Below are 53,427 nucleotides of genomic sequence, written 5' to 3' on the forward strand. Positions count from 1 at the left end.
CCTTCGCCAACACCGACGGCACCCTCAACGCGACGGGCAACAACGACACAAACCAGATCTCCGTCACCCCCGACGGCACCAACTACACGAACTGGCGGCTGATCAAGCTCAGCGCCCCCGGCCAGTTCAACATCGCCAACACCTCCTCCGGGAAGTGCATCTACGCCTCCCAGCCCGCCGTACAGCAGTCCTGCGGCCAGGACGGCCAGCAGTGGCACTTCCGCCCCGTCGACGGCAAGCCCAACGCCTTCGGCATCGTCCGCCGCGACGACTCCAGCGGCACCGAGTACTGCATGGACAACCGTGGAGGCCTCCACCTGTGGGGCATCCTCGCCCAGCCCAACGCCTGCAACGGCAGCCAGAGCCAGGAATGGACGATCCCCGCGTCGAAGGCCGCCGAAGCGAAAAGCCTCGCCCTCGACTACTACGCAGACCTGTGCGCGAAGAAGACCACCACTTGCTCGTGGACACAGAAGTCCGAAGGGCAGCCCGAAGTCCTGCCCCGCCAGCCCGCCTCGTCGGTCTGGTACAACGACACCAGCTCCACCATGAAGCAGATTTTCACCACGATCTACCACTCCGGCTGGGCACAGTCGTACTCGGTCGGTCTGTCGTCCTCGGTCGGGGTCTCTGCCCCGGTCCAGGCGATGATCAGCAACCAGCTGACCGCGACGCAGACGTACACCTCGGACGAGTCGACGATCAACGGCATCGCCGTGGACGTCCCTTCCAAGAATTACGCCTGGGTCGACTTCGCGGCCGTGGGCAAGAAGGTCACCGGTACCTGGACGTTCGACACCGACAACCAGCCGTGGACGACCGACGCGACCGTCACGGTCCCGGTCATCAACTCGACGGCCGGCTCGACGATGTATGTCGCCCACACCAGTGAGACCCCTCCCGGTAGCGGCACCACCAGCGCTGACGTCAAGCCCACCGCCATCGCGAAGACCGCGTCGGCCGTCATGGACGTGCCCAAAGGCGGCAAGCTGACCGCCGTCAAGGGCGGCGTCAAGGTCAGTGACGCCGACGGCGCCACGATTGCGACGGTCATGCCCGGCACCGTCACGGACACCAGCGGTGTCATCCACAAGGCCGATCTCGCGGTGGACGGCGCCACCGTCACCCAGACCATCGAAGGCGTCACCGGCGACACCGTCACCGGCACCATCTCACCCCCGACCTTCTCCCTGGGCGACGGCAACCCCGCCAGCTCCGCCGCCGCCGAGAAGAGCGTCCGGATGATGGCGGCGGCGTCCTTCAAGGCCGCGCCCGCCTCCCAGAGCAGCGACGCGCACGACAAGTGCATGGCCGCGAAGATCGGTACCAACATCGTCAGCTCAGGTGTCATGGGCCTCCTGGGCGGTCCCCCCGGAGTGGCCATCGGCATGATGACCGGTGCCTTCAGCGGCATCGTCATGGGTGCCGTGACCTGCCCGAAGTAGCCTGACCTCTACCACCTGAACGGCGCGTCCCCCCGCTTGATCCGGCGGGGGGACACTACGTTTTCGGGGAAAGGCAACGGTTCAGGCTATCCGTCCACAACGGGAGCCTCGATGCGTTCGGGGCAGCCCTCGCGCACACCGTCCCCACGCCGTGACCAGCAAATACCCTTGAACGTCCGGACTTTGAAACTGCCCTGCACCCTGCACTACACCAACGAGTGGCACGGGTCGAGGAGCGTCAACAACAGCGTGACCGTCCCGCCCCAGCAGTACGGCTGGGTGACGCCGACCAAGGTCGCCCGCAAGGTCACCGGCACCTGGACCTTCGACGCCCACCGCATCCCGTGGACGGCCGACGACACCATCACCGTCCCGCTCAGCTCGGACCCCATCGCCGGCGCCACGCTCTACATCGCCGACACCAGCCCGACCTTCACCACCTGACCCTGACGACTCGTCACTTCTTCGGCCGCCGCCCGGATTCCACCGGGCGGCGGCCGTCCTCTTCCCCGGCGCCGCCGGCCCCGCCGCCCTCCCGGGCCAGGGCCTCGCGCGCGGCCAGGCGCCCGGCCATCCGGAAGGAGTGCTCGCGCGAGTCCACCTCGTGTACGACGGTGAAGTGCACCACCACCGCCAGTGCCACCGGCCGCCCCGGCGCCCGCTCGGCCAGCTCCTCGCGCACCCCCTCCGCCAGCGCCGCGTGGAACAGCGCCAGGTAGTGCGGGTCGGAGTCGCCGCGCACCGTGGCGTCCGGGGCCACCTCCAGGTGCACGCCCTCCTCCCAGGGCTCGAAGTCCACGGTGACGATCGCGACGTCACAGGGACAGCCGGACTGGCGGACGTAGCGGGCCTGCACGCCGCGGATCGGGAAGGGCGGGAAGACCGCCGGCCCGGGGGTCATGAGTGGGTGATCTCCACCGTGGTGACCACCACGCCCTCCACCGGGCGGTCGCCCTCGGTCGGGGCGGCGGCGATCGCGTCCACCACGGCCTTGGAGGCCGCGTCGGCGACCTGCCCGAAGATGGTGTGCTTGCGGTTGAGGTGAGCCGGGGTGCCGACCGTGATGAAGAACTGCGAACCGTTGGTGCCCGGGCCGGAGTTGGCCATCGCGAGCAGGTAGGGCTTGGTGAAGAACAGCTCCGGGTGGAACTCGTCCGCGAAGGCGTAGCCCGGGCCGCCCGTGCCGGTGCCGGTCGGGTCGCCGCCCTGGATCATGAAGCCCGCGATCACCCGGTGGAAGAGCGTGCCGTCGTAGTACGGGCCGCTGCCCGGCTCGCCGGTACGCGGGTCGGTGTACTCCCGGGTGCCCTCGGCGAGTTCGACGAAGTTGCGGACCGTCTTCGGCGCGTGGAACGGGAACAGCTCCAGGCGGATCGGGCCCGCGGTGGTGTGCAGGGTGGCGAACCGGGCAGTGGGCACGGAGGACTCCTCGGGTACGGCTGGCGCGGTGGCGGCCGCGTGCGGTGGCAGCTGCGGTCGCAACTGCGGTCGCAACTGCGTGCGGCGACCAGGACGATCGGCAATGGCATCCTGGCACAGCCGCGGGGTTCGCGGCCGAACCGGGGAGAAGGATCCGCACGTCAGACGTAGGGGAACGTACGGGAACGTACGGGGACCGTGCGGAGGAAGGGCAGGTGGCCGTGGTGGTCGGTGCGGTGCTGATCGGGGTCCTGGTGCTGGTCGTCGCCGGGTGCGGGTGCGTGGTGTGGGCCGACCGGGGCGGGCCGCCCTGGACGCGGGTGGCCGCCGCTCTCACGGTCCGTAGCGGGAGGCTCCTGCGCGGCGTCCTGCGCAGCCGGCGCAGGAGTTCCAGCGACAGCGGCGGGGAGGACTGAGGCGTGGCGGAGGAGGAACAGCTGCGGGCCGTCTTCGAGGCGGTGCTGGCCGGCACCCTGGCCGGGCGCGGGGTGCCCAGCTGCCTGGGCCTGGACGTCGAGACCGACGACGCGCTGTGGGCGAGCGAGATGGCCCGCCCCGACGTGCCGCCCGAACTGGTCGAGGCGGCCCGGCGCGCCTTCGCAGGGCAGCTCGACGGCAGCAACGCGGCCCGGGAACGCGAGCGGATCGCGCGGAGGTTCGCCGGTCTTGACGGCACGTTGCTCCCGCCCGGGCCCGGCTAGGGTGGGGCGGATGAGCTTCCATCTCGTCGTCGGACACGGGCCCGCCGGGGCCGCCACCGCCCGCCTGCTGGCCGGACAAGGCCAGGAGGTCCGGGTCGTCACCCGCTCCGGACGCCCCGCCCAGCACAGCTCCCCCGGTGTCTCCCCCGGCGTCGAACACCTCGCCCTCGACGCGAGCGACCCCGCCGCGCTGGCAGCGGCCGCCCGCGGCGCCGCCGCCATCCACGGCTGCGCCGCGCCGCCCCTGCCGCAGTGGGCCGACCGCTGGCCCGCCCTCGCCTCCTCCCTGTGCACGGCGGCCGAGGAGAGCGGCGCCGTACTCGTCATGCTTGGCAACCTGTACGGCTACGGGCCCCAGGCGGACCCGAACCGCCCGATCACCGAAGACCTGCCGCTCGCCGCCACCGGCCCCAAGGGGCGGGTACGGGCGGCGGCCTGGGAACAGGCCCGCGCCCTGCACGAGGCCGGACGGATCCGGGCCGTGGAGGTGCGTGCCTCCGACTTCTTCGGCCCCGGCGTCACCGACGGCGGCCACCTGGCCTCCCGGGCGATGCCCGGCCTGCTGAAGGGCCGCCCCGTCTCGGTGCTCGGCGACCCGGACGCCCCGCACAGCTGGACCTACCTGCCGGACGTGGCCCGGGCGTTGGCCGAGGTCGCGGGCGAGGAGCGGGCCTGGGGCCGGGCCTGGCACGTGCCCACCGCCCCCGCCGCGTCGGCGCGCGCCATGGTCGGCCTGCTCGCCGCCGAGTCCGGCACCGGCCCGGTCGCGGTGCGCCGCCTGCCGCCCGTCCTGCTGAGCGCGGCCGGGCTGTTCTCCCCGCTGCTGCGCGAACTGCGCGAGACCCGTTACCAGTTCGACCGCCCGTTCGTGGTGGACTCCTCCGCCTACGAGGCGGCGTTCGCGGTGCGGGCGACGCCGGTGGAGGAGCAGGTCGCGGCGACGGTGGCGTGGTGGCGCGAGCGGGTGCGGCCGTAGGCCGTTGCCGCGGCCCGTTGCCGCAGGCCGTTGCCGTCGGCCCGTTGCCGTCGGCCCGTTGCCGTAGTCCGCTGCCGTAACGGCCTCAGTGCTTGAGCGAGTCGGCACCGCGGTAGCCGGCCGGCACGCCCTCGATCAGGATGATGTCGGCGGTCATGTGCCGGGTGCGCAGCGGCAGGATCTCCCGGTAGGCGGGCGAGTCCCACCAGGCGCGGGCCCGCTCGAAGTCGGGGAACTCGATGACGATCGTGCCGCCCGCCCCCCAACGGCCATCCACCGTCTCGTACGGGCCGCCGTGGACGATGAAGCGGCCGTCGAAGGGGTCGAGGGTGGCGTCGATGCACTCCAGGTACTCGACGATGTCGGGACCGAACTCGACCGAGTGGACCTGGGCGATCGCGTAGGCGGTCATGGCTGCTCCTGGGGTTTCGCGGCGGGCGGGTGGTTCCTGCTGACGTCTCCGACGGTAGGGCGCGGGGGGTGGGGGGCGAATCAGTCACATATCGGTAGGGGTGACGTACCTGCCGGTCCTGACACCTCGTGTAGCATCCGCGCAGCTCAAAGGCATGACCACACGGACGGACGAGGAAGAGTGCAGAAGACAACCGACGGCGGCCCCGGAGACAGGGCCGAGGAAGGCAGGATGACGCGGCGTCGGCGGACCCTCGCCGTGGCGGCCGGGGTGTGCGTGCTGGGCGTGACCGGGATCGGCGGGACGCTCCTACTGGCGGGGTCGCCGGCCCCGGCGGCGCCCGACTCCGCAGCCACCTCGGCCCCGTCCCCGTCGGCTTCCCCGTCGGCTTCGCCGTCCGCCGAGGCACCAGCACCGGCACCTGCACCTGCACCTACCGAGACGCCCGCGGCCGCACCGACGACGGACGGACCCGCGGCCGGTGCCGGTGCCACCGCCACGCCCGAGGCCCCGGCCGCCACCCAGCCGGCCCGGTCCCGCCCCACAGCTGCCCCGTCGCCCGCCACTCCGGCCCCGGCATCGCCCACCCGGAAACAACCGGCGTCCCCCGCCGCGAAACCCTCACCCGACTGGACCATCCCGCCGAGGCCGGTGCCCACCTTGCCGCCTGTCCCCGCCTCCTGCCCGCAGGGCCAGATCGCCTCCTGGGACGGCTGCCACCCGCTCGGCCCGGCCATACCCGTCGGCCCGACCAATCCACCCGCCACACCCCGCTGAACCACTCGCCCCGACCGTGCGCCACCCACGGTGGTCGGGAGAGCTTTCGGCCGCACCGATTGGTCCGCGCCCCGAACAGCCAGGGGTGCCCCGCACGCGATCGCGCCGGGCGGGGCCCCTGATACAGGTCAGCCGACGGTGAACTCCCCGCCCTTGACCCCCGCGAGGAACGAAGACCAGGCATCGGCCGGGAAGAGCAGGACGGGACCTTCGGGATCCTTGGAGTCCCGAACCGCCGCCGCCATAGGCCTGGCCTGTGTCTCGATGCAGTTCCCGCCCTGCCCGCTGTATGTGCTCTTGTGCCACTCGCCGGTCATGACTCACCCATCTCTTGCCCGGAGTTCAGTACTCCTGCCATACCCCGAGCGATCACGTCGAGACTGTCAGCCGGACTCAACGGCCGCCCTCCTGACGGGCGACCGCCCGTCCCTGAGCCGGCCCGGGGGAGGACGAAGGTTCCCCGCACGGCCACAGCCCGTGCGGGGCAACCCTGTTGCGTTCAGCCGACCGGGAGCTCCCCGCCCTTGACCCCGGCGAGGAATGAGGACCAGGCATCGGCGGGGAAGAGCAGGGCCGGCCCGGCCGGGTCCTTCGAGTCCCGGACGGCCATGCCACTCAACACCGACTGCCGGGCCTCCACACACTCGTTCGCCTGGGCGCTGTAGCTGCTCTTGTACCACTCGCCGGTCATGACCCACCCATCTCTTGCCCGGAGTTCAGTACTCCTGCCATACCCCGAGCGATCGTGTCGAGACTGCCAGCCGGGCTCAACGGCCGCCTTCCTGACGAGCGACCGCCTCCCGCCCCCCGGGCCGGCCCCGGGGAGGACGAAGGGGCCCCGCACGGACACCGGGCGGGGCGCCCCTGGTGCGCTCAGCCGACCGGGAACTCCCCGCCCTTGACCCCGGCTAGGAACGACGACCAGGCATCGGCCGCGAACACGAGGGTCGGCCCGCCCGGATCCTTCGAGTCCCGCACCGGCACGACACCGGTCACACCACTGGCCATCTCCACACATTCGCTCTGTGCACCGGAGAACGAGGACTTCCGCCACTCAAGCCCTTCAGCGCCGTACGGCGAGAACTCGCTCACGATCCCTGGACCTTCTCACTCGCCATGCGCTCGATGAGCGCGATCGATTCATTGCGGGGAAGCGACTCCGCCAGCGCGCGGCGGAACAGGTGGGTGTACTTGAAGACTTCGCCCGGCTCCTCAAGGTACAGAGTGCTCAGGAGGCTGTCGACGTACACCACGTCCGTCTCAGCAGTCTCCGGAAAACAGAGGATGGTGACCGGCCCGAAGAGCGCCGCGTGGACCTCCGACGCCTCAGGCAGAATCTGGACGTTGATGTTGGGGCGCTCGGCAGAGGCTGCCAAGAAGAGAAGTTGCTCACGCATCACCACCGGACCACCGACCTGATGCCTCAGTGCGGACTCCGAGATCACGGCCCACACCCGCAGCGGCAGGTCCCGGGTGAGGACTGAGCGACGCTCCTGACGGACCTTCGTCAGGGTCTCGATCTGGTCGGGCGTCGCATCCTCTATCTGCGCCCTCACGACCGCCCTGGTGTAGTCCTCGGTCTGCAAGATCCCCGGCACCAAGAACGTCTGGATGCTGTACATGTCCGAGGCATCGGCTTCCAGCGCGATGTAGTCGGCGTAGTGCGGCGACAGGGTTTCCGAGTAGCGATCCCACCACCCACGAAGACGACCCTCGCGCGACAGGACTTCCAGACGACCTCGGGCCTCCGGATCCGTCACTCCGTACAGGTCGAGCAACAGCCGGAGGTCCACCAACCGAATGCCGGACTGGGCGGCCTCGATGCGGCTGATCTTACTCTCGGCGCACGCCAGATGACGGGCGGCTTGAGCCATCGTCCGGTTGGCACCGGTCCGCAGCTCCTTGAGCGTTCGAGCCAACCGACGCTGACGGACCGTTGGATTCCTGTTCGTGGGCACAGCCCGCGACCTCCCCTCTTCGGTGATCAGCCAGTCTGCCCCCATCTCGCCTTCGACAACAATTGCACTCGGCTTCCAAAGTGATGACTTGCAACATAGAAGCTTCCAGGAGCATGCTACTCACCGTAGTCCGCTCCTCCACTAAAAGTGATCATGGCGGGCTCATCACCGGGCATTCCCATGCCTTCCTTCGCCGTCTTCACCCCGCACACTCCGGAGGTGGCCCCGCCATGCCTGAAACCGACTCCCCCTCCCCCACCGAACACACCTGCCGGCTCCCCCGGCACCGGAAGTCCCCCGGCGTGGCCCGCCGGGAGCTGCGCGGCTTTCTCGCCGGCCACCCCGGCACGGAAGCCCTGCTCCCCACCGGTGAGTTGCTCGTCAGTGAGCTGGTCACCAACGCCGTCCAGCACACCCACGTCCCGCGCGACCGCCTGATCCACGTCCACTTCCGGCTCGCCCCGGACGACACCCTGCGCATCGAAGTGCACGACGCCGACAGCGAGAAGCCCACGCTCCTCGACGCCCCCGTCTGCGCCGAGAGCGGCCGGGGCCTGCTCCTCGTCCGCGAGTTGGCCCGGAGTTGGGGGTGCTCGCCGCGCGAGGGCGGCATCGGCAAGTTCGTCTGGTGTCACATCGCCCCCGAGGAGGCCGCCGCGTGACCGCCGTCGTCCGGGCCGGGATCACCGGCATCATGGCGCCCGCCGTCTTCCCCAGCCTCGACCACGCGCTGCCCGTCCTGTGGGAACACGTCCGCGACCTCCCCGTCCGCGAGGCCCACCGCGACTTCATCCGCTGCTGCATCGGCCCGGGCGGCGGTAGCGGCGTCGCCTACTGCCTCGCCCGGGGCGGCAGTTGGAGCGCCACCCTCTACGTCGGCGGTATGACCGACTGGACCGCCCACCCGATCACCATCACCACGCACCGGCCCTGAACCCACCGGCGGAGCCGCCGGTGGACGAAGCGGGGCGGCTGCTCGCCCCAGGTGACGACGGCGCCGATGGGGCTCGGGGTGATTCCGCCGGAGAGCACCCCGTGGAGGAACCGGGCCATCCCCATGTCGAAGAGCAGGGGCACGCCGCCGTTGCGGCCGAGGACCAGGGCCGGCCAGGCGTCGGGGTCGTCGCCGACGGTCAGCGAGCCGAGGGTGTCGGCGGTGCAGGAGCTACCCCAGGCGACGATCTGTTCGGCGGAGCGCACCTCGACGGCGGGTTCGCCGTCCTCCTCGAAGAGCCAGCATGCCTCCTCCGTCATGCCGCGCACGCCGGTCCCCGGGGCGTTCGGGGGCAGCAGTTCCTCGGGGGCGAAGACGGTCAGGGAGCGGTCGATCTCCCCCTTCCCGCACCGGGTGATGAACTCGGTGTAGTCGCGCGGGAACCGGAATCCCCACGCCGTCTCGGCCGCCGCCCAGTCACCGGACTCGCCGGCCCCCTCCTCCGGGGGCATGAGCTCCAGGAGCCTGCTGATATCGAATGCGTCAGGCAGCATCACCATCGTCGTCTACCCGTTCCTCCCGTCCGACGCCTGGCCCTGGTGGCCCTCACCGTGTTCGGCGGCCGAAGCCGACCGCCGAACACGGTGGTGTCAGCTCCTCGGCTCGCCGGTCTGCGGATGGACCCTCCTCCGAGCCGCTTCCCAGCCCGGGCTGCCCCCCCACCCCCCACCAGCCCGCTGCACTGGACCGCCCGTTCAGGGCGACAGTGACCGCCACATGTCGGGGCCCATGGAGCGGTCGATCAGTTCGTCCGCATCGGGGAATTCGCCCGTCAGGACGGCGGCGAGGAATTCGGCCATGCCGCCGTCAAAACAGTTCATCTCGCTGATGCCGAAGCGCCACACCACGACTGGCCATCGGTCGGGCTCTTCGGCTGAGGTGTCCCAGCAAAAATAGTCGGACGTAGTGTTGTTGGCCCACGCGAGCAGGCCACCCCTCGCCGGAAACGGTTCGTACGGACGGCCGAACTCGGGAACCCACCCGTACCACTCCTCAAGCATCTCCCCGACGTCCTTGTTGAACTGCTGGAGGCCCTCGAACTGTTCCCCAACCGGGACGCCGGATCCGAGAGATGGCGCCACCACGAGGAGGTCACCGTAGTACTGGACGCGGCCGTACCGTTCCACTAGCTCTCGGAAGTCCGACGGCAGCTGGACACCGAACCTCCCGACAGCCTCTGTCCAATCAACTCGCGCGGGCTCGCGGCCGGGATCGCCCATCAGTTCCCCGAGACGGCCGATAGCGCTGGTCATCCATCCACCTTCCTAGTCGCCGATCTGAACAATTTGCCCACTGACGTTTTCTCAACGGTGATCATTTCCAGGCGAGGTTGAGGACGAGCGCGGCTTGGACTATCCGGACGATCCGGTTGGGGCTGAGCGTGACGTGCTTCAACGCTCGCCAGCGTTCCTTGAGTTCGGCCGCAGCACGTTCGCCGAGGGCGCGGACGCCGCGCAGGAGAAGGTTGAACGCGCGGTTGTCGGCATGAAGGGCTTCATGCGAACTCCCGGGGCGCTTCTTGAACGGGGTGAGCACGCCGATCCCGGCGCCTTCGTAGCCCGAGTCCGCGAGGGCGGGCAGGCCCTGAGCTGCGGCTTTGTACAGCGCGGGCAGGGCGTGCAGGCGGGCGGCGACGATGTCGTTGACCGTTCCGGGCTCGACGTCGGATACCCACAGCGGGGTGCCGTCGGGTGCCGCGAGGAACTGGATGTTCCCGCCGAACTCCTTGTGTTTCCCGGAGTACCACAGGTCGTTTCCGTCCTCGGTGGTGCCGGCCACCCGGTCGCAGGTGATCAGCGTGCCGTCGAGGATCACATGGCTCATTCCCTCCTGTCGACAACGCGTCAGGACTTCGTGCAGGTCTGGGGTGCGGTCCGCCAGGACGTCGATGCCCTCGTTCAGGTAGCGGTAACCGGTGGCCTGGGAGACACCGGCGTCGCGGGCCAGGCAGTGCACGCAGCCGCGCTCGCGGAACCAGCGCAGCACCAGCACGGCCTGGCGGAACGGGCCCAGCGCGCGGGAGCCCTTCGGAGTGCCGATCCGACGGCGATGGGCTGCGAGCAGGCGCGATACGTACTCCACCACATGGCGCGGGACGTCGAGCGTGGCAACATAGGTGACCAACGTGGAGCCTCTGGTTCAGCGGACATGATCTTGGCAGACCTGTCCTACCAGGGGCTTCACGCCTGTCCGCAGCCAGGATCGCCCTGTCTGGCTTTGTTCACGAGTTCCAACAGCAGATGTTCAGCGCTTCCGACAGCACCACGTATCGGAGGCGTTAGATTCCGCCTAGACGCCTGGTGCCGGGACCTGATCACTACCCATCGGAGCGGATCCGGCTCCCCTGACGGCCAGTCAGCCACTATGCTGGCGACCGGTTCCGGGTTGGAGCAGACTCTGGGGGAGACCATGCAGCGAACCGCGCGATGGTTGGTCACGGTCGTGGTGCCGCTGATCGTCTTCGGGGGGTGCGCGACGCTCTCCATGACCGTCACGTTCCCGTGGACGCCGAGCGCCGAGAGCGACCGCTGGACCGCCGCGTTCGCGATCGCGGCGTTCGTCGGCGCCGCCGCCGGCGGACCACTGGCCTGGTGGGCCCAGCGGGAGACCCCTGATCCGGCGGGAAGCGACCCCGGTGCGGCGAGCGGCCAGGTCAGCATGCGGGCCAAGCTCGGCAAAAACAGCCAGAACAACATGGCCGGCCGGGACCTGCGGGTCGACAACCGCGGAGGCCAGCAGGAATGACGGACCGTCAGGAGCCGGACCGGATCAGCATGCAGGCCAAGCTCGGCAAAAACAGCCAGAACAACATGGCCGGCCGGGATCTGATCATCCAGAGCCTGAAGCCCACTCCCAAGCGCGTCGTCCTCGCCGTCCTAACCGTCGTGGTCGTCCTGGCCGCGTACGTCGTGGGCCACCACTGGTACAACAACCGGACGGCGGCCGACACCACGGAATCCCAGCGGAAGGCCGCGAAGACCGTCGACGGCAAGTCCCCGCCGTTCACCGCGCAGTACCTCTTCGACTCAAAGGTCCCCGACAACTGGTCCATCGTCCTGGACCGCCAACTGACCTCTGCAGAGCTCGACGGCCTGGAGAAGCTCGACGGAAGTGACGGACATGCGGTGTGGGACTATCTGCGTCCCCGCGGCGGTCGGCTCATCCCCAGGGGAGACGCGGTCGCCCTCCGCGGGGACGGTGCGACGGAAACCTTCCGCATGTCACTGCTCAGCGATCGCAGCACTACCCTGACCATCGACAACATCTCGCTCACGAATGTCAGGTGCGCCCCCAGTACCGCGATCACCCTGGTCGACTTTCCCCCGCAAGGCGGTGCGGCGGTCGACGAGGTCGCCTTCTCCCTTCACACACCGGAGAAACCCCTGATGGAGGTCGACGAGAACCGCGTCATCTCCGATGACTACTTCGCCCACCACAAGATCGACCTCGGGGCCGGAGCCACCCCGGGAGCCTTGCGCGTCACCGCCGTCGGGGAGCCGGGAATGTCCTGCTCCTGGGAGTTCAAGGCCGACTACGCCACCGTGGACGGTCAGTCCAGCATCACCCTCAACAACAACGGCAAGCCTTTCACACTCGAATCGGCCCCCGGCCGGGTGGCCCAGCACATTCGATACGGTCCGAGCCAGAACGCGAACGGAGGGTTCGGGTGGTACAGCTGTGGCGATGTCCACTGCTGACCTGACATCCAGTCTTTCCGCCATCAGATGTCCAGTGAGGGGCCGTCGGATGCGTGTGGGCAAGAAGATCGCGATCGTACTCGTTCTGGTCGCCGGTGCGGCCATGGGATTCGTGTCCGGTCTCGGTACGGCGAAGCACGGAACGACCCGGCCTGCGGCCTCCGCCCCAGCTCCAGCCTCCGCCTCGGCTCCGGTCCACGCACCTGGCACCGGCCGCCCCGTGATGATCTACACCGCGTACTGCTACCTCCCCGGCAGCGCCGTGGACATCACGGTCGTCGGTCTGGACGGCTGGGATCCGCAGACGGGGGCGTTACAGTTCCAACGGGAGTTCGACCTCCCCGGGACCGTCGATGTCACCGGTCACGCCATCCACCCGGACGGGACCACGACGCAGGCCAACACCGACCTGGCCTACCTGTGCGCCCCGTACCACAGCGTCGACGCTCCGGCCGATGCCGGGATCTACGGGCAGCCTTGGGTCCCCTGGCGGGAACTGCGCAACCTGTTCAACGACGACTTCTCGCAGATCGCCGTGGTCGTCGCGGACAGCGGTGACGGCGGGACCAGCGTCGGCTATGTCGACGGCGCGGGGAAGCTGACGCTCCTGCCCCGCACCGGTGAGGCGGATGAATCCGCAGTGGAGGACGACGCGGTCTTCGCACCCGGCGGGCACAGCATCTGGTTCAACTACCCCGGTGGCACCGGCAGTCGGGAGCTGGCCGACGGCCATGCCCTGGCGAACCACGCACCGCCCGAGTCCGACGCCCACCTTCCGTTCGTCATCGCGGGCACGCCCGCCACTCCCTTGCAGACCACCGGCGATCTCGTGACCCGGCCCGCAAGCGATCAGGTCGCGGTCTCCTACCACGACCACGTTCTCGTCGGGCCGGCCGCCGACGTTTCGGCGTACGTCTCGACCGGCCAGGGGCTGAAGATCGTCCGGTCCTGCGAGGCCGATGTGTACGGGTGGGTCGGAGACCACGAGCTGCTGTGCAGTGTGAGGGACGACGAGACTTCATCCGACGTTGGCGTCGTCGACACTGCCACCGGCATGGTCGTTAAGAAGCTCCTGCCGTTGACGAACGCGACTACAATCTTCAACATTCCGCAGGCTGTTTCGCCCGACGGTTCGGAGTTCGCGAACGCAGCGATCACATCGGATGGCGTCAAGCTGGAGATCGACTCCACGACCTCGAACGCGACCGCGCGGGTCCTGTCGTTCACGGCCGATACGACGAGCCGGACTCCGTCGATGACCGCCGTGGTCGCCTGGCAGTGACCACGGCTCGGCCAGCCGGGTCTCCAGATGAATGATGCGAAGGGCTCGCTGGCGCGCATGGCATGAAGCGAGGGAGTCCAAAGATCGGTTGTGACGCCAGAGCTCGACTCCCTCGCGACCGCACTATACGTGAGAACCGACGACCTGTTGAAGGACTCGCCGCATCTGGCGCCTGGCGGCCGGAGGCCGGCATTGCGCCCGGTCTGAGTGATGCCGAGGGGGGTCACCCTCGCGGTGATGCAGGCCCTGCTCGGCTTCACCTCGGAAGGCCGGTGGATCCGCCATCCAACCGCCCACCTGCGGCACCTCTTCCCCTACCTGCCCGGGCAGTCGGGCTACAACCGGCGGCTGCGCAAGGCCACCGACTTGATCGCACGCGTCAACCGCCTGCTCGCGACGGACACCTCGCTATGGACCGACACGGTGTGGGTCGTCGACTCCACCCCGGTGGAGTGCGGACGCTCCTGAAAGACGGTCAAACGGTCCGACCTGGTCGGCTGGGCCCAGTACGGCTACTGCGCCAGCCACTCCCGGTTCTTCTGGGACCTGCGGCTGCACCTGGTGTGCACCCTGCACGGCCTGTCCGTCGCCTTCGCCCTGACCGGCGCTCAGGAAAGGCAACAACAAGGACAACAAACCCGAGCATTACGACCATGTCTGCGTCGACGTCAGAGGTCAGTAGCTTTGCGCGCGGTCCTGCCGGTGCCATCAGCGCCGCCCGCAGGCGTCGGACGGACGAGGTGCCGTCGGGTGGGCTCGACACAGGCGTCCGCGGCATCCGCGGATCCGTCGAGGCCCTGAGCTCGGCGAGATCGCTGGGGTGGCCAGCCTCCAGTCGTTCGAATCCGTTGAGCGCATGGTGCTTTCGGAAGTGTTGAACATCTGTTGTCGGAACTCGTGAACAAAGCCACCCTGTCCGATCCGTGGCGAATCGCGCACTTCACAGCGATTCGCGAAGATCATTTCGCTGAGAAAACCTCACTGGGGCTAACCTTTTCATTGTTTACGATCTTCGATCCCAGCCCGATCCACCGACCGCCGGCAGTTTCCCCGACAGCCACCATGAAGAATCCCGTCGGAATCTTACTCGCCTTATTTTTATAGATAGGATCCACAAGGTAATTGACGACCATTCCACCCCTCAAGGCTTTTCCTACGACGTTTTGTTCGAAGTCTCGCATGCCGAACTGGGTTGTGTTGACGCCGTTTTGGAAGCATGGCGCGAGGTTCCTGGCGATACCTCTGCCGCCGACCTCCCGAGCGATTAGGTGGCAACGGGCCAGCAGTCCTGAGTCCTTGTTGGCGAGGTCCCAACCCGCATCGATTGCAGTCTCCTGGGCTTCCACCCACCCCGTTATCGCTCCGTCCGCGCCCGTGCCCCGCTTGGCGTTCGGTTTGCCAGCCAGGCATGCCTCGGCCATGGTGGGCCGCTTCGCGCCAGGGCTGCCTGCGACATCCTCCATGTCGCCGTAATCGATCCATCCCTGACCTCCAGGCCTCCTGTCGTCGTCGTCGGCAGTGGCCGGGCGACGGTCCAGGCAGCTGAGCGGCCTGTCCCCGTTCGGGTCAGGTGCGGTGCTCAGGTCCGGCTGGGGACCGGAGGCCGCAACAGTAGTGGGGGTGACGTTGGGCTGGGTCACCAGCATCGCCTGGAGGTCGGCGGAACTGTAGGAGGCCGCGATGACGGTGGGGGCCTGGTTGGGGTCCGGCGGGGTCCAGTCGAGTTGGGGGGCGGGGCGCTCGACCGCTGCCGTGGTCTTGTCGAACAGGGGCTTGGGCGGATCGGGGTGGAAGACCGCGGGGCGCACGGGTGACGTGGGCCTGCGGCAGGTGGTGCAGTTGCCCCGGCCGGAGGGGGTCTTCGGGCCGTCGGCCGACGGGCCTGAAGGGCCGGAGGAACCTGCGGAATCGGAGGACGGGGTGGGCCGCGAACGGTGCCGGGCCTCCCACTGCTCCTGGTAGTACTCGCTGAGGTCGTAGGAGAGGTGGCCCCGCCATGCCTGAAACCGACTCCCCCTCCCCCGCCCCCACCGAGAAGGTCTGCCGGCTGCCCCGGCACCGGACCTCCCCCGGCGTCGCCCGTCAGCGGCTCCGCGACTTCCTCGCCCCCTTCCCCGTCGGCGAACTCCTCCTCCCCACCGGCGAGTTGCTGGTCAGTGAGCTGGTCACCAATGCCGTCCAGCACACCCGCGTCCCGCGCGACCGCCTGATCCACGTCCGCTTCCGGCTCGCCCCGGACAACACCCTGCGCATCGAGGTGCACGACGCCGACAGCGAGAAGCCCGCACTCCGCGACGCCCCTGTCTGCGCCGAGAGCGGCCGGGGCCTGCTCCTCGTCCACGAGCTGGCCCAGAGCTGGGGGTGCTGCCCGCGCGAGGGCGGCGTCGGCAAGTTCGTCTGGTGCCACATCACCCCCGAGGAGGCCGCCGCGTGACCATCACCGTCCGGGCCGCGATCAGCGGCATCATGGCGCCCGCCCTTTTCCCCAGCCTCGACCGCGCCCTGCCCGTCCTGTGGGAGCACATCCGCAGACTCCCCGTCCGCGAGGCGCACCGGGACTTCATCCGGATCTGCGTCGGCCCCGGCGGCGGCGAAGGCGTCGCCCGCTGCCTGGCCCGGGGCGGTAGCTGGAGCACCACCCTCTACGTCGGCGACATGACCGACTGGACCGCCCACCCGATCACCATCACCACCCACCGGCCCTGAACACCCGTCCCCGCCCGGCCTTCACGCCGGGCGGGGACGGGCACGGTCACCCGCTCCTCCCAAGGCGCCGTCGGTCAAGCCGCCTTTCGACCCGGCGGCGCCGTCGAGACCGGAGCCGCCGTCGCGCCCAAGACGGGTGCCGACGGTTGTCCATTCCGTCTGAGAAACTCCAGGGATGCCGACGGCGCGAGAACCCTCCGCAGACCTTCGAGTACGCCTCCCGTCATCGCGCCTCTCCACGATGTTCCCCAGACGGGAGCAGCAGCCGGGCTCGTGATCCGTGCCCGAGCGTCTTGCCCCTCCGGCGTGGTGAGGCAAGACGCTCAGACTCCGATTCAGTTCCCGGAGCCGTACCGGTCGACGTCACGGCGGTACTCATCCTGCCAGTGCAGGAACTCGTGGCCCTTGCTGCCGAACCCTCGCTGCAGTTCGCCGGGCAGGGTCCCGGTGCATGCCCTGGCCAGGAATTCCACGATCCCGTACGGCAGGACCGTCAGTTCTCCCGCGTCGTAGACGCAGACCGGCCACGCGGCGCTCGATTCACCGTCGATACGCCACAGGAAGTAAACGCCGCCCTCGTCCGAACCCCAGTGGATGTACGACTTACCGTCACCCAGGACTTCGGCGATGTACGGCTGGAGAGCTGCTCGGCGGAACATCGCGGTGAGGTCCACAATGCTCGAGCTGTACCGGTGCCCCGGGGCCTTCGACGGGGCCGCGATCGTCAGGAAGTCGTCGAGCGTCCCGGCGCCGTAGACCGAGAGGAACTCCAGGTAGTCCGGTGGCAGCCGCACCCCCAGCGCGGCCTCGGCTGCCTCCACCCCCTGCAGATCCAGCACCGCTCCCTCCACGCTACCGGCCGACGGCGGAAGTACCTCTTGAAGGCGTTCAAGCGCGTTTCCTGCCATCGTTCTCTCCTAACCCATCGGACCTGTCGGAACCGGAATTACCGGCTCTTCTCGGAAATCGAAGGCGCGCCCGAGGTTATACCACTGGCTGTCCCTGGTACTCCAAATCTTGTTTTCAATGGGGATGTTCTCCTTGATCCCGGGGGTTCCGTCACGCCTAACCTCGCGCTTTCACGAAGCGGGCTGTCCGGCAGGTGATCAGCAAAGCAGAAAGTGCCTCTGACCAGCGAGAATAAGGATTGTCGAGGTCCCTGTTCCCGCACGAATCGGAGGCACTTCCCAGGGTGAGCAAGCGTATCGGGTCCTACCCGTGTGTGCGGGTATCGGGTGGCGGCCGCGGGTCGTCTCGCAGGCCGGCGGGGTGCTGCTGGTGGAGACGGCCCGAAGGACAGGGCTGGCCGATGCACTGTCGGCGGCGCTCGCGCCGTGGCGCAAGCCCAGGGCGGTACACGACCCCGGCAAGACCCTGCTGGATCTCGCGCTGACGGTGGCGCTGGGCGGTGACTGCCTGGCGGACGTCGCGATGCTGCGATCGGAGCCCGGCGCGTCGGGCCGGTGGCCTCGGACCCGACGGTCTCCCGCCTGGTCGACACCCTTGCCGCAGCCGGTCCCCGCGCACTGGCTGCCGTCCGGCAGGCACGGGCCGAAGTCCGCGAGCGGGTCTGGCAGTTGGCCGGTCAGGCCGCACCGGACACGGCGGGCGAAGTGATCGTGGACATCGACGGGGTCCTGGTCCTGGCGCACTCCGAGAAGCAGGACGCGGCCTCAACCTGGAAGAAGACGTTCGGTCATCACCCGCTGTTCGCGTTCGTCGACCACGGCCGCGAGGGCTCCGGCGAGCCGGTCGCCGGCCTGCTGCGGCCCGGCAACGCGGGCAGCAACACCGCCGCCGACCACATCGCCACCGCCCGTCTGGCCCTGGCCCAGCTGCCGAAGAAGTACCGGCGCGGACGACGCACCCTCATCCGCACCGACTCCGGCGGCGGTACCCACGAGTTCCTCAACTGGCTCACCACGCGCGGCCGGTGGCTGTCCTACTCGATCGGGATGACCATCACGGAGGCGATCCACCAGGCAGTCCTGCTGATGCCCGCCTCGGTCTGGACTCCGGCCGTCGAACCGGACGGCGCCATCCGCGACGGCGCCTGGGTCGCCGAGCTCGCCGGCGATGTCCTGGGCAGCTGGCCGAGAGGTTTGCGGCTGATCGTACGCAAGGAACGCCCGCACCCCGGAGCACAGTTGCGCTTCACCGACGCCGACGGCATGCGGCTGACCTGCTTCGCCACCAACACCACCCACACCCCGATCGCGCACCTGGAGCTGCGGCACCGCCAGCGCGCCCGCGCCGAGGACCGCATCCGGGCCGCCCGGGACACCGGCCTGCGCAACCTCCCCCTGCACGACGCCGCCCAGAACCAGATCTGGCTGGAGATCGTCCAGCTCGCCCTTGACCTGCTCGCCTGGATGCCGATGCTCGCCCTGACCGGGCCCGCGCGCCGCTGGGAGCCCAAACGCCTGCGACTGCGACTGTTCTCCGCCGCCGCCCAGCTGGTGACCACCGGCCGCCGCCGCTGGCTCCGCCTGGCCCACCACTGGCCCTGGACAGAAGTGATCACCACCGCGTTCGAGCGACTGCAAGCCCTGCCGAACCCCGGCTGACCAGCAACGACGTCCCGTCCCGACGAGTCACGTCGGGGTCGTCGTCGACCGTCAACCAGCACAGCGTGTCGGCAGTGGAGGAGCCGCCCCAGGCGATGATCTGCTCAGCGGAGCGGACGTCGTCGGTGGGCTCGCCGTCCTCCTCGAAGAGCCAGCGCGCCTCCTCCGTCATGTCGTGCATGCCCGGCTGCGGAGCGTCCGGCGGCATCAGCTTATCGGGGGCGAGCACCGAGATGCAGTCCTCGATACCTCCTTGCCCGTATCGCGTGATGAACTCCGTGTAGTCGCACGGGAACCGGAAGCCCCACGAAGACTCGACCGCCGCCCAATCACCGGACTCGCCGGCCCCCTCGTGCGGGGGCATGAGTTCCAGAAGCCTGTCGATTTCGAATGTGCCGGCCATCGGGCTTCTGCTACTCCACCTGGTTCCAGTCGCCGTGGAACCGCCACAGCGGCTCATCGGGATTGTACGGAGCCACCTCGTCCGCGTAGGCGTAGGTACCGTCGAGGACAGCGAGAAGGAAGGCCGCGAAGCCACCGTCGAAGCGGTCCCACTCCTCCAGGCTCCGGTAGAACGCCACCACCGGCCAGGCATCGGGGTCGTCGCGCCCACCCGATCACCATCGCCACCCAACGTCCCTGAGCACCCGTCCCCGCCCGGCGTTCGCGCCGGGCGGGGACGGCAGGACGACCAGCGCCCGGATCACATCAGCTCATCCGGTCGAGAACTCGCTCCACGGCCGGACCCCCGACGCGACGTCGAAGACCTCCGACAGCGTCGAGAAGAACGCGGCGTCGCCGTTGCCGACCCAGAAGTACCGTTTCTCCGGCGACTCCTCGTCCCACACCATGAAGATCCCTGCCGTGCCGTCTCGGTTCACCGACACCGGTGCCAGGACGGCGTCCTCGGTGAGGCCCTCGTCAAGGTGGACGTCGATGCTCATGATGACGTCACGAAAACGCAGCGCCTGGACCAGGGCGTCCCCGGAGGGCCAGTCCCGCCACCCCAGCAGCGGCATTCCGGAACGGAAGTTGTCCATCCCGTCGGAAAGCTCCAGGAGTTCGCGGTAGCCCGCTTCGATCGACTGCCCCATCCACCCCTCCAACTCGGAGATCCGGCTCACCCCTGCCGACGGCCGGAGCCCCGGAGCCGCCGAGAGCGCGGACTCCGAGTCCGATCGGTGGTCCGCGATCCTGGCGGCCACGAGCCTGTGGATCCACTCAGCCAACTCGCACAGTCCCCGTCACTACTGCTCTCAAAATGGCTTCGACGCCCCCTCGGGACGGATCGTCTGGTGTCGGCTTGAACAAGAGGCCGCCTCACCGGCAACCGCGCACACCCGGCGCGGCACCGTCGGTCGGCGGGTCGAACCGGGCGCGCCTGCGCTGTCGTTCCAACCGCCAGTGGACGAAGCGGGAGGACTCGCAGCCCCAGGCCTCGGTGATGCCGATCGGGCACGGGTCGATCTCCGCCGTGAGCATCCGGTGGAGGAACTCGACCATCCCCATGGGGAACACCCGCGGCGCGCCGCCGTTGCGGCCGAGGACCACGACCGGCCATGCGTCGGGGTCGTCCCCGGCCGTCAACCAGCACAGGGTGTCGGCGGTGGAGGAACCACCCCGGGCGACGAGTTGCTCGGCGGAACGGACCTCGTCGGTGGGCTCACCGTCCTCCTCGAAGAGATAGCGCGCCTCCTCCGTCATGCCGCGCACACCGGTCCCCGGGGCGTCCGGGGGCAGCAGCTCTTCGGAGGCGAAGACGGTCAGGGAGCGGTCGATCTCCCCCTTCCCGTACCGGGTCATGAACTCGGTGTAGTCGCGCGGGAGCCGGAAGCCCCACGCCGACTCGGCCGCTACCCAGTCACAGGACTCACCGGCCCCCTCGTGCGTGGCATGAGCTCCACAAGCCTGTCGATGTCGAATGCGTCAGGCAGCCTCACCGTCGTCAATTCCCTTGTTCCTCCTCCGACCCCCCCTGTCGGTCCTCACCTTGGCCCGGCGGCCGCTGAGCGGCCGCCAGCCAAGCGGGTTTGTCAGCTCCTGGGCCCGCCGGTCAGCGGGTCGAGCTTGGCGCGCCTGCGCTGTCGCTCCAACCGCCAGTGGACAAACCGGGGGGACTCACAGCCCCAGGCATCGGTGATACCGATGGGGCAAGGATCGATCTCCGCCGTGAGCATCCCGTGGAGGAATCCGGCCATCCCCATGTGGAAGACCTGCGGCGCGCCGCCGTTGCGGCCGAGGACCACCACCGGCCATGCGTCCGGGTCGTCCCCGACAGCCAGCCAGCACAGGGTATCGGCGGTGGCGGAGCCGCCCCAGGCGACGAGTTGCTCGGCGGAACGCACCTCGTCGGTGGGCTCACCGTCCTCCTCGAAGAGGTAGCGCGCCTCTTCTGTCAGGTCGTGCAGGCCGGGCTGCGGGGCATCGGGCGGCAGCAGCTCCTCGGGGGCGAACACCGAGACGCAGTCCTCGATGCCTCCCTGCCCGTACCGGGTCACAAACTCCTTGTAGTCGCGCGGGAATCGAAAACCCCACGCCTGCTCCACCGCCGCCCAGTCACCGGACTCGCCGGCCCCTTCGTGCGGGGGCATGAGCGCCACAAGCCCGTCGATTTCGAATGTGCCGGCCATCGGGCTTCTGCTACTCCACCTGGTTCCAGTCGCCTTGGAACCGCCACAGCGGTTCACCGGGATTGTACGGAGCCACCTCGTCCGCGTAGGCGTAGGTGCCGTCGAGGACAGCGAGCAGGAAGGCCGCGAAGCCGCCGTCGAAGCGGTCCCACTCCTCCAGGCTCCGGTAGAACGCCACCACGGGCCAGGCATCGGGGTCGTCGCCCTCGGTCAGCCAGAAGAACTGGTCCGCGTTGAGGTTGGAACCCCAGGAAAGCAGACCGCCGGGCTCGGGGTGGACCGGGTACGGGCAGTCCTCGTCGGCGGCCAGTTCCGCAGCGATCCCGTCCGTGGTCCTACGTACGAAGCCCGGGAAGCCAACGATCGACCCACCGTCGTAGGAACGCAGAGTCGGCACCGCAACGGAGAGCTCACCGTTGATCCGCACGCTCCCGTAGCGATCCACGAACTCCCGGTAGTCCGAGGGGAGGGCGAATCCGACCTCCCCGGTGGACCGCTCCCACGGGGTCGCGGCCGGCCGCTGTGCCGGCTCACCGAAGATCCGTGACAGGCGGTCGAGTTCCATGCTCATGTTCCGTCCAATGGTTAGGTGTGATCACTTTCTGCCGCCCCCGGCCCTCCCCCGGCGTAGCGGGGGCAGGCCTCTCAAGCCCAGGGTCCTCGAAGCGGTCCCGGGCTGCGGACTGGTCCGTGTAGTGCAGAAAGCGGGGGGCCGGAATGTCCTGGAGCGACCGATCGCTCAACGACCAGTCCTCGAAATCGTCAAGTAGAAGCCGGAGCAGGAAGTCGAGCATCCCGCAGGGGTACACCGACCATGCGGCATCGACTCGCTTGTGGACAGCAACCGGCCAACGATTCGGATCGGGCCCCATGGTGACCCAACAGAGGGTGTCCGCCCCGGCAGTCGTGCCCCAGACGAGCTGTCCTCAAGGCGACAGGCCCTCGCCGGCGACGGATCGCTCCAGCCCTGCAGCGCGCTGTCTGCCAACGCCGCCTCGGAGATCCGCGACACCCGGTCCCCGCGCGACGGTTCCCCGTGGACGGCTGGCACGACGAAGCCCAGCGAGTCCTCGATCGACCCGCTGCCAAAGGCTGCGACAAAGGCCTGATAGTCGACTGGGAACGCCACACCGTACGCCGCCTCGGCCGAAGCCCAGTCGATATCGTCGCCCCGAGTCGGGCCAGGGCGCGCCACCTCCGGACGACTTCCGCCATGGCATCCGGTATCCCAGTGGTACGACTGGTCATGCCATTCCACCCATCCGCTTGGCGAATACTCCTCTGCCCAGTCCGCCCCGGCGGGCTCGCGGCCCGGATCGCCCATCAGCTCCCCGAGACGGCCGATAGCGCCGGCCGTACCTTCACCGTCTTACTTCGCGCGTACCCCGCGCCGACGGCGAGGAGGCTGCGGATCCGAGGTCAGTCGAACTCGCCGAGATCGAAGGATTCACCGGTCCACGGGTCAATGCCCTCAGCCGTCAAACGGTACGAGTCTCTCCAGTGCACGAACGTGGGCCGTAACCCGAGGCTCAGCGTCGCCAACTCTCCCGTGAGCAGCCCTGCGCACGCCCGGCGCAGGTACTCGACCATGCCGAACCGGCACTGCACGAGCGGTCCTCCGTGCAACTGGATCAGTACCGGCCATTCCTCCGGCTTCGGGCCGTCCATCAACCACAGATAGTCGTTGCCGCCGTCATCGCCGCCCCATCGAAGAACCTTGTCAGCCGACAGGTTCGCGCTGCCGGGCTCCGGGGAACGCAGCAGCCCGGCCCGGAAGGTCCTGGTGACATCAACCAATGATGGGCTGTACCGCTGCTCGTCAACCGCCCCGGCGGGGCGTGCGATCCAGACGGAGGAACTGATCTCACCGCCTCCGTAGACGGCGATGAACTCCTTGTAGTCGGACGGGAGCGCCACACCGAGGTCCTGTTCCGCCGCCGAAAGGCCCTGCGCGTCCAACGGGGCTCCGGCACTGCTTCCGGCACAGGCGGACAGCACCTCCGGCAACTCCGACAGTCCTGGCGACATCACGATCCACTTCCTGTTCGCCACGGTGTCGGCCCCCTGCGAACGGCTGCCGATTGGTGGTCACTCGGCCGGCGTTGAGCGTGGCGGCCGAGGCCCCGGAGGCGCGGTGGGCTCGCCCCTGGGAGGTCCACAGCGCCTCATCGGGATTGTACGGAGCCACCTCGTCCGCGTAGACGCACGTTCGGGGTCATCGTTCTCGGCCAGTTCTGCCCCCCGCCGTCATAGCGGGGGGGCAGGCTGTCTCACTCGGTCGAGAACTCGCTCCACGACCGGACGCCCGAAGCGACGTCGAAGACCTCGGACAGCGTCGAGAAGAACGCGGCATCGCCGTTGCCGACCCAGAAGTACCGCTTCTGCGGCGACTCCTCGTCCCACACCAGGAAGATCCCCACCGTGCCGTCCCCGTTCACCCAGACCGGCGCCAGCACCGCGTCCTCGATGAGCCCCTCGTCGATGTGAATGTCGATACCGCTGACGACGTCGAGGAAGCGAAGCGCCCGCGAGAGGGTGTCCCCGGACGACCAGTCCCGCCATCCCAGGAGGGGCATTCCGGAACGGAAGTTGTCCATCCCGTCGGAGAACTCAAGGAATTCGCGGTAGCCCGGCTCGATCGGCTGCCCCATCCACCCTTCGAGAGCCGCGATCTGGCTCGCGCCAGCCGGCGGCCGGAGTCCCGGAGGCGCCGAGAGCGCGGAACCCGGGTCGGACCGGTGATCCGCGATCCTCGCGGCCAAGGGTGGACTGCCAGAGCTCTGCGTTGAGCGTCCGGTCGATCAGTTCCTCCGCGTCGGGGAAGTCCCCGTCCAGAACCGCTGCGAGGAACTCGGCCACACCGCCGTCGAACCGGCTCATCCCGTCTCCGCCGTAGCGCCAGACCACGACCGGCCAGTGGTCGGGGTCCGGTCCGGCCGTGTGCCAGCAGAAGTAGTCCGCCCGGACGGAAGCTCAACGCCGAATCGCTCGGCTGCTCCGCTCCACGGGACTTCGAAGGGAGGGCGGTCGGGGTCGCCCATGATCTCGCCGAGACGGCCGATTGCGCTGGTCATCCCTTCACGACCTCTCGGTCTGCCCCGGCAGGGCGGGGCAGACCGGCCAGGAGGTCGTACGTGCCAGTGGGAACGTAGAGGCCGGGGTCGGCGGCCGCCGTGGCGGTGTCGGCCCGGCGCAGCAGGGTGTCGGCGGCGGCCGACCCTTCGGCTGTTCCGAGGGCGACCAGGGTCGTGGCCAGCAGGATTGCCAGGGGACGGCGCAGCACTCGGGGATCCACCAGACGGTCATGTGAAGGCAAATGAAACGGCAGTAGATATATCCGACCGTCAGTAGACAGATAAAGAGACAAATGGCTCCGCGTGTGGAAGATCACGCCCGGATTGAGGGAAAACACGTACGGGAGGGAACTGAACGCGCAGAGTGACGAATTCGCGTGCCCGTTAGGCTCGGGAGGAGCCGGGGTCTGCTGTGGAAGGGCGGGTGTGCGCATGCTGGGGTACGACGCGGACGGGTTCGTGCGGGACGGGGTGCCGCACCGGGTGGTGGCGGGGGCGGTGCACTACTTCCGGATCCATCCCGGGCTGTGGGAGGACCGGCTGCGGCGGGTGCGGGCGCTGGGGGTGAACACGGTGGACACGTACGTGCCATGGAACTTCCACGAACTGCCCGGCGGGGACGTGGACTTCACCGGCTGGCGGGACGTGGGGCGGTTCGTGCGGCTGGCCGGGGAGCTGGGGCTGGACGTGATCCTGCGGCCCGGGCCGTACATCTGCGCGGAGTGGGAGTTCGGCGGCCTGCCGGCCCGGCTGCTCGCCGTGGACGGGCTGCGGCTGCGCTGCGCGGACCCGGCGTACCTGGCCGAGGTGGACGGCTGGTTCGACGCGCTGGTGCCCGAGCTGCTGCCGCTGCTGGCGAGCCGGGGCGGCCCGGTGGTGGCGGTGCAGGTGGAGAACGAGTACGGCAGTTACGGCGACGACGCCGACTACCTGCGCCACCTGCGGGACGGGCTGGAGCGGCGCGGGGTGGACTGCCTGCTGTTCACCACCGACGGCGCCCACGACACCATGCAGCAGGGCGGCGCCCTGCCCGGCCACCTGGCCACCGTGACGTTCGGCTCGCGCGCCCCCGAGCGCCTGGCGGTGCTGCGCCGCCACCAGCGCGAAGGGCCGCTGACCGCCATGGAGTTCTGGATCGGCTGGTTCGACCAGTGGGGCCTGCCCCACCACGTGCGCGACGCCGAGGAGACCGCCGCCGCGCTGGACGAACTGCTCGCCGCCGGCGCCTCCGTCAGCCTCTACATGGCGCACGGCGGCACCAACTTCGGCCTGTGGGCCGGCGCCAACCACTCCGGCGCGCACCCGCTGGACGCCGGCTACGAGCCGACCGTCACCAGCTACGACTACGACGCGCCGATCGGCGAGGCCGGCGAGCTGACCGAGAAGTTCCACGCCCTGCGCGAGGTCATCGGCCGCTACGTGGACCTGCCGCAGGACGAACTGCCCGCACTGCCACCACGGTTGGCACCGCAGCGCCTGGCGCACGCGAACGGCCGCGCGCCGCTGCTGGAGAGCCTGGAGGCACTGTCGCAGCCGCAGCAGCACGCCGCGCCACTGCCGATGGAACGGCTCGGACAGGACCGCGGCCTGGTCCACTACCGCACCCGCGTCCCCGGCCCGCGCCCCGAACTGCCGCTGCGCATCGACGGATTGGCCGACCAGGCGCAGGTGTTCGCGGACGGGCACCCGCTCGGCGTACTGGAGCGCAACTCCCCCGGCGCGACGCTGGCGCTGGCCACCGACGCCGACGGGGTGACCCTGGACCTCCTGGTCGAGGCCCTGGGGCGGGTGAACTACGGCCCCAACATGGACGACCGCAAGGGCATCACCCGCGGCGTCTCACACGGCGGCCAGGGGCTGTTCGGCTGGCAGATCCGGCCGCTGCCGCTGACGGACCTGTCCGCACTGCGCTTCACCCTCGGCGCCCAGGCCCGGGACGGGGAACCGGTGTTCCACCGCTTCGCCGCCGAACTCGACTCCCCCGCCGACGGGTTCGTGGCCCTGCCCGGCTGGGGCCGCGGACTGCTGTGGCTCAACGGCTTCCTCCTCGGCCGCTACTGCGCCGCCGGCCCCCAGCGCACCCTCTACGCCCCCGCGCCGCTGTGGCGGGAAGGAGCCAACGAGATCGTCGTCCTCGAACTCGAACGGCACGGCGAGGCCGTGGAGTTGCGCGGCCGGCCCGACCTCGGGCCGACCACGGCGGCACCCAGCTCCGAGTACTGACCGCTACGCGGCTCCGAGTACCGACCGGCGCGCCCGCACGGTCAGTCCCACCAGAACGACCACTGGTGGGAGCCCACCAGCTGCCGGGCGTACCCGGCGAGGGTGCCGGCGCCCTGGAAGACCAGGTCGGAGCAGAGGGCGGTGTGCTCGGCCGCCAGCGGAAGCGCCTCGGCGAACGTGGCGGGCGGCACGGGCACGCTCAACCGGAGCGTGTCGAAGCCGACTTCGACGACCTGCGCACCGAAGCGGCGCTCCCAGTCGGCGACGACGGCGGCGATCTTGGCGACGTCGTTCTCGTGGTTGGCCGGGCCGCTCCACCCGCACACCGCCAACGCCTCGGCGCCGCTGCCGGCCCGGACCAGACCGAGGCGGTCGTCCTTGACGGACTGCAGCACGTCGGCCAGTTCGCGGGCCTCGACACCGGCCGCGCCCGCGGGCACGGCGGCGGCGGGGGCCGTGCCGGGCCAGGTGCGGCCGTAGGGGGCCAGGGCCTGGCCGTACTCCTCGCCGCCGTCACCACCCGCCGCCCACCAGCCGCGCAGCAGGGCGGCCGGGTCGTACAGGCCGGGGGCGGAGGCGAGATCCGGGTACAGCTCGCCGGACAGCCACGGTCGGTAGTCGGGGCCGTCGCCCAGGGGGCTGAGCAGCAGCGGCCACAGCCCGGTCTGCGCGTGCGCGCGGTGCAGTCGCGCCCACAGGCCTGCGGGGGCGGGGGCGTCGCTGACCCACAGCAGCGGCTCCCGGCCGCCACCGGAGTTCCCGTCGTCCCCGGAGTTCACGTCGCGCACGGAATCCCCGACGCGCACGGAATCCCCGGCGCCCATCGAGTCCCCGACGCCCACGTCGTCTCCGGTGACGAGGCGGCCGGGTGGCAGGGGGACGGGCAGGGCGGTGAGGGCGGCGACGAGGTTCAGGGGCTGTGTCATGGCGCCCACCGTAGGAGCGGGCACCGACAACGGGGCTGGGACGCCCACGGGTTGGCGCACGTCTGGCTCTACCCGGCCGGTTGGAGCCGCCACCGCCACCGCCACCACCGCCACCGGTCGTTCACGCCCAGGGCAGCGCCGAGCGGGTGCGCCAGTACGCCTCGGCGGGCTCGGCCATGGCGGCGAGGGCGGCCAGGTCCTGCGGGGCCGGGCGGGCCTCGGCGGCCGTGAGGTTGGAGGCGAGCTGGTCGAGGGTGGCGGCGCCGGAGAGGACGACGTCGGCCCAGGGCTGGGCGGCGGCCGCGGCGAGGGCGACGGCGTCGGGGGTGGTGCCGGTGCGGTCGGCGACGGTGCGCAGGGCGGCGGTGTCGGGGCCGGTGGCGTTGCGGCCGGCCAGGCGGCCGTTGGCCATGGCCTCCTTGACGACGACGAGCCAGCCGGCCGCGTGGGCCTCGGCGAGGGCGGGGGCGGCGGAGGTCTCCAGGAGGTTCCAGGTGGCCTGGACGGCGGTGAACAGCGGGCGGCCGGCCACGGTGACGGCGAGGGCCTCGCGGATGGTGGCGGCCTGGGCGGGGCCGCTGGTGGACAGGCCCACCCGCACGCCCTCGGCGGCGAGGGCGGCCAGGCGTTCGTGCAGGGCGGGGTCGGTGAGGGCGGGGCTGCCGGGGACGACCGAGTGGACGAGGTAGACATCGAGGCGGTCGCCGAGCAGGGCGCGGGTCTCGCGGACCTGCCGGTCGAACACCGCCGTCGAGTGCTCCTTGACCTCGTGCGCGTCGACGCCGGTGGCCTGCCAGCCGGCGGTGTAGGTGTAGCCCCACTTGCTGCCGACCGTCACCTCGGCCGCCGCCCGGGGGTGTTCGGCCAGCCACTGGGCGAGGAACTCCTCGGCGCGGCCGTAGGAGCGGGCGGTGTCGAGGTAGCGCACGCCGGCGGCGTACGCGGCGTCGAGGAGGGCGTGGGTGCGTTCGCGCAGCGCCTCGACGGTGCGTTCGGCGGGCAGGTCCGCGTCGCGCCCGAGGGTGATGTAGCCGGGCCGGCCGACGGCGGCGGTGCCCAGGCCCAGCCGCGCGGGCTCCGGACGGGCGGGCTCCGGACGGGCGGCAGCCCCGGCAGCTCCAGCGGCTCCAGCGGCTCCAGCGGCTCCGGCAGCTCCGGCAGCTCCGGCGGCGGGGTCGGTCGGCATGGCGTGGTCTCCTCGGGCGCGACGGTGCTCACCTGGGACTTTAGCCGTACGCCGTCACCGGCCGGCGAGCGTGGCCCGGATCCAGGGGGCGTAGGCGGGCACGTCGCTGTCCAGGCCCGGGCCGGCCGCGCAGGAGTCCGCCGGGGCGCCGGGGCCGGAGGTGGTGCCGATCAGCTCCCACCGCCCGCCGCGCCCGCGCTGGACCTGCGGGCCACCGGAGTCGCCGAAGCAGGCCATGGCCTCGGGGACTTGGCTGAGCGTGCACAGGCGGGTGGGTCCGGCCCAGCCGGGCGCGCAGTCGCCCTGCGCGCCGATGCGGGTGGGCAGTTCCTGGAGGCGGTCGGGGAAGACCATCCTGTCGTAGTCGTGGGTGTCGGCGACGGTGCCGAAGCCGAGCAGCCTGGTCGGGGTGCCGGCCGGGCCCGCGTGTTCGGCGATGCGGACGGGCTGCTGGGCGACCGGGCCGTCCAGGCGGATCAGGGCGAGGTCGTTGACGTTGGGGGCGCCCTGGCCGAACGCGAAGCCGGGATGGACCACGACGCGCGCGACGTTGCGCACCGTTCCGCCGCTGTCGCGGTGCGCGCTGCCGACGCGCACGGTGCCCTTCAGCTGCAGGTGGGTGTCGGGCCGCCACACGACGCAGTGGGCGGCGGTCAGCACCCACTGGGGGTCGATCAGGGAGGCGCCGCAACTGCCGTCGGCCAACTGGTCGGAGGTCAGCGGGACGGTGGCCATGAAGGGGTAACGCTCGGTGGCGTCACGGCCGTTGACGATGGCCGCGGCACTGCCGCTCATGGCGGTGGCGCCCAGGGCGGCGGCCAGCACGGCGACGGCGCCGACACGGCGGGTACGGCGGGTACGGCGGAAGGTCTCGCGGTCGAAGGCCTTGCGGTCGGTGGTCTCGCTGGCGGACGTGCGGAACTGCACTGGTGACGGCCTCTCGGATCGGCGGGTACGGAGGACTCCAGCCAACCCGGGGACGGCCCGCCGGAACACCCGGCCAGCGGGCCGCCGCGACCTGGGGATATCCCCCCGCACCCGCCGGCGTACTACCAGTCGGCCCGTACGGACCGGGCGGCGCCCCCGCCCTCCCCCGGCCTGGTCGCGGGAACGGCGGTGTGCCCGGGCCGCACGGGTTGCCCAGGCTGTGCGGACTGCCCGGGCTGCCCCGAGGACGAGGTACGGACGGCCTGGACGGGCGCACCGATCGGCGTCTCGTTCACCCTCGCGGCACGCACCGTCACAGCGGCCGTCACCGAGGCCGGTACGGCGGCCGGTACGGCGGCCGGAGCGAGGGCCTGGTCCAGGCGCAGGACGAAGTTCACGTAGTCCCGCGGCTTGCCCGGCCAGTGGCAGTCGTTGCTGGTGAGCAACTGGCTGCGGACACCGTCGCGTTCGGTGACGGGCCCGGGCGTGGTGCGCAGGTTGGGCTGCCAGCTGCGCCGCCACAGGTGGTGTTCCAGGGACAGCGTCCAGCTCTCCTCGTCCACCTCCAGCACGGCCCCGACGCGCCCCGGCAGGATCCGGTTGCCGTACGGGCCGCGCACGACGGCCCGCTGGTCGAAGTCGGCGCTGCGCCCGACCACCGTGATCCGCCACGCGCCGTGAAACCTGAGCATGTCTGCCTCCTGGCACCCCGGCGCCCCCTCCGGCGGACGGCGCCCCGTCCACGTCTACGGCCGCACCCCGCTCCCCGGCTCAACCCGGCGCCACCCACTGCCGCCGCCCGGTCAGCGGCGGGCGGCGGCCAGGGAGCGGAGCTGGACGTGGACGGCGGCTGGTTCGGTGCCGATGAGGGCGGCGACCTGCGCCGCGGACAGGTCGAGGACCAGATGCAGCAGCAGGACGTCCTGCTGCGCGGCGGTCAGGTGGGCGACCGGGCCGAACGGCCCCGGACCGGCCAGGGTGCGGACGCGGTGGCGCACCGCCTGCGAGGCGCAGGCCGCCGGGCTGGTGGTGGCCGGGGATCAAGGGTGTTGCTCAGGACTGGGCGGCCTTGCGGGCGTTGGTGCGGCAGGTGGCGAGGGCGTAGGTGATGCGGGTGTCGCGGTTGGGGGCGGTGGCGAGGAGTTCGCCGGCGGAGATGAGGGCGGTCCAGTAGCGGGTGGGGTTGCCGGTGCGGGGCATGGGGTGGGCGGAGGTGAGGGAGAGGTAGGCGGTGGTGAGGTTGCCGGTGGTGAACCAGCGGGTGAGGCCGTGCTGGTGGCCGGGGCGGATGCCGCCCATGGCGTCGATGGCGGTGAGGAAGTGGGCGATGACGGCGTGGTCGCGGGTGGTGAGGGGACGGGGACGTCGAAGACGCCGAGGGCTTCGAGGAGTTCGCCGGTGTCGTTCTCGGTGTCGTGTGCGGTGTTGGGTCGGGGGTTGGTGAGGAGGGCGTCGTGGCAGTCGTCGAGGCGGCGGGTGGTGTCGGCGGCGGGGATGCCGAGGGCCGTGCAGACGGCGCGGGCGGAGCGCAGGGGGTCGCCGGTGCGGCGGGCGAGGCAGGCGTAGGCCTGGGCGGGGGCGAGGGCGGTGTCGAGGAGGTGGCGGGCGGTGAGGGCGAGTCGCATCGGAGGGTGAGCGCTTTCAGACGGTGACGAGGGAGGAGGAGGTGAGGGAGGGTGAGACGAGCGCCCAGACGAACTTGCCGACGCCACCCGGGCGGGGGCAGCATCCCCAGCGCTCGGCCAGCTCGTTGACGAGGAACAGGCCGCGCCCGCACTCGTCGTCCAGGGTGGGCGAGTTGAGGGAGGGGCGCCCGGAGCCGGCGTCGTGCACCTCCAACCGAAGACGGCCGCCGAGGAGGGCGAAGCGCACCTCGATGAGCCGGTCGTCCGGCGCGTCGCAGTGCTGGACGGCATTGGCGAACAGCTCCCCGAGGAGCAGTTCGGCGACATCGGCGTAGCGGTCGCCGGCGGGGAGCGCGGCGAGGTAGGCCCGCAGAAGGCGCCGGGCAATCGGGGTCGAGTCCGCACGGGAGTCGAGGCGGGCGGCGAACGTGCGGGGCCGGTGGGATTTGAACATGGCGGAGTTCCTTGGGGGCGGATGGGGGAGCGCGGAGGTGGTGCGAAATCACGCTAGGCATGCAGATGAGAGGGACTTGCGCGTCACGGCGTCGCTCCGGTCCGTAGTGATGCGACTACCCAGCGCGGCCACTTTCCTCTAGACTTCCGAACTGTTCAACTTGGCGTAGTTGTTTGATTGGTAGGTCGAATCGCCTTGAACAAGCGGGAACTTGACCCTCAGTCCTCCCCTGCGGCCGAGTTCGGGGCATTCCTCCGCAGGTGGCGCGAGGAGTGGGACTGGACGCAGGAGCACCTTGCAGAGCTGATCGGCTGCACGTCGTCCCACATCTCGGCTCTTGAAAATGGCCGCAGGAAAGCAACTCGTCGCATTGCAACCGAACTTGACAAGGCATTCGGCGGGGGCGAGCGGTTTCTGGCCGAGTGGAGCAAGTCAGGCCAGCGCATCCTGTTCGAAGGCTTCGAGGAGTATCTCCGCGACGAGTCGAAGGCCGTGGCGATGCGGCTGTTCGAAATCAACATCGTTCCGAGCCTCCTGCAGACCCCCGCGTACGTTCGGGCGTATCAGGGTGCGCTGGTGAGCCGCGGAGCATCAACGCAGCAGCAGGCCGACGAGCGAACCGAACTGCTGCTCCACAGGCAGCGCGTGCTCGCAAATGATCCCGCGCCGCTCCTCCATGCGGTCATAGACGAGGGGGCGTTGCGGCGGTCCATCGGTAGCCGCGAAGTCATGCTCGAGCAACTGCAGCACCTGGAGGCACTTGCTGCTCGGCCAAGGGTCCTTCTTCAAGTCAGCCCGTTCTCGCTGGGTGAACTCAGGCCGTTCGCGCATCCAATTACGTTGCTGACCATGCCGAACAGGGCCATGGTTGGCTATGGGGAGACCCAGAAGCGTGGCTTCCTCGAACGCGATCCGGAGACACTGGCCGAGTGGGCCAGTGAGTACGATCACCTCCAGGTCGAGGCGTTGTCCCGGGCGGCGAGCATCGAGTTCATTCGAGAAGTGCGGAAGGGTTTTGATCATGGATGACCTGCGCAGCGCCGCGTGGCGCAAGAGCTCGTACAGCGCCCAGCAGGGACAATGCGTCGAAGTGGCAATCGGGGTCGTCCCCGACCGGGTGCCCGTCCGTGACTCCAAGGACCCCCACGGCCCGACGCTCGTTTTCCCGGCTGTCGCGTGGGAAGCCTTCGTGACAGCCGTCCGCGAGGGCGGCTTTCCGGCGTAGGACCCACCGAGGAGCCGACCTGTTGACCTGGCACAAGAGCAGCTACAGCAGCAACGGTGGACAGTGCGTCGAGGTATCCACCAGCACGCCCGGCGTCGTGCCCGTCCGTGACTCCAAGGACCCGAACGGCCCGGTCCTCGCCTTTCCGTCCTCCTCGTGGAGCGTCTTCGTCGCCGCGGTCCGGGCGGGCGACTTCCCGGTCGAGGGCTGACCCGGATTCCCGGATTCCCGGATTCCCGTAATCCAACGGCACAGGGGCGGGGCACCGTGTGGTGCCCCGCCCCCTGCTGCTTCTCCCGTCAGGTCACTCCCGGCGCCGAACGGCGCGGCCGGGCCGGTCCGTCAGGCAGCGAGCTGCGTGCCCGGTGGCGGGGGTCAGTTCTTCCAGGCGCTCCAGAAGACATCGGCGTTGTTGCCGCTGCCGCCCACGCGGGTCGCGCGGAAGGTGTTGTCGGTGCCGTTCTCGTCGTAGCTGTTGGACCCGGTGTAGGGGTTGGCCCAGTGCAGCACGACGGACCGGCCGTTGCGCCAGTCCTCCTCGCAGTTGTACCCGGTGAACCTCACGGTGCCCTCGGTGCCGGTCGCGAAGCCGTTGCTCTCCGACTGGAAGGTGGCGTCCCCGGTGTTCCCCAGCGTCTGCGGCGGCTCCTGGCCCTGCGACCAGATGCCGTGGGCCAGCGAGTAGTCGGCCCGGTAGAGCGTGCAGCCGGTCCCGTTGTGCAGGTGGACCGTGGTGCTCCGGGCGGCCTGGGTGATGGCCGGCGCGGCCTGGGCGGCCTGGGCGGTGCCGGTGGCGATGGTGCCGAGCCCGATGGCGCTCACCGCGGCCAGCGCCGCGAAGCGTGCGGAGGTACGCATGGTTCCCCTCGATTCCGTGTGTCTTCGGTGGGCGGCGCGGGTCGTCTCCCCGCGCCGCGATGAACGATGCGGTGCGCCGGCCGACAAACGATGGACGGCACGGTGGACGATGCGGCCCGCGCCACTCACCGGGTTGTCCATCACCTGTCAATTTGCGTCGTGTACGAGCGCCCTGGTGAAAGCGCGGGCGAAGGGCCGGCGCCGAGGCGGGACGGGGCTGGGGTGGGGACAGCCCCCCGGGGGATCCGCCGGACAGCAGGAGGGCCCCGGCTGGGCCGGGCGCGGAGGATCGGAGGCGTCTGCACGACCACTCCTGACGTTCCGGCACGAATCGAGGCCCCGATGTCCCACACCGCTCGGACCCCGTCCGCCGTCCGCTCCGCCCGCCCGGGCGCCGCCGCACCGCACGAGGCCGGGCCGGCGCCCGCTGCGGTGCGTGCGGCATTCGCCTTGTAGGCGACGGCCGTTGCCGCCGGCGCGTTCGAGACGGTCCTCGCCGTCGGCAGGATGCTCGCCGATTCCTCGGGCTCGGCGGCCGGCATCGCCATGGGTCTCGCGGTGCGGCTGCCCGTCTTCACCGCCGCGATCCTGGTCGCGCGGCGGCCGCGGCTGGGCGCGGATCGCTCTCACGCTGGGCCTCGGTGTGCTGGGGACAGCGTCGATGGTGCTGCAGCCGATCCGGGCACTGGCCCAAGGCCGGTCTCTGAGCTGGGAATTGGCGCAGGCCGGTCCGATGGATCTCGCTTTCGCGGCCAGCCGAGCCGTGCACGTGTGCTCGGTGCTCACCGCTGTGGTGCTGATGTTCCTTCCCGCCGCCAACGCCTACTTCCGGGCCGCCCGCGACGGCGGCGGCCCGTCTCGGCGATGACCGGGCGCCGTCGGGGGGCCCGCCCGTAAGGCGCCCCGAACGCTTCGCGCGGCCCCTGCTGGCGGGCGTCACGGACGAGCGGCTGCGCGCCCTGCCGCGGGCGGGGGCGGTGGACCAGTGGGCGGACAGCACCGACTTCCTCGGGCAGCCGCACACCGCGCGCGCGGCGGTGGGCGCACTCGACAACCGCAATGATACGGACGGGAGTTGAGTGCGGGTGGGCCAACAGCCGGGGGTGCTCAGTCGAGGCAGAACTCGTTGCCTTCGATGTCCTGCATCGCGATGCACGAGTCGGTGCCGTCGTACAGCAGGTACATGCGGACCGCGCCGAGCGGGACCAGCCGTGCGCATTCGGCTTCGAGCGCGGCGAGGCGCTCCTCCCCCACGAGTCCGGTACCGACCCGCACGTCGAGGTGCAGCCGGTTCTTGGCGACCTTGCCTTCGGGGACGCGCTGGAAGTACAGACGCGGGCCCACACCCGAGGGGTCGCTGCAGGCGAACCAGGAATCCCGGTCCTCGGGGGCCTGGGAGCGGGTGTAGTCGTCCCACGTGGCGAACCCCGCCGGTGGCGGCGGCACGACGTACCCCAGCACCTCGCACCAGAACCGAGCGAGACGCTGGGGTTGCGCGCAGTCGAAGGTGACCTGGAACTGCTTGATCGATGGCATCGGCGCACCCTACCAACGGGCGCACCACCCAGCAGGGGAATTTCGGTGCGGCTCGGGGGCAGCGGCGGCCGCGCCCGGCAAGCCGTTCAGGCGGTCAGCCGTTCAGCTCTGTGGGCGGCGGCCGTGGTTGGCCCCGCGCCTGGCCCGGGCCTTCTTCTTGCGGCGGCGCTTCGACGACATGGTCACTCCTCTCGCACCAGGACCCCCCGATCTTCCACCGTTCCACACCCGGCCCGTCCCGGCCCGTCGAGCGGCCGGGGCACGGGCGCCGCCGGGCTGCGGGGCCGTGCCGCCGACGGCCGGAGCGGGAAGTCGGCGGGTCCGACTTCTCCTGCACGGCACTCCGGCGCCACCGCTCCGGCACGGCGCTCCGGCACGGTGGTGGGGCTGGGGCTCAGCTGCCGCCGATCAGGGCGGTGCGCGGCGCTTCCTCAGGCGCGGTTCGCCAGGGCGGCGCGCCAGGCGGGGCTGTCGACGTAGTGGTTGTCGAAGCGCTCGGACGAGGCGGCGATCGCCGCCGGCGCGGTCTCGCCGCGCATGACGCTGCCGAGCAGGCGCAGGTAGTCGAAGCGCTCCATGCCGGGGGTGAACACGAACAGCACGTCGGCCCGGGCGCCCGGCGCGGCGGCGAAGGCGTGCGGGGTGTGCGGGGGCACGGCGAGGAAGTCGCCCGCGCCCAGGACGGTGACCTCCTCGCCGACCAGCACCTCCAGCGAGCCGCCGATCACGAAGAACAGCTCCCAGGCCCAGGTGTGGAAGTGCGAGGGGGCCCCGGCGGCGCCTTCGGCGAAGGTGGAGCGGTAGACGGTGAAGCCGCCCTGCCCCGGGTCCGTCTCGGCGAGCAGGGTCATGGGTCCCGTTCTCCTTCTGTCGATCGGGTGGTTGTTCGTCAGGACGCGATCGACCGTAGGACTTCAAGGCTCCTTGAGGTCAAGGGAGCAGAGGTCAAGCAAGTACGGGGCCGCTCCTAGTAGTTCTGGTTCTCGCTCTCCGTGGTCAGCCACTGGATGTGGTCGTGGAACTGCCTCCCCGCGGTCTGGAACAGGTTGTGCTCGCCGGTCTGCAGGCTCTCGACGCCGAACTCCCCGCTCAGGTGCCGGTCCACGACCTTGATGAGCCCGAAGGGGCCGGTGGCCGCGGGGCCGACCATGTGCAGTTCCTCGGCGTTCATGTCGGAGATCTCGGCGGCGACCTTGGCGATCATCTTCTCCATCACGGCGGAGTTCTTCTGCACGGCAATGAAGTGGTTGCCTTGACTTCCTCGCCGCCTTCAAGGGCGGCGATTCCCTCCGCGCTGCGCACGGATGGCGCAGCGTTTGGGTGGGTTCCTGCTTCATCGCGCTGCGCCGGGACGAGTCCCGGTCTTACCTGCGCTCCACAGGCTGTCACCGCCAGTCCGGCGGCCTTGGCGACGTTGACCGCCGCGTTGATGTCCCGATCAAGGACGGTCCCGCACGCCCCACACGCCCACTCACGCATATGCAGTGGCTTGGGGCCGTCCTTGATGCCGCAGTGCGAGCACACCTGAGAGGTGGGTTCGAAGCGTCCGAGACGCAGAAAGGCGCGCCCGTACCGGGCGGCCTTGTACTCCAGTATCGTGACGAACGCGGACCATCCGGCGTCGTGGACTGACTTGGCCAGGTTGGTGCGGGCGAGTCCCTTGACCGCCAGGTTCTCAACGGCGACCGCTTGGTTTTCGCGGATCAGCTTCGTTGAGAGCTGGTGGTGGAACTCGCGCCGCGCGTCGGCCACGCGGGCATGCTGCCGTGCGACCTTCGCCCTGGCCTTTGCCCGGTTGCTGCTGCCCTTCTCCTTGCGGTAGAGGGATTGTTGCGCGCGCCTGAGCTTTTTCTCAGCGCGGCGCAGGAACTTCGGACTGTCGATCTTCGTGCCGTCGGAGAGGATCGCAAAGTGCGTCAGCCCGAGGTCGATGCCGACCACGGAATCTGTCTCGGGCATCCGGGTCAGGTCCGCTTCCGGGTCGGTCTCCACCACGAACGAGCAGAAGTACCGCCCAGCGGCGTCCTTGCCCACGGTGACCGTGGACGGCACCGAGGGCAGCACGCGGGACCACGTCACCCGCACGTCGCCGATCTTCGGCAACGACAGGTCACCACCCGGCGTGATCTTCCACCGGGCGTTCGCGGTGAATCTGACGGCCTGCCGGTTGTCCTTGCGGGACTTGAAGCGGGGCGCGCCCGTGCGTGGGCGCTTGCCCTTCAAGCCGTCGAAGAAGTTCCGGTACGCGGTGTCCAGGTCCCGCAGGGACTGTTGCAGCACCACCGACGACACCTCGCCGAGCCAACCACGCTCAGCGGTCTTCTTCGCCTCAGTGATCAGCGACTTGGACAGGTCCCCGATCCTCGGGAACGGCAACCCGCCCGCACGGGCGGTCTCACGCGCCCGCAACGCGTCGTTGTACACCACCCGCGCACACCCGAACGCACGGGCCAGCGCTGAACGCTGAGTCCTGTTCGGGTAGAGGCGGAAGGAGTACCGCAGCTGCATAACGATCACCGTACCGGTTGGTTTGTGGGCTGAGTATCAGAACACCAAGACAGGCAGGCACTGTACGTTCGTGCTCCACGCGCACTTGGTTTTCGTGACGAAGTACCGGCACCCCGTCTTCACCACACCCACCTCAAGCGCATGGAAGAGATCATGCGGGCCGTCTGCTCCGACTTCGAGGCAGGGCTGATCGAGTTCAACGGCGAGAACAACCACGTCCACCTCCTGGTCAACTTCCCGCCGAAGGTCGCCATCTCCAAGCTCGTCAACAGCCTCAAGGACGTCAGATTCCGGCGGATGCGCCAGGAGTACCCCGAACTGGTCCAGCACTACTGGCGCGCACAGCGCCTCTGGTCCGGCTCATACTTCGCCGGATCAGTGGGCGGCGTTCCGCTGTCGACAGTCCGGCAGTACATCGAGCAGCAGAACCGCCCTGCCTGAGCTGAGGTCCACAGTGCAGGATGGTGCGCCGGCTCAAGGCCAGAGCGCCACTCAGAATCGCTTCACCACCAGGCTGAAGCCCGATGCACTGCGACTAGTTCCGGTAGCGGGCGATGTCCGAGGCCCGCGGGTACGCCTCCTGCTCTCCGGTCGTGGCGTTGGCGTAGATCTGCCGCACCCGCTCGTCGAGCGCGTCCTCGATGTACTGGAACTTCAGCTCTCCCGTCAGCCGGACGCGCAGGGTGTCAGCGGCGCGCCAGGTGCTGTCCGGTCGGTCCACAGGGTGATGGTTCAGTCGGAATTGCGGGCCTTCGCCGCCCAGTTGACGATCTCGTCGAGGTGCGGCCCGGCTGATCGGCTTGCTGATCCAGATGAAGTGGACCTCGGGCGGGATCCGGGGGCGGTCGTCGGGACGGTCGCCCGCGACCTCGATCCGCAGGGCGTCGAGGTGGGCGGGCGCGGGATCGATCGCCTCCAGCCGCCGGATGAGCAGGTCCACCGCCTCGTGGTTGCCCTTCGCGAGCGAGGTCAGGGCGTAGTCGAAGACCTCTTCCTCCTGGTCGGAGTCCAACGGCTGCCGCCCCGCGGCGGCCGTGGGGCCCCGGTGACGTGTTCGCGCATCGCGTGGTTCTCCTCGGTTCCCGTCCGCTCCGCCGGCGGCGACGCGCCGACTTCCTGCGGGCAGTAGACCAAGTCCGCCCACGAGCCACCAGGGCCCCACGGCCGCCGCGGGGGCAAGATCACCTGCCCGTCCGGGACCGTCCGGGACCGTCTGGGCCTGGCCGGCCCTGGAACGCGTTCGCCGGGCGGCAGCCTCGCCTACCAGGGGTGTTGGCGCGCTGACGAGACGTTCGATCAACGCCGGTGTCGGCGGGAGGTGGGGCCGTACCCCCGACGGGCTGCTTCGGCGGGTTACTTCGTGCGGGGCTGGTTGAAGCGGAGCATGTTGCCCGACGGGTCGCGGAAGGCGCAGTCGCGGACGCCGTAGGGCTGGTCCATGGGTTCCTGGAGGACTTCGGCGCCGGCGGCGCGGATGCGTTCGAAGGTGGCGTCGCAGTCGTCGGTGCGGAAGATGACGCCGCGCAGCAGGCCCTTGGCGAGGAGTTCGGCGGCGGCCCGGCGGTCGTCCTCGGAGGCGTGCGGGTCGGCCAGCGGGGGTTCGAGGACGATCTCGACGTCGGGCTGGTCGGGCGAGCCGACGGTGACCCAGCGCATGCCTTCGAAGCCGACGTCGTTGCGTACTTCGAAGCCGAGGACGTCGCGGTAGAAGGCGAGGGCCCTGTCGTGGTCGTCGACGGCGATGAAGCACTGGGCGAGTTCGATGCTCATGGCGGTCACGCTACGGGAGAGGGTCCGTCCTTCGCTTCCGTACGGCGCACCGGGCGGGTGTGGATCTTGGCGATGCAGGCGGGGATCGCGGCGCCGTCCTGGTGGTCGCGGGCGCGGTAGGCGCTGGGGCTCTCGCCGACGAGTTCGGTGAAGCGGGTGCTGAAGGAGCCCAGTGACGTACAGCCGACCGCCATGCACACGTCGGTGACGCTCAGGTCCCCGCGCCGCAGCAGGGCCTTGGCCCGTTCGATCCGGCGGGTCATGAGGTAGCTGTACGGGGTCTCGCCGTAGGCGGCGCGGAAGCTGCGCGAGAAGTGGCCGGGCGACATCAGGGCGGTGCGGGCGAGCGCGGGTACGTCGAGGGGCTGGTCGTAGTCGCGGTCCATCCGGTCGCGGGCCCGGCGCAGTCGGGCGAGGTCGGCCAGGGGCACGCGGGGTGCGCGGGGTTCACCGGGTGCGCGGGGTGCGCGGGGCTCGGGGGAGGACACACCAGCCACCGTACCGACCGCCGGTGACAGGCGTCAGTCGGCGTCAGCCGGTGTCGGCGGTGCGGGCCGTGAGGGCGTCCGGGGCGATCAGGGGCGGCGGGTAGTCGAGGGATTCGTCCAGGGTCCAGGGGCGGTGGACGGCGCGGCCGGGGAGGTGGGCGAGTTCGGGCAGCCAGCGGCGGACGTAGGCGCCGTCGGGGTCGTGGCGTTCCGCCTGGCGCAGGGGGTTGAGGACGCGGTTGGGGCGGGTGTCGTTGCCGGTGCCGGCGATCCACTGCCAGTTGAGCTGGTTGTTGGCGAGGTCGCCGTCGACGAGCAGGGAGAGGAAGTGGGCGGCGCCCGGGCGCCAGTCGTGGCGCAGGGTCTTGGTGAGGAAGGAGGCGGTGAGCAGGCGGGCGCGGTTGTGCATCCAGCCCTCGTGGGCGAGCTGGCGCATGCCCGCGTCGACGATCGGGTAGCCGGTGCGGCCCTCGCGCCAGGCCTGCAGTTCCTGGTCGTCGTCGTGGCGGCGGGTGCCGCGGGGCCGGTAGTCGGCGTGGGCGGCGTCGGGGCGGGCGGCCAGGACCTGGTGGTGGAAGTCGCGCCAGGCGAGTTGGCGGACGAGGGCGTCGGCGCCGGGCCCGCCGTGGTCGGCGGCGTGGTGGGCGAGTTCGGTGGCGGACAGGCAGCCGAAGTGCAGGTAGGGCGAGAGGCGGGAGGTGGCGTCGGCGCCGAGGTCGTCGTGCCGGCGGTCGTAGTCGTCCGGTTCCCAGGCGCGCAGGCGGCGCCGGGCGGCGCGTTCGCCGCCGGGCGGCAGGGCGGGGGAGGTGGCGGCGGGGGCGGCGGGCAGCGGGTCGCTGTGCGGGGCGTCGGGGGTGGTGAGGATGCGCGGGGCGGGCAGCAGGGGGCGGCGCGGGGCCTGCTGCCAGACGCGCAGGTACGGGGTGAAGACCGCGTAGTGGTCGCGGCCGGCCGGGGTGAGGGCGCCGGCGGGGACGACGGTGAGGCCGTCGTGCAGGTGCAGCCGGTCCCCCAGGGCGCGGCGCAGTGCGGTTTCGCGGCGGGTGGCGAAGGCGGAGACGCCGGCGGCGGTGTGGACGGCGCGGGCGTCGCATTCGGCGGCGAGGCGGGCGGTCTGTTCGGCGGGGTCGCCGTGGCGCAGGACCAGCCGGGAGCCGGCGGCGCGCAGGGCCCGGTCGAGGTCGGCGAGGCTGTCGGCGAGGAAGGCGCGCCGGTTGGGTGCGGCGAAGCCGGCCCTCTCGACGGCGGGGTCGAGGACGAACAGCGGGACGACCTGGTCGGCGCCGGTGCGGGCGGCGTGCAGGGCGGGGTTGTCGTGCAGGCGCAGGTCCTGGGTGAACAGGACGACGGCGGCGGTACTCATGGGGGCCTCGTACGGTGCGGCGGTGCGGCTCTGGCGGTGCGGCGGGGCGGCGGCGGCTCGGGCGGCTCAGGCGGCTCGGTCGCCCCGGGTGCCCAGCCCGTGGGAAAGCACCTGGAAGCCTTTCACACCGGCGCTGCGGGGCCCCGGAAGGACGGCCGGGTTTTGCGCGCCCGGTGTGAGGCGCGTCACTTCCGCGGCGGCGGTGCAGCGGGACGGCGGCCGGGGCCGTCATGGGGGCGCAAGGACAGCGGCGGGAAGAACGAGAAGAGAGTGAGGGCGGCGGGTGAGGCTGCGCAGGGCCAGTCCCGGGATCGACTTCGTCGAGTTCGTACAGCAGCGGTCGGGCGCGTTGTTCCGCACGGCGTACGTGCTCACCGGGGACGCGCACGCCGCGGAGGACCTGGTGCAGGAGGCCCTGGAGCGGGCCTGCCGCCACTGGCGGCGGGTGGCGGCCGCGGAGGTGCCGGAGGCGTACGTGCGCCGGATCCTGGTGAACCTGGCGAACGACCGCTGGCGGCGGCTGGACCGCCCCGGTGAGCGGCCGGCGCCGGCGCCGGGCGCGGAGCGCCCCGACCCGCGCGACGCCTACCGGTCGGTGGACCTGCGCGAGGAGCTGGTGGCCGCGCTGCACACGCTGCCGATGGGGATGCGCACCGTGGTCGTCCTGTACTACCTCCACGACCTGGGGGGCCAGGAGATCGCGCAGACGCTCGACGTCTCCCCCGGCACGGTGCGCTCGCAACTCGCCCGCGGCCTCGCGAAGTTGCGGGCCGCGCTGCCCCGGCAGGACGTCCCGTCCGCGCCGTCGACCTCGTGTGAAGGTGCGTGATGACCCGCTTCCCGCCCCACGGCCCCGACCCCGACTTCGCCCCTGACCCCGTCTTCGAGAAGGAGCTCCTCTCCGCCATGACCGCTTTCGCCGACAGCGCCCCCGCCCCCGTGATCGACGCCGCCGGGATCCGGCGCTCGACGCGCCGCCGCACCGTGCTCACCGGGGCCGCGGCGGTGGCGGCCGTGGCCGTCATCGGGGTGGGCGCGGCCCTGCTCGTGCCCGGCCCGGCGGGCGGCGGGCAGAGCCCCGCGGGGCCCGTACCGGCCGTCCAGTCCGCCCCCGCCCCTGCCCCCGCCTCCGCGGGGCCCTCGGTGTCCGCGGACCCCTCGGGCTCCGGCTCGGCGCCCGCCCCGGGGCCGTTGACGGGCTCCGGCGCCCCCTCGCCCGTCGCCCCGAACCCGCCGGGCGGGGCGACGGTGGCCGTGCCTCCGCTCGTCGGCCTGACCCGGGAGGCCGCCACCCGGGTGCTGGAGGCCGCCGGGCTGCGCTACGAGGTCCACGAGTTCACCGACTGGAAGGTGCCGGCCGGGTCGGTCATCAACTCCGAGCCGCAGGCCGGGGCCACCGTGGCGGCGAACGGGACGGTCCAGCTGTTCGTCTCCAAGGGCTCCCCCGCCCACTGAACCGCCCGCCGATCCCACCACCGGCCCGTCCGCCCGGCCCCGCAGCCGGCCGGGTGGGGCCCCGGCTGCGGGGCCCACCTGGGGCGATCTAGGGTGCTGGCATGATCCCCACATCGATATCCGGACCCATGCCGGCCGCCGACCCCGACCCGAGGACCGACCCCGGCCAGGCGCTGCGGGTGCTGATGGAGGGCAACGCCCGGTTCGTCGCGGGCAGCCCCGAGCACCCCAACCAGGACGCCGGCCGCCGGGCCGCGCTCGCCCCGGCGCAGCGGCCCTTCGCGGTGCTGTTCGGCTGTTCGGACTCCCGGCTGGCCGCCGAGATCATCTTCGACCAGGGCCTGGGCGACCTGTTCGTGGTGCGCACCGCCGGGCACGTCACCGGCGCGGAGACGCTGGGCAGCATCGAGTACGGGGTGAGCGTGCTGGAGTGCCCGCTGGTGGTGGTGCTGGGGCACGACTCCTGCGGCGCGGTCGCGGCGGCGCTGGACTCCCTGGAGCAGGGGCAGCTGCCGGGCGGCCTGGTGCGGGACGTGGTGGAGCGGGTGACCCCGAGCGTGCTGGCCGCGCGGGCGGCGGGCATCGAGGACCCCGACGCGATCGTGGACGAGCACATCCGCCAGAGCGTGGACCTGCTGGTGGAGCGGTCGCAGGCGCTCGCGGCCAAGGTCGCCGAGGGAACGGTGGCCGTGGTGGGCCTGTCCTACCGGCTGCGCGACGGCCGGGCGCGCCAGGTCGCCGCCCGGGGGCCGGTGGGCTGACGGCCCGGCGCCGGCTCCCCGGGCGGGAGGCCGCTCCGGGCGACCGCCCGGGGAGCCGCGCGAACTGGACGTCCGATCACCGCCAGCGCCCCCGGGCGGGCGGGGGCAGAGTCGGTGGCCGACAGCGGTTCGCTCTACCCAAGGACGGCAATCCCGTGCACAAGGTCACCGACCTCAAGGTCCTGTACTTCGGCACCCCGGTGGTGCTGATCGGCTCGCGCAACGAGGACGGCAGTGCCAACCTCGCGCCGATGTCCTCGGCGTGGTGGCTGGGGCAGTCCTGCGTGCTGGGCCTGGGCAACAGTGCCCAGACCGCCGTCAACCTGCGGCGCGAGGGCGAGTGCGTGCTCAACCTGCCGTCCTCGGCGCAGGTGGACGCCGTGGACGCCCTCGCGCTGCTGACCGCCAACCCGCGCATCGCCGACCACAAGCGCGAGCAGGGCTACCGGCACGAGCGGCGCAAGTTCGCGGCGGCCGGGATGACGGAGCTGGCCGGCGAGCTGGTGCGGGCGCCGCGCGCCGCCGAGTGCCCGGTGCAGCTGGAGTGCCGCCTGGAGGCGGCGACGCCGCTGGCGGGCAACGACCACTGCACCGCCTTCGAGGTGACGGTGGTGCGCGCCCACGTCGAGGAGCGCCTGATCGTGCCCGGCAGCGACCACTACGTGGACCCGCTCGGCTGGGATCCGCTGATCATGAAGTTCTGCGAGTTCTTCGGCGAGGGGCAGCGGCTGTCCCCCTCCCGCCTCGCGGAGGGCTGGCGGATGCCCGGGCGCCTGCCCGCCGCTGCCGCCGTGTGACGGCGGCTCGGACGGCTCGACGGTCCCGGGCCCCCCGACCCACCGCCCGGCCGCTCACGGCGCGATGGTCGCCCCGCAGGAGTCGCACACCCGCGTCGCCGGCAGTTCCAGGAAGCAGGTCGGACAGATCGCCGGCGGGCGCGGCACCGCGGTGACGACCGCCTTGCGCTCCACCGACGCCCGCAGGCGCGGGGCCAGGGCGGGTGTGCCGCCGTCGGCGGGCAGGTCGGCGCCGAAGTGCCGGTAGCAGGCCAGGCGGGCGGCGGCGGCGTGCTGCTCGCGGTCCATCTCCTCGGCCACCGGCGGCTGTCCGGCCACCGCCAGCACCTCCTGGTAGCCGACGCCGACCTTGCCGTCCGCCGCGTGCACCACCAGCGCCGTCAGCGGCGGGTCTCCGCGCCGGTGGGCCTCCAGGATCACCAGGGACAGCACCTTGCCGATCCAGTGCCGCTGGTTGACCCGGGTGCGTACCCCGGAGGCCTCCTGCACCGCCTCGGCCAGGTCCGCGTAGGTGATCACCCCGTGGTAGCGGCGTGCCACCTCCACCAGGGCCGGGTAGGCCGCTCTGGTCCACACGATGTGCGCCTGGGTGGCGCCGACGGCCGAACCGTCCGACACCCGCCAGTAGCCGCGCTGCTGCTCTGTCATCCGCCCGCCCCTGTCCGCCTCGTGCGTGCCGTCCCGCACCGCCCCGGCCGTGAAGCGAGGCTACCCCGGGCGGGGGCGGTGCGGCCGGGCGGGGCGAGGGCCGCACGGGCCGGACGAGGGCCGGGCTTGACCTCAAGTCCCGTTGAAGGTGTCGAATGGGCTCCGACCGCAGCCGTACGGGCATCGCGGTCGATGCCCCGCCCGTACGGAACCCGTACCCGGGGGCGGGGTCCGCCGTCTTCCGATCGTGCCGTCGGCGGCCCCGGCCCCCGGTCGCCGCACTCCCCCGAACTCCCCCGAACTTCCCCGACGGGTGCGGGCGCGCGGGCTCAGGCCGGGATGAGGGCGTCCCACTGGTCGCGGGTGGGGCCGTCGTAGCGGGGGGAGAAGTCGGGGCGGGCGGTGAGCCAGGCGGTGAGGTGGCGGTCGACTTCCTCGCTGCCGTAGGCGTCGGCGGCCGGTTGCAGGAGGTGGCGGACCCGGGCTCGGGCTCTCATGACGACGGGGTCCTCGAAGGCGCAGGAGGCCAGGGCGGCGGCTCGCCGGTCGGCCGGTGGGGAGCTTTCGGCGAGGCGTTGTTCGTTGACGCGGTCGGCTGCCACCTGGGCGTCGAACCACGGGCGGAGCTCCTGGGCGGTCCAGGCGTGGTAGCCGGCGGGATCGGCGGCGGTCCGGTCGGCGTGGGTGGCGAGGTGCTGGGCGGTGCGCAGGCCGAGGGCCGCGCCGTGGCCGAGGGTGGGGTTGGTGTGGATGAGGCTGTCGCCGGCGTTGACCAGGCCGGTGACGACGGGTCCGGCGTCGTCGGCGAGGGAGGTCCAGCGGTTGTCGAGGCCGGCCATCGCCAGGACGGCGGACCGTGGTTCGGGGGCCAGGTCGAGCCAGGCGGCGGTGGCGGGGAAGCGGCGGGCGGCGGCCTCGAACACGGCGGGGTCGGTGAGTGCGCCGCGGGTCGGGTCGCCGGTGGACAGGACCAGGTTGACCGCGAAGGTGTCGTTGTCGGAGGGGAAGACGCCGGCGAGCGCGAAGGGTGCGGCGGAGCCGGGCTTCACCCGTCCGGGGTCGCGTGGGCCGTCGGCGCGCAGGCGGTACCAGCGGCACAGGTAGGCGAGTCCGGTGCGGTGGCTGTCGACGACGGGTGGGCGGCAGCCGGCCGCGGTCAGCCAGGCGGGTACGGGTGAGCGGCGGCCGGAGGCGTCGACGACGAGGTCCGCGTGGTGGGTGCCGGTGTCGGTCCGTACGCCGGTGACGCGGGCGGGGCTGCCCGCTTCGAGGACGAGGGCGCGGACCCGGTGGCCCCGGCGTACGTCGACGGTGCGTTCCCGTCGCACGGCCGCGGCCAGGGCGGCTTCGAGCACGATGCGGCGGGTGCGCAGGGTCACGAGTTCCTCGTCTCCGGGCCGGTGCGGCGGGTGTTCGCCGAACCAGTCGAAGTCGTGGTACTCGCGGGCGCCGCGGGCCAGCAGGTCCGCGTGGACGTCGGGGGCCTCGGCGCGCAGGACGGTTCGTACGGGCGCGAGGAAGGAGTGGGGCTGGACGGCCTGGGGGACGCGGGGCCGGTTCCAGTGGAAGAAGTCCCGGTCCGGGTCCGCTCCGGCTTCCCGGGCCTCCTGTTCGAACAGCGTGACCGGGTGGCCCCGCCGTCCGAGCATGAGGGCCGTCCCCAGCCCGCTGATACCTCCGCCGATCACCGCAACCCGCGCCACCGTGCTCCCCTTCGCGTCGTGTTGCGGGGTGAGCCTACTGCTCGGTGATCTTGGGCGGCAGGGCGGGGGCCTGCTTCGTGGTGTGGGCGACGAGGGCGTTGGCGTGGCCGTGGCCGAGGCCGTGTTCGGTCTTGAGCCAGGTGACGAGTTCCATGTGCCGGGTGAGGGGCGAGGCACGGATGAGGTCCTGCCAGTCCTGGATCGGGCGGCCGTACTTCTTCTCGATGGCGGGGAAGTAGGAGGCGGGGCCCTTCGCGGGGGTGGCGGTCATGAGGAGTGGTTCCTCTCGGTGCGGCCGCGGTGCGGCGGAAAGAAGCGGTGCGGTCACGGGGTAGGACCGTGACCGCACCGCCGACTCATCGCCGCCCGGACGTGACCTGCGTCACGCTGCCGCCGCGGTCCGGCGCCGGCCGCGGGCGGCGCGCCGCCCGGCGGGCGGGGTGGGGTCGGCGTCCCACGCGGCGACGGGGTTGCCGAGCCAGCGGGTGGCGCCGGGCACGTTCTCGCCGCGCATGACGAGGGAGGCGGGGCCGACGGTGGTGTCGGCGCCCAGGGTGGAGTTGAGCAGCACGATCGAGTGCGGCCCGGTGGTGGAGCCGGCGCCGAGGTGGACGGGGCCCAGGCGCATGACTCGGTCGTGGAACAGGTGGGTCTGCAGGACGGTGCCGCGGTTGACGCTGGCGCCGGCCCCGACGGTGACCAGGTCGCTCTCGGGCAGCCAGTGGGTCTCGCACCACACGCCGCGTCCGATCCGGGCGCCGAGGCTGCGCAGCCACAGGTTCAGGAAGGGGGTGCCGGTGAGGGTGGAGCCGCCGAAGGGCATGGCGAGTTCCTCGACGAAGGTGTCGTAGAGCTCGTTGCGCCACACGAAGGTGGACCACAGGGGGTGTTCGGCGGCCCGGAAGCGCCCGACGAGGAGCCACTTGGCGGCGGTGGTGACGGCGCAGGCGATGACGGCGGCGCCGATGAGGACGAGTCCGGCGGCCGCCAGGGCGGTGCCCAGCCCGTAGTCGTCGCGCAGGGCCTGCAGGACGGCGAGGACGAGGTCGCCGAGGACGGCGGCCAGGACGATGGGCAGCAGGCGGCAGGCCTCGACGCCGGCGCGGGCCCACATGAGGCGCCGGGGCGGGTCGTAGGTGCGGCCTTCGGTGCCGGTGTCGGCGATGCGGGGCAGGGCGAAGGCGGGGCGGCCCAGCCAGGAGGAGCCTTCGGGGGCGTGGGCGGGGGCGTCGGACAGGACGCCGACGAGGGAGTTGTCGGGCAGGTGGCGGCCGGGGCCGACGATGCCGGAGTTGCCGACGAAGGAGCGGCGCCCGACGTGGGCGGGGCCCAGGCGCAGCCAGCCGCCGCGCAGTTCGTAGGGGGCGATGAGGGTGTCGTCGGCGAGGAAGGCGCCGTCGTCGACGCGCATCAGGCCGGGCAGGGCGAGCACGGTGGAGGCTTCGACGCGCCGGCCGACGCGGGCGCCGAGCAGGCGCAGCCACACGGGGGTGAAGAGGCTGGCGTAGAAGGGGAAGAGGGTGCGCCGGGCGGTGTCGCTGAGGCGGCTGACGGCCCAGGCGCAGAAGGCGACGCGGCCGCCGGCGGGGTGGAAGCCGGGGCGCAGCGGCACGGAGAGCAGGCGGACGAGCAGCGCTATGAGGGCGGCGTGGCAGAGCAGGGTGAGGGCGGCGAGGGGGACGGTGGCGGGCAGGAGTTGGAGGAGGGCGTCGGCGAGGGTGCGGTCGGTGTCGATCATCGGGTAGACGATGAACAGGGCGGGCAGCGCGGAGATGATCGGGACGAGGCCGAGGACGGCGAAGCCGATGCCGTAGGCGAGGTTCCAGGCGCGGTGGGCGGGGGCGGTGGCGGTGGGCCAGTCGGCGAGGGGTTCGGTGGTGGGGCGGGCCGGGGAGCCGTGCCAGTGTTCGCCGGCCGGGACGGTGCCGGTGACGCAGGAGCCGGGGGCGATCTCGGCGCGGGCGCCGATGCGGGCGCCGGGCATGAGGGTGGCGCGGTGGCCGATGCGGGCGCCTTCGCCGATGTCGAGGTGGCCGAGGTGGAGGGTGTCGCCGTCGAGCCACCAGCCGGCGAGGTCGGCTTCGGGTTCGACGGAGCTGCGGGCGCCGAGGCGGGCGAGGCCGGTGACGGGGGGCAGGGTGTGCAGGTGGACGCCGGGGCCGACGCGGCAGCCGAGGGCGCGGGCGTAGCGCACGGCCCAGGGGGTGCCGGCGAGGGCGGCGGTGCCGAACATGGCGGTGTAGCGTTCGGCGGCCCACAGCCGCAGGTGGACGTGGCCGCCGCGGGGGTGGCTGCCGGGGCGGATGCCGGCGGTGAGGGCGCGGGCGCCGGTGGCGGCGAGCAGGGTGCGGCCGGGGGCGCTGTAGAGGAGGGTGAGGCCGGCGGCGACGGGCCACCAGGAGCTGTGGGGGGCCCAGGCGAGGTGGTTGCCGGTGAGGTTGTCGAGGGCGATCAGGACGAGGATCCAGCGCAGTCCGGCGAGGGTGAACATGCCGAGGAGCAGGAGGGTCTGCCACAGGCCGGCGCTGCGCGGGGTGCGGCGGACGGTGCGGCGGGGTGCCGGGGCTCGGGTCGCGGTGCCGGCGGTTCCGGGGGTTCCGGCGGCGGTGCCGGTGCCGGGGGTGGCGGTGTCGGGCTGGGCGGCCGGGGCGAGGCCGTCGAGGTAGGCGGCGAGGTCGGCGAGGACGGGGTGGGCGTACAGGTCGGCGACGGAGACGCCGCTGTGGCGGGTGCGCAGGTCGGAGACGAGGCGGGCGGCGGTGAGGCTGGAGCCGCCGAGGGCGAAGAAGTCGTCGTGGGCGCCGGGGGTGGTGCCGAGCAGGCGTTCCCAGTGCGCGGCGAGCCGGCCGGCGGTGCCGTCCAGGGCCTGGGCGCCGGGCGCACCGGGCGCGGCGGTGGCGGTGGCGGTGGTGGCGAGCGGCCAGGGCAGGGCGCCGCGGTCGACCTTGCCGGAGATGCGGGTGGGCAGCGAGTCGACGAGCGCGAGGACCGGCACCAGGGGGGCGGGCAGGCGTTCCAGGAGCTGTCGGCGGGCGGCGGCGAGGTCGCAGGTGGTGCCGGGCCGGGCGACGAGGTAGCCGACGAGCAGGTCGGCGCCGGCGGGGGCCTTGCGGACGGCGGCGGCCGCGGCGCGGATGCCCGGCAGGGCCTGCAGGGCGGCGTCGATCTCGCCGAGTTCGATGCGGCGGCCGCCGAGTTTGACCTGGTCGTCGGCGCGGCCGACGAAGACCAGGCCCTCGGGGTCGTTGCGCACCAGGTCGCCGCTGCGGTAGACGCGGGTGGAGGCGAGGGCGGGGTGGGCGCCGAACTTCTCGGCGTCCTTGGCGGGGTCGAGGTAGCGGGCGGTGCCGACGCCGGTGATGAGCAGTTCGCCGGTCCCGTACCAGGGCACGGGGTGGCCGGCGGGGTCGACGACGGCGATCTCCCAGCCGTCCAGGGGGGCGCCGATGCGGACGGGCTCGCCGGGCAGCAGGCGGGCCGCGGTGGCGACGACGGTGGTCTCGGTGGGGCCGTAGGTGTTCCAGAACTCGCGGCCGTCGACGGCCAGGCGGTCGACGAGTTCGGCGGGGCAGGCCTCGCCGCCGACGATGATCAGGCGCACGCCGTCCAGGCACTCCTGCGGCCACAGGGCGAGCAGGGTGGGCACGGTGGAGACGGCGGTGATCCGGCGGGCGACGAGCCAGGGGCCGAGGTCGGTGCCGGCCTTGACCAGGGAGCGGGGGGCGGGGACCAGGCAGGCGCCGTGGCGCCAGGCCAGCCACATCTCCTCGCAGGAGGCGTCGAAGGCCACGGACAGGCCGGCCAGGACGCGGTCGCCGGGGCCCAGGGGGCGGCCCCGGAGGAACAGGCGGGCCTCGGCGTCGACGAAGGCGGCCGCCGAGCGGTGGGTGACGGCCACGCCCTTGGGGCGGCCGGTGGTGCCGGAGGTGAAGATGACCCAGGCGTCGTCGGCGGGGGCGGGCCAGGCGGGGCGGCCGCCGGGCTGGGCGGCGGGCCCGGCGTGGAGGCGGCGTTCGGCGCCGATGACGGCGCACACGGCGGCGTCCTGCCAGATCATCTCGGCGCGTTCGTCGGGGTCGTCGGCGTCGACCGGCACGTAGGCGGCGCCGCAGCGCAGCACGGCGAGGACGGCGATGTAGAGGTCGGCGGTGCCGGAGGGGATGCGGACGCCGACCCGGTCGCCGCGGCCGATGCCGTGGCCGGCGAGCTGTCCGGCGAGGGCGTCGACCTCGTGCAGCAGGGCGCGGTAGCCGAGGACGGTGTCACCGGTGTCGAGCGCGGGCGCCTCGGGGTGGGCGTCGGCGGTGGCGGCGATGACGTCGAGCAGGCTGCGGGGGTGGGCGGGCTGGGCCACCGGCCAGCCGGCCGCGGGGCCCGGGTGGGGGCGGTGCAGCGTGCCTGGGCCGGCCGTGTCGTGGCGTGCGTCCATGGGGTGGTTCCTCGGCTCCGGTTTCCTGGGGGGCGCGTCCGCACTGTTACGGTGGGTGGCTCCTGCGTCACCCGGGGGGGACGCGCCCACTCACCATGACTCTGCTGGGAGTCCGCTGGATGCAGCGAAGGTGCGGTCAAAGGAAATTCTCATGATCTGCGCCGAACGGGCCCGATAACGGGATATATCGAATGCCATTTCGGTGTTTTTCGATCGTTTCCGCTGGTGAAGGGTAGTCGCCGGGCATCGGAGCGGCCACCGGGAGCGGGAAGAGTGATGAACGCCATCGAGCGCCCGGCACGCTACCGGCAGGAGAGCGCGGCCACCGACCCGGCACGTGCCGGTCGGATCATCGCCCCGGTCTCGCCGTTCACGCCGTTCACGCCGTCCGCACGGTCGCGTCGAACACTCCCACACCCCCTCACCGGGGGCACTTCCTGTGAGGGACCTGTGGAACCCGGCTCGCGGCAGGGGCTCCCCCGCGCCCCGGGCGGGCACCCCCGGCCGAAACGGGACCGCCCTTGGCCGACACGGGGCGCACGGACCGGACCCGCACGCCGCCCGCCCTGCCGCGGCCGCCCCGGCTGCACCTGCACGGCGGCCGCCCGAACGGCGGAGCGCACGCCCGCCCCGGCCGTCGCCACCGGCGACCCGCGCGCCGGCCGGCCACGACCGCGCCGCCAGGCCCGCCGCGCTTCACCCGAACGGGCCTGAAACACCCGAACACGCCGGTGCCGAACACGCGCCGGCGCCGAACACACCGGCCGAACACGGACGCCGGCGCCGAACAGGCCAGTCCCGGACACGCCGGTGCCACCCGGCAGTCGGCCGGGCGGCACCGGGACGCGCGCGGCGGCCGCCGCGCGTCACCCGACGGTGCGGGCGGCGCTCCCCCGCGCCTCCAGGTTCCAGGTGATGACCCGGCGAGGGTGCACGCGGACGATGTCCCTGCTGAAGCGGTCGGGCGCCACCGGCGGCACGTCGACCGCCAGCACCTCGGCCCGGCCCCTGATCTCGACACCGCGCCCCCAGCCGGGCGCGACCGGGTCGTCGGCCGCCGCCAGGTCGTCCACCAGCACGGAGACGTCCGGACGGGCCTGCGCGTTGCGGTACTTCCGACTGCGGGCCATGTCGGGCCCGCCGATGTCGATGGTGCCGTCGTCGTTGAGCCGGAAACCCACCGGGCGGACCTGCGGACAGCCGTCGGGGCCGATGGTGGCCAGGCGGGCCAGCGGCTTGGCCGCGAGGTACGTGCGCTCTGTCTCGGTGAAGATCATGCCGCCGACCCTAGGAGCTCAAGTCCGCTTGAGGGCAAGGCCGATGGCCCGGTGGGCACGGGAAGTCACCGTCGTTGCGCGCCTACCACACCACCGCGCCGGGTGCGCCGGATACGCGCCAAAGCGGACACCGACCGTGATCAGAATGCTACGTTCCGCCGCATGGATTTCATGAGCGTCGCGAGCGCATTCGTCCAGCACTACTACACGTCCTTCGACGGCGGCGACGCCGCCCGCAAGGGCCTGGCGGGCCTCTACCGCCCGGAGTCGATGCTGACGTGGGAGGGCGCCCAGGCCCAGGGGCAGGCGAACATCGTCGCCACGATCACCAAGCCCGAGCTCGCCGTCGTCAAGCACAGCGTCTCCGCCAGTGACGCCCAGCCCGCGCCGGGTGGCGGCGTCCTGGTCACGGTGACCGGCGCCATCGCCGTCGACAACGCCTTCGACAAGCCCCTGCAATTCGCCGAGACCTTCAACCTGCAGCCGATCCCCGGCCAGCCGGGGGGCTTCTTCATCTACAACCAGGTCTTCCGTCTCCTCCTCGGCGCCTGACACCGGGCCCCGCTCCGGGCCGGTGCCGCGACTGCGGCTGCGGCTGCGTGAACTGGCCGACGGCGACGCCGAGTCGG

At 71.6% G+C, this 53,427-nt stretch carries 66 protein-coding genes and 3 pseudogenes (2 of these 69 cut by a window edge); 26 read left to right on the forward strand and 43 right to left on the reverse strand.

Annotated features, from left to right (window positions below; translation table 11 throughout):
• Positions 1–1,445, forward strand: partial view of a hypothetical protein gene (locus AC0B61_RS12565; protein WP_471740632.1) — the 3' portion only. 118 nt of this gene lie to the left of the window's left edge; the window shows 1,445 of its 1,563 coding nt (coding positions 119–1,563); its start codon lies off the left edge, out of view; the stop codon is at positions 1,443–1,445.
• A gap of 168 nt (positions 1,446–1,613) precedes the next feature.
• On the forward strand, positions 1,614–1,889 hold the full coding sequence (locus tag AC0B61_RS12570; RefSeq protein ID WP_471740633.1) for a hypothetical protein: 276 nt from the start codon (positions 1,614–1,616) through the stop codon (positions 1,887–1,889).
• A gap of 13 nt (positions 1,890–1,902) precedes the next feature.
• Here the strand turns inward: AC0B61_RS12570 and AC0B61_RS12575 are convergent, their stop codons facing one another.
• Both AC0B61_RS12575 and AC0B61_RS12580 read right to left on the reverse strand, forming a co-directional pair.
• Positions 1,903–2,346 (reverse strand): hypothetical protein, encoded by a 444-nt coding sequence (locus AC0B61_RS12575; RefSeq protein ID WP_471740634.1) that lies wholly within the window; start codon positions 2,344–2,346, stop codon positions 1,903–1,905.
• Positions 2,343–2,864 carry a peptidylprolyl isomerase gene (locus tag AC0B61_RS12580; RefSeq protein ID WP_471740635.1) on the reverse strand — a complete coding sequence of 174 codons (522 nt, stop codon included), beginning with the start codon at positions 2,862–2,864 and terminating at the stop codon, positions 2,343–2,345. The genes AC0B61_RS12575 and AC0B61_RS12580 overlap by 4 nt, the downstream gene beginning before the upstream one ends.
• A 215-nt stretch (positions 2,865–3,079) precedes the next feature.
• On the opposite strand from AC0B61_RS12580, the gene AC0B61_RS12585 reads away from it, so the two are divergent.
• The 3 genes from AC0B61_RS12585 to AC0B61_RS12595 are packed head-to-tail and all read left to right on the forward strand — an operon-like array spanning position 3,080 to position 4,541.
• Positions 3,080–3,280 (forward strand): hypothetical protein, encoded by a 201-nt coding sequence (locus tag AC0B61_RS12585; protein ID WP_471740636.1) that lies wholly within the window; start codon positions 3,080–3,082, stop codon positions 3,278–3,280.
• Between the two features lie 3 nt (positions 3,281–3,283).
• A complete protein-coding gene (locus AC0B61_RS12590; protein ID WP_471740637.1) occupies positions 3,284–3,565 on the forward strand; it encodes a hypothetical protein in 282 nt (93 codons plus the stop codon).
• Positions 3,566–3,575: 10 nt separating this feature from the next.
• Positions 3,576–4,541 (forward strand): NAD-dependent epimerase/dehydratase family protein, encoded by a 966-nt coding sequence (locus AC0B61_RS12595; protein ID WP_471740638.1) that lies wholly within the window; start codon positions 3,576–3,578, stop codon positions 4,539–4,541.
• Between the two features lie 85 nt (positions 4,542–4,626).
• Here AC0B61_RS12595 and AC0B61_RS12600 read toward each other — a convergent pair whose 3' ends face one another.
• The 5 genes from AC0B61_RS12600 to AC0B61_RS12620 form a co-directional block, all read right to left on the reverse strand.
• Positions 4,627–4,953 carry a DUF1330 domain-containing protein gene (locus AC0B61_RS12600; RefSeq protein ID WP_471740639.1) on the reverse strand — a complete coding sequence of 109 codons (327 nt, stop codon included), beginning with the start codon at positions 4,951–4,953 and terminating at the stop codon, positions 4,627–4,629.
• A gap of 905 nt (positions 4,954–5,858) precedes the next feature.
• Positions 5,859–6,047 carry a DUF397 domain-containing protein gene (locus AC0B61_RS12605; protein ID WP_471740640.1) on the reverse strand — a complete coding sequence of 63 codons (189 nt, stop codon included), beginning with the start codon at positions 6,045–6,047 and terminating at the stop codon, positions 5,859–5,861.
• Between the two features lie 182 nt (positions 6,048–6,229).
• Complete coding sequence (locus AC0B61_RS12610) at positions 6,230–6,421, reverse strand: DUF397 domain-containing protein (protein ID WP_471740641.1); 192 nt, start codon at positions 6,419–6,421, stop codon at positions 6,230–6,232.
• A gap of 182 nt (positions 6,422–6,603) precedes the next feature.
• Positions 6,604–6,822, reverse strand: coding sequence for a DUF397 domain-containing protein (locus tag AC0B61_RS12615; protein WP_471740642.1), 219 nt, complete (start codon positions 6,820–6,822; stop codon positions 6,604–6,606).
• A complete protein-coding gene (locus AC0B61_RS12620) occupies positions 6,819–7,688 on the reverse strand; it encodes a helix-turn-helix domain-containing protein (RefSeq protein WP_471740643.1) in 870 nt (289 codons plus the stop codon). The genes AC0B61_RS12615 and AC0B61_RS12620 overlap by 4 nt, the downstream gene beginning before the upstream one ends.
• A 230-nt stretch (positions 7,689–7,918) precedes the next feature.
• Between AC0B61_RS12620 and AC0B61_RS12625 the strand changes: the two genes are divergently transcribed.
• Positions 7,919–8,350, forward strand: a complete 432-nt coding sequence (locus AC0B61_RS12625; RefSeq protein ID WP_471740644.1) for an ATP-binding protein — start codon at positions 7,919–7,921, stop codon at positions 8,348–8,350.
• Positions 8,347–8,622, forward strand: a complete 276-nt coding sequence (locus AC0B61_RS12630) for a hypothetical protein (RefSeq protein WP_471740645.1) — start codon at positions 8,347–8,349, stop codon at positions 8,620–8,622. Before AC0B61_RS12625 ends, AC0B61_RS12630 begins: the two co-directional genes overlap by 4 nt.
• On the opposite strand, the gene AC0B61_RS12635 is transcribed toward AC0B61_RS12630, so the two are convergent.
• The 3 genes from AC0B61_RS12635 to AC0B61_RS12645 all read right to left on the reverse strand — a co-directional run bounded on the left by AC0B61_RS12635 (position 8,559) and on the right by AC0B61_RS12645 (position 10,806).
• Positions 8,559–9,176: an SMI1/KNR4 family protein gene (locus AC0B61_RS12635; RefSeq protein WP_471740646.1), complete on the reverse strand. Its 618-nt coding sequence runs from the start codon at positions 9,174–9,176 to the stop codon at positions 8,559–8,561. The two genes, AC0B61_RS12630 and AC0B61_RS12635, sit on opposite strands and share 64 nt — an antisense overlap.
• Positions 9,177–9,377: 201 nt before the next feature.
• Positions 9,378–9,935: an SMI1/KNR4 family protein gene (locus AC0B61_RS12640; RefSeq protein WP_471740647.1), complete on the reverse strand. Its 558-nt coding sequence runs from the start codon at positions 9,933–9,935 to the stop codon at positions 9,378–9,380.
• Positions 9,936–9,996: 61 nt separating this feature from the next.
• Entirely contained in the window at positions 9,997–10,806 is an 810-nt protein-coding gene (locus tag AC0B61_RS12645) for a transposase family protein (RefSeq protein WP_471740648.1), read from the reverse strand.
• Positions 10,807–11,091: 285 nt separating this feature from the next.
• Here AC0B61_RS12645 and AC0B61_RS12650 point away from each other — a divergent pair, with 285 nt between their 5' ends.
• From AC0B61_RS12650 to AC0B61_RS12665, 4 genes and pseudogenes are all read left to right on the forward strand, one after another.
• Complete coding sequence (locus tag AC0B61_RS12650; protein ID WP_471740649.1) at positions 11,092–11,427, forward strand: hypothetical protein; 336 nt, start codon at positions 11,092–11,094, stop codon at positions 11,425–11,427.
• Complete coding sequence (locus tag AC0B61_RS12655) at positions 11,424–12,380, forward strand: cupredoxin domain-containing protein (protein ID WP_471740650.1); 957 nt, start codon at positions 11,424–11,426, stop codon at positions 12,378–12,380. The genes AC0B61_RS12650 and AC0B61_RS12655 overlap by 4 nt, the downstream gene beginning before the upstream one ends.
• 55 nt (positions 12,381–12,435) lie before the next feature.
• Positions 12,436–13,662 (forward strand): hypothetical protein, encoded by a 1,227-nt coding sequence (locus tag AC0B61_RS12660; RefSeq protein WP_471740651.1) that lies wholly within the window; start codon positions 12,436–12,438, stop codon positions 13,660–13,662.
• Positions 13,663–13,752: 90 nt separating this feature from the next.
• Positions 13,753–14,289: pseudogene (locus AC0B61_RS12665) on the forward strand (transposase family protein); the annotation flags it as partial.
• A gap of 332 nt (positions 14,290–14,621) precedes the next feature.
• Here AC0B61_RS12665 and AC0B61_RS12670 read toward each other — a convergent pair.
• The gene (locus AC0B61_RS12670) at positions 14,622–15,302 is read right to left on the reverse strand and encodes a DNA/RNA non-specific endonuclease (RefSeq protein ID WP_471740652.1); all 681 of its coding nucleotides are present in this window, start codon (positions 15,300–15,302) and stop codon (positions 14,622–14,624) included.
• A 356-nt stretch (positions 15,303–15,658) separates the two neighbouring features.
• Between AC0B61_RS12670 and AC0B61_RS12675 the strand changes: the two genes are divergently transcribed.
• Positions 15,659–16,096, forward strand: coding sequence for an ATP-binding protein (locus AC0B61_RS12675; RefSeq protein ID WP_471740653.1), 438 nt, complete (start codon positions 15,659–15,661; stop codon positions 16,094–16,096).
• Positions 16,093–16,368 carry a hypothetical protein gene (locus AC0B61_RS12680; RefSeq protein ID WP_471740654.1) on the forward strand — a complete coding sequence of 92 codons (276 nt, stop codon included), beginning with the start codon at positions 16,093–16,095 and terminating at the stop codon, positions 16,366–16,368. The genes AC0B61_RS12675 and AC0B61_RS12680 overlap by 4 nt, the downstream gene beginning before the upstream one ends.
• Before the next feature lie 335 nt (positions 16,369–16,703).
• Here the strand turns inward: AC0B61_RS12680 and AC0B61_RS12685 are convergent, their stop codons facing one another.
• A complete protein-coding gene (locus tag AC0B61_RS12685) occupies positions 16,704–17,207 on the reverse strand; it encodes an SMI1/KNR4 family protein (RefSeq protein WP_471740655.1) in 504 nt (167 codons plus the stop codon).
• Positions 17,208–17,560: 353 nt separating this feature from the next.
• On the opposite strand from AC0B61_RS12685, the pseudogene AC0B61_RS12690 reads away from it, so the two are divergent.
• A pseudogene (locus tag AC0B61_RS12690) lies at positions 17,561–18,935 on the forward strand (IS1380 family transposase).
• On the opposite strand, the gene AC0B61_RS12695 reads toward AC0B61_RS12690, so the two are convergent.
• The 9 genes from AC0B61_RS12695 to AC0B61_RS12735 all read right to left on the reverse strand — a co-directional run bounded on the left by AC0B61_RS12695 (position 18,889) and on the right by AC0B61_RS12735 (position 24,848).
• On the reverse strand, positions 18,889–19,338 hold the full coding sequence (locus AC0B61_RS12695) for an SMI1/KNR4 family protein (protein ID WP_471740656.1): 450 nt from the start codon (positions 19,336–19,338) through the stop codon (positions 18,889–18,891). The pseudogene AC0B61_RS12690 and the gene AC0B61_RS12695 sit on opposite strands and share 47 nt — an antisense overlap.
• A gap of 10 nt (positions 19,339–19,348) precedes the next feature.
• Positions 19,349–19,519, reverse strand: a complete 171-nt coding sequence (locus AC0B61_RS12700) for a hypothetical protein (protein WP_471740657.1) — start codon at positions 19,517–19,519, stop codon at positions 19,349–19,351.
• Positions 19,520–19,648: 129 nt separating this feature from the next.
• Entirely contained in the window at positions 19,649–20,029 is a 381-nt protein-coding gene (locus AC0B61_RS12705; RefSeq protein ID WP_471740658.1) for a hypothetical protein, read from the reverse strand.
• Positions 20,030–20,255: 226 nt separating this feature from the next.
• Entirely contained in the window at positions 20,256–20,858 is a 603-nt protein-coding gene (locus tag AC0B61_RS12710; RefSeq protein WP_471740760.1) for an SMI1/KNR4 family protein, read from the reverse strand.
• Positions 20,859–20,968: 110 nt separating this feature from the next.
• Positions 20,969–21,565 (reverse strand): SMI1/KNR4 family protein, encoded by a 597-nt coding sequence (locus AC0B61_RS12715; protein ID WP_471740659.1) that lies wholly within the window; start codon positions 21,563–21,565, stop codon positions 20,969–20,971.
• A 10-nt stretch (positions 21,566–21,575) separates the two neighbouring features.
• On the reverse strand, positions 21,576–22,136 hold the full coding sequence (locus AC0B61_RS12720) for a hypothetical protein (RefSeq protein WP_471740660.1): 561 nt from the start codon (positions 22,134–22,136) through the stop codon (positions 21,576–21,578).
• Between the two features lie 848 nt (positions 22,137–22,984).
• Complete coding sequence (locus tag AC0B61_RS12725; RefSeq protein WP_471740661.1) at positions 22,985–23,617, reverse strand: SMI1/KNR4 family protein; 633 nt, start codon at positions 23,615–23,617, stop codon at positions 22,985–22,987.
• Positions 23,618–23,835: 218 nt separating this feature from the next.
• Positions 23,836–24,327 carry an SMI1/KNR4 family protein gene (locus AC0B61_RS12730; protein WP_471740662.1) on the reverse strand — a complete coding sequence of 164 codons (492 nt, stop codon included), beginning with the start codon at positions 24,325–24,327 and terminating at the stop codon, positions 23,836–23,838.
• A gap of 308 nt (positions 24,328–24,635) precedes the next feature.
• Positions 24,636–24,848, reverse strand: a complete 213-nt coding sequence (locus AC0B61_RS12735; RefSeq protein WP_471740663.1) for a hypothetical protein — start codon at positions 24,846–24,848, stop codon at positions 24,636–24,638.
• 223 nt (positions 24,849–25,071) lie between these two features.
• On the opposite strand from AC0B61_RS12735, the gene AC0B61_RS12740 reads away from it, so the two are divergent.
• On the forward strand, positions 25,072–26,862 hold the full coding sequence (locus tag AC0B61_RS12740) for a glycoside hydrolase family 35 protein (protein WP_471740664.1): 1,791 nt from the start codon (positions 25,072–25,074) through the stop codon (positions 26,860–26,862).
• Positions 26,863–26,903: 41 nt separating this feature from the next.
• Here AC0B61_RS12740 and AC0B61_RS12745 read toward each other — a convergent pair whose 3' ends face one another.
• The 7 genes from AC0B61_RS12745 to AC0B61_RS12775 form a co-directional block, all read right to left on the reverse strand.
• Positions 26,904–27,788, reverse strand: coding sequence for a DUF4253 domain-containing protein (locus AC0B61_RS12745; protein WP_471740665.1), 885 nt, complete (start codon positions 27,786–27,788; stop codon positions 26,904–26,906).
• A 121-nt stretch (positions 27,789–27,909) separates the two neighbouring features.
• A complete protein-coding gene (locus tag AC0B61_RS12750) occupies positions 27,910–28,974 on the reverse strand; it encodes an aldo/keto reductase (protein ID WP_471740666.1) in 1,065 nt (354 codons plus the stop codon).
• 54 nt (positions 28,975–29,028) lie between these two features.
• Positions 29,029–29,901 (reverse strand): S1 family peptidase, encoded by an 873-nt coding sequence (locus AC0B61_RS12755; protein WP_471740667.1) that lies wholly within the window; start codon positions 29,899–29,901, stop codon positions 29,029–29,031.
• A gap of 122 nt (positions 29,902–30,023) precedes the next feature.
• Entirely contained in the window at positions 30,024–30,593 is a 570-nt protein-coding gene (locus AC0B61_RS12760) for a hypothetical protein (protein ID WP_471740668.1), read from the reverse strand.
• A 111-nt stretch (positions 30,594–30,704) separates the two neighbouring features.
• Positions 30,705–30,899: a sigma factor-like helix-turn-helix DNA-binding protein gene (locus AC0B61_RS12765; protein ID WP_471740669.1), complete on the reverse strand. Its 195-nt coding sequence runs from the start codon at positions 30,897–30,899 to the stop codon at positions 30,705–30,707.
• Between the two features lie 55 nt (positions 30,900–30,954).
• Complete coding sequence (locus AC0B61_RS12770; protein WP_471740670.1) at positions 30,955–31,200, reverse strand: hypothetical protein; 246 nt, start codon at positions 31,198–31,200, stop codon at positions 30,955–30,957.
• 342 nt (positions 31,201–31,542) lie between these two features.
• The gene (locus tag AC0B61_RS12775) at positions 31,543–31,980 is read right to left on the reverse strand and encodes an ATP-binding protein (RefSeq protein WP_471740671.1); all 438 of its coding nucleotides are present in this window, start codon (positions 31,978–31,980) and stop codon (positions 31,543–31,545) included.
• Positions 31,981–32,175: 195 nt separating this feature from the next.
• Between AC0B61_RS12775 and AC0B61_RS12780 the strand changes: the two genes are divergently transcribed.
• The 3 genes from AC0B61_RS12780 to AC0B61_RS12790 are packed head-to-tail and all read left to right on the forward strand — an operon-like array spanning position 32,176 to position 33,416.
• Positions 32,176–33,009, forward strand: a complete 834-nt coding sequence (locus AC0B61_RS12780; protein WP_471740672.1) for a helix-turn-helix domain-containing protein — start codon at positions 32,176–32,178, stop codon at positions 33,007–33,009.
• A complete protein-coding gene (locus AC0B61_RS12785; RefSeq protein ID WP_471740673.1) occupies positions 33,002–33,205 on the forward strand; it encodes a DUF397 domain-containing protein in 204 nt (67 codons plus the stop codon). The genes AC0B61_RS12780 and AC0B61_RS12785 overlap by 8 nt, the downstream gene beginning before the upstream one ends.
• Before the next feature lie 22 nt (positions 33,206–33,227).
• Entirely contained in the window at positions 33,228–33,416 is a 189-nt protein-coding gene (locus AC0B61_RS12790; protein ID WP_471740674.1) for a DUF397 domain-containing protein, read from the forward strand.
• Positions 33,417–33,580: 164 nt separating this feature from the next.
• On the opposite strand, the gene AC0B61_RS12795 is transcribed toward AC0B61_RS12790, so the two are convergent.
• On the reverse strand, positions 33,581–34,063 hold the full coding sequence (locus tag AC0B61_RS12795; protein WP_471740675.1) for a hypothetical protein: 483 nt from the start codon (positions 34,061–34,063) through the stop codon (positions 33,581–33,583).
• 661 nt (positions 34,064–34,724) lie between these two features.
• Between AC0B61_RS12795 and AC0B61_RS12800 the strand changes: the two genes are divergently transcribed.
• On the forward strand, positions 34,725–34,931 hold the full coding sequence (locus AC0B61_RS12800; protein WP_471740676.1) for a hypothetical protein: 207 nt from the start codon (positions 34,725–34,727) through the stop codon (positions 34,929–34,931).
• Positions 34,932–35,170: 239 nt separating this feature from the next.
• On the opposite strand, the gene AC0B61_RS12805 is transcribed toward AC0B61_RS12800, so the two are convergent.
• The 5 genes from AC0B61_RS12805 to AC0B61_RS12825 form a co-directional block, all read right to left on the reverse strand.
• Complete coding sequence (locus AC0B61_RS12805) at positions 35,171–35,599, reverse strand: VOC family protein (RefSeq protein ID WP_471740677.1); 429 nt, start codon at positions 35,597–35,599, stop codon at positions 35,171–35,173.
• Between the two features lie 102 nt (positions 35,600–35,701).
• Complete coding sequence (locus tag AC0B61_RS12810; protein WP_465390020.1) at positions 35,702–35,779, reverse strand: 50S ribosomal protein bL37; 78 nt, start codon at positions 35,777–35,779, stop codon at positions 35,702–35,704.
• A 251-nt stretch (positions 35,780–36,030) separates the two neighbouring features.
• Complete coding sequence (locus tag AC0B61_RS12815) at positions 36,031–36,492, reverse strand: cupin domain-containing protein (protein WP_471740761.1); 462 nt, start codon at positions 36,490–36,492, stop codon at positions 36,031–36,033.
• A 74-nt stretch (positions 36,493–36,566) separates the two neighbouring features.
• Positions 36,567–36,833 carry a hypothetical protein gene (locus AC0B61_RS12820; protein ID WP_471740678.1) on the reverse strand — a complete coding sequence of 89 codons (267 nt, stop codon included), beginning with the start codon at positions 36,831–36,833 and terminating at the stop codon, positions 36,567–36,569.
• Positions 36,812–38,107 (reverse strand): RNA-guided endonuclease InsQ/TnpB family protein, encoded by a 1,296-nt coding sequence (locus AC0B61_RS12825; protein WP_471740679.1) that lies wholly within the window; start codon positions 38,105–38,107, stop codon positions 36,812–36,814. The genes AC0B61_RS12820 and AC0B61_RS12825 overlap by 22 nt, the downstream gene beginning before the upstream one ends.
• Positions 38,108–38,129: 22 nt before the next feature.
• Here AC0B61_RS12825 and tnpA point away from each other — a divergent pair.
• Positions 38,130–38,548 (forward strand): annotated as a pseudogene (gene tnpA, locus AC0B61_RS12830) (IS200/IS605 family transposase).
• A 94-nt stretch (positions 38,549–38,642) separates the two neighbouring features.
• Here the strand turns inward: tnpA and AC0B61_RS12835 are convergent.
• The 4 genes from AC0B61_RS12835 to AC0B61_RS12850 form a co-directional block, all read right to left on the reverse strand.
• On the reverse strand, positions 38,643–39,119 hold the full coding sequence (locus AC0B61_RS12835; protein WP_471740680.1) for a hypothetical protein: 477 nt from the start codon (positions 39,117–39,119) through the stop codon (positions 38,643–38,645).
• Positions 39,120–39,460: 341 nt separating this feature from the next.
• The gene (locus AC0B61_RS12840) at positions 39,461–39,877 is read right to left on the reverse strand and encodes a VOC family protein (RefSeq protein WP_471740681.1); all 417 of its coding nucleotides are present in this window, start codon (positions 39,875–39,877) and stop codon (positions 39,461–39,463) included.
• 5 nt (positions 39,878–39,882) lie between these two features.
• A complete protein-coding gene (locus AC0B61_RS12845; RefSeq protein ID WP_471740762.1) occupies positions 39,883–40,308 on the reverse strand; it encodes a helix-turn-helix transcriptional regulator in 426 nt (141 codons plus the stop codon).
• 100 nt (positions 40,309–40,408) lie between these two features.
• Positions 40,409–41,728 carry a cryptochrome/photolyase family protein gene (locus tag AC0B61_RS12850; protein WP_471740682.1) on the reverse strand — a complete coding sequence of 440 codons (1,320 nt, stop codon included), beginning with the start codon at positions 41,726–41,728 and terminating at the stop codon, positions 40,409–40,411.
• A 349-nt stretch (positions 41,729–42,077) separates the two neighbouring features.
• Here AC0B61_RS12850 and AC0B61_RS12855 point away from each other — a divergent pair, with 349 nt between their 5' ends.
• The 4 genes from AC0B61_RS12855 to AC0B61_RS12870 all read left to right on the forward strand — a co-directional run bounded on the left by AC0B61_RS12855 (position 42,078) and on the right by AC0B61_RS12870 (position 44,741).
• Positions 42,078–42,557: an RNA polymerase sigma factor gene (locus AC0B61_RS12855; protein ID WP_471740763.1), complete on the forward strand. Its 480-nt coding sequence runs from the start codon at positions 42,078–42,080 to the stop codon at positions 42,555–42,557.
• The gene (locus tag AC0B61_RS12860; protein WP_471740683.1) at positions 42,557–43,183 is read left to right on the forward strand and encodes a PASTA domain-containing protein; all 627 of its coding nucleotides are present in this window, start codon (positions 42,557–42,559) and stop codon (positions 43,181–43,183) included. The genes AC0B61_RS12855 and AC0B61_RS12860 overlap by 1 nt, the downstream gene beginning before the upstream one ends.
• A 128-nt stretch (positions 43,184–43,311) precedes the next feature.
• The gene (locus AC0B61_RS12865) at positions 43,312–43,944 is read left to right on the forward strand and encodes a carbonic anhydrase (RefSeq protein WP_471740764.1); all 633 of its coding nucleotides are present in this window, start codon (positions 43,312–43,314) and stop codon (positions 43,942–43,944) included.
• Positions 43,945–44,099: 155 nt separating this feature from the next.
• Positions 44,100–44,741 carry a flavin reductase family protein gene (locus AC0B61_RS12870; protein WP_471740684.1) on the forward strand — a complete coding sequence of 214 codons (642 nt, stop codon included), beginning with the start codon at positions 44,100–44,102 and terminating at the stop codon, positions 44,739–44,741.
• 54 nt (positions 44,742–44,795) lie between these two features.
• Here the strand turns inward: AC0B61_RS12870 and AC0B61_RS12875 are convergent, their stop codons facing one another.
• From AC0B61_RS12875 to AC0B61_RS12895, 5 genes are all read right to left on the reverse strand, one after another.
• Positions 44,796–45,389: a hypothetical protein gene (locus AC0B61_RS12875; protein ID WP_471740685.1), complete on the reverse strand. Its 594-nt coding sequence runs from the start codon at positions 45,387–45,389 to the stop codon at positions 44,796–44,798.
• A gap of 329 nt (positions 45,390–45,718) precedes the next feature.
• Positions 45,719–47,092 carry an FAD-dependent oxidoreductase gene (locus AC0B61_RS12880; RefSeq protein ID WP_471740686.1) on the reverse strand — a complete coding sequence of 458 codons (1,374 nt, stop codon included), beginning with the start codon at positions 47,090–47,092 and terminating at the stop codon, positions 45,719–45,721.
• A 34-nt stretch (positions 47,093–47,126) separates the two neighbouring features.
• A complete protein-coding gene (locus AC0B61_RS12885; RefSeq protein WP_471740687.1) occupies positions 47,127–47,363 on the reverse strand; it encodes a DUF4287 domain-containing protein in 237 nt (78 codons plus the stop codon).
• A 111-nt stretch (positions 47,364–47,474) separates the two neighbouring features.
• Entirely contained in the window at positions 47,475–51,521 is a 4,047-nt protein-coding gene (locus tag AC0B61_RS12890) for a Pls/PosA family non-ribosomal peptide synthetase (RefSeq protein WP_471740688.1), read from the reverse strand.
• An 866-nt stretch (positions 51,522–52,387) separates the two neighbouring features.
• Positions 52,388–52,798, reverse strand: coding sequence for a PPOX class F420-dependent oxidoreductase (locus tag AC0B61_RS12895; RefSeq protein WP_471740689.1), 411 nt, complete (start codon positions 52,796–52,798; stop codon positions 52,388–52,390).
• A gap of 162 nt (positions 52,799–52,960) precedes the next feature.
• Here AC0B61_RS12895 and AC0B61_RS12900 point away from each other — a divergent pair, with 162 nt between their 5' ends.
• On the forward strand, positions 52,961–53,350 hold the full coding sequence (locus AC0B61_RS12900) for a nuclear transport factor 2 family protein (RefSeq protein WP_471740690.1): 390 nt from the start codon (positions 52,961–52,963) through the stop codon (positions 53,348–53,350).
• Between the two features lie 22 nt (positions 53,351–53,372).
• On the forward strand, positions 53,373–53,427 hold the 5' end (the start) of the coding sequence (locus tag AC0B61_RS12905; RefSeq protein WP_471740691.1) for a GNAT family N-acetyltransferase. The gene runs 392 nt beyond the window's last position; only the first 55 of its 447 coding nucleotides appear in the window; the start codon lies at positions 53,373–53,375; the stop codon falls past the right edge of the window.

The organism is Kitasatospora sp. NPDC023385, from assembly GCF_055664045.1.

Coding starts and splice junctions, on each gene's coding strand:
- AC0B61_RS12575 (WP_471740634.1), bottom strand. CDS start 2,346: ATGACCCCCGGGCCGGCGGTCTTCCCGCCCTTCCCGATCCGCGGCGTG.
- AC0B61_RS12595 (WP_471740638.1), top strand. CDS start 3,576: ATGAGCTTCCATCTCGTCGTCGGACACGGGCCCGCCGGGGCCGCCACC.
- AC0B61_RS12600 (WP_471740639.1), bottom strand. CDS start 4,953: ATGACCGCCTACGCGATCGCCCAGGTCCACTCGGTCGAGTTCGGTCCC.
- AC0B61_RS12605 (WP_471740640.1), bottom strand. CDS start 6,047: ATGACCGGCGAGTGGCACAAGAGCACATACAGCGGGCAGGGCGGGAAC.
- AC0B61_RS12610 (WP_471740641.1), bottom strand. CDS start 6,421: ATGACCGGCGAGTGGTACAAGAGCAGCTACAGCGCCCAGGCGAACGAG.
- AC0B61_RS12625 (WP_471740644.1), top strand. CDS start 7,919: ATGCCTGAAACCGACTCCCCCTCCCCCACCGAACACACCTGCCGGCTC.
- AC0B61_RS12635 (WP_471740646.1), bottom strand. CDS start 9,176: ATGCTGCCTGACGCATTCGATATCAGCAGGCTCCTGGAGCTCATGCCC.
- AC0B61_RS12640 (WP_471740647.1), bottom strand. CDS start 9,935: ATGACCAGCGCTATCGGCCGTCTCGGGGAACTGATGGGCGATCCCGGC.
- AC0B61_RS12650 (WP_471740649.1), top strand. CDS start 11,092: ATGCAGCGAACCGCGCGATGGTTGGTCACGGTCGTGGTGCCGCTGATC.
- AC0B61_RS12655 (WP_471740650.1), top strand. CDS start 11,424: ATGACGGACCGTCAGGAGCCGGACCGGATCAGCATGCAGGCCAAGCTC.
- AC0B61_RS12675 (WP_471740653.1), top strand. CDS start 15,659: ATGCCTGAAACCGACTCCCCCTCCCCCGCCCCCACCGAGAAGGTCTGC.
- AC0B61_RS12695 (WP_471740656.1), bottom strand. CDS start 19,338: ATGGCCGGCACATTCGAAATCGACAGGCTTCTGGAACTCATGCCCCCG.
- AC0B61_RS12705 (WP_471740658.1), bottom strand. CDS start 20,029: ATGGGGCAGTCGATCGAAGCGGGCTACCGCGAACTCCTGGAGCTTTCC.
- AC0B61_RS12715 (WP_471740659.1), bottom strand. CDS start 21,565: ATGGCCGGCACATTCGAAATCGACGGGCTTGTGGCGCTCATGCCCCCG.
- AC0B61_RS12720 (WP_471740660.1), bottom strand. CDS start 22,136: ATGAGCATGGAACTCGACCGCCTGTCACGGATCTTCGGTGAGCCGGCA.
- AC0B61_RS12740 (WP_471740664.1), top strand. CDS start 25,072: ATGCTGGGGTACGACGCGGACGGGTTCGTGCGGGACGGGGTGCCGCAC.
- AC0B61_RS12745 (WP_471740665.1), bottom strand. CDS start 27,788: ATGACACAGCCCCTGAACCTCGTCGCCGCCCTCACCGCCCTGCCCGTC.
- AC0B61_RS12750 (WP_471740666.1), bottom strand. CDS start 28,974: ATGCCGACCGACCCCGCCGCCGGAGCTGCCGGAGCTGCCGGAGCCGCT.
- AC0B61_RS12760 (WP_471740668.1), bottom strand. CDS start 30,593: ATGCTCAGGTTTCACGGCGCGTGGCGGATCACGGTGGTCGGGCGCAGC.
- AC0B61_RS12770 (WP_471740670.1), bottom strand. CDS start 31,200: ATGGGCGGCATCCGCCCCGGCCACCAGCACGGCCTCACCCGCTGGTTC.
- AC0B61_RS12775 (WP_471740671.1), bottom strand. CDS start 31,980: ATGTTCAAATCCCACCGGCCCCGCACGTTCGCCGCCCGCCTCGACTCC.
- AC0B61_RS12785 (WP_471740673.1), top strand. CDS start 33,002: ATGGATGACCTGCGCAGCGCCGCGTGGCGCAAGAGCTCGTACAGCGCC.
- AC0B61_RS12795 (WP_471740675.1), bottom strand. CDS start 34,063: ATGCGTACCTCCGCACGCTTCGCGGCGCTGGCCGCGGTGAGCGCCATC.
- AC0B61_RS12800 (WP_471740676.1), top strand. CDS start 34,725: ATGGTGCTGCAGCCGATCCGGGCACTGGCCCAAGGCCGGTCTCTGAGC.
- AC0B61_RS12805 (WP_471740677.1), bottom strand. CDS start 35,599: ATGCCATCGATCAAGCAGTTCCAGGTCACCTTCGACTGCGCGCAACCC.
- AC0B61_RS12810 (WP_465390020.1), bottom strand. CDS start 35,779: ATGTCGTCGAAGCGCCGCCGCAAGAAGAAGGCCCGGGCCAGGCGCGGG.
- AC0B61_RS12825 (WP_471740679.1), bottom strand. CDS start 38,107: ATGCAGCTGCGGTACTCCTTCCGCCTCTACCCGAACAGGACTCAGCGT.
- AC0B61_RS12840 (WP_471740681.1), bottom strand. CDS start 39,877: ATGAGCATCGAACTCGCCCAGTGCTTCATCGCCGTCGACGACCACGAC.
- AC0B61_RS12850 (WP_471740682.1), bottom strand. CDS start 41,728: ATGAGTACCGCCGCCGTCGTCCTGTTCACCCAGGACCTGCGCCTGCAC.
- AC0B61_RS12860 (WP_471740683.1), top strand. CDS start 42,557: ATGACCCGCTTCCCGCCCCACGGCCCCGACCCCGACTTCGCCCCTGAC.
- AC0B61_RS12865 (WP_471740764.1), top strand. CDS start 43,312: ATGCCGGCCGCCGACCCCGACCCGAGGACCGACCCCGGCCAGGCGCTG.
- AC0B61_RS12875 (WP_471740685.1), bottom strand. CDS start 45,389: ATGACAGAGCAGCAGCGCGGCTACTGGCGGGTGTCGGACGGTTCGGCC.
- AC0B61_RS12885 (WP_471740687.1), bottom strand. CDS start 47,363: ATGACCGCCACCCCCGCGAAGGGCCCCGCCTCCTACTTCCCCGCCATC.
- AC0B61_RS12890 (WP_471740688.1), bottom strand. CDS start 51,521: ATGGACGCACGCCACGACACGGCCGGCCCAGGCACGCTGCACCGCCCC.
- AC0B61_RS12895 (WP_471740689.1), bottom strand. CDS start 52,798: ATGATCTTCACCGAGACAGAGCGCACGTACCTCGCGGCCAAGCCGCTG.
- AC0B61_RS12900 (WP_471740690.1), top strand. CDS start 52,961: ATGGATTTCATGAGCGTCGCGAGCGCATTCGTCCAGCACTACTACACG.